This window comes from Sphingobacterium bovisgrunnientis, from assembly GCF_009829085.1.
GTDB lineage: Bacteria > Bacteroidota > Bacteroidia > Sphingobacteriales > Sphingobacteriaceae > Sphingobacterium > Sphingobacterium bovisgrunnientis.
Map to the genome: position 1 here is coordinate 1 of NZ_WUQY01000031.1, position 47866 is coordinate 47866.

General features: G+C 36.0%; 48 protein-coding genes and 1 riboswitch. Of the genes, 33 read left to right on the forward strand and 15 right to left on the reverse strand.

Features of this window, described 5'->3' with window-relative positions; translation table 11 throughout:
* The first annotated feature begins 402 nt into the window (after window positions 1–402).
* From GOQ16_RS13600 to GOQ16_RS13640, 9 genes are all read left to right on the forward strand, one after another.
* On the forward strand, window positions 403–1425 hold the full coding sequence (locus GOQ16_RS13600; RefSeq protein WP_160069782.1) for a FecR family protein: 1023 nt from the start codon (window positions 403–405) through the stop codon (window positions 1423–1425).
* Window positions 1426–1638: 213 nt separating this feature from the next.
* On the forward strand, window positions 1639–4803 hold the full coding sequence (locus GOQ16_RS13605) for a SusC/RagA family TonB-linked outer membrane protein (protein WP_240141048.1): 3165 nt from the start codon (window positions 1639–1641) through the stop codon (window positions 4801–4803).
* A 10-nt stretch (window positions 4804–4813) separates the two neighbouring features.
* Window positions 4814–6415 carry a RagB/SusD family nutrient uptake outer membrane protein gene (locus GOQ16_RS13610; RefSeq protein ID WP_160069784.1) on the forward strand — a complete coding sequence of 534 codons (1602 nt, stop codon included), beginning with the start codon at window positions 4814–4816 and terminating at the stop codon, window positions 6413–6415.
* A gap of 4 nt (window positions 6416–6419) precedes the next feature.
* Window positions 6420–7274: an endonuclease/exonuclease/phosphatase family protein gene (locus tag GOQ16_RS13615; protein WP_160069785.1), complete on the forward strand. Its 855-nt coding sequence runs from the start codon at window positions 6420–6422 to the stop codon at window positions 7272–7274.
* 9 nt (window positions 7275–7283) lie between these two features.
* On the forward strand, window positions 7284–8084 hold the full coding sequence (locus tag GOQ16_RS13620; protein ID WP_160069786.1) for an endonuclease/exonuclease/phosphatase family protein: 801 nt from the start codon (window positions 7284–7286) through the stop codon (window positions 8082–8084).
* A 172-nt stretch (window positions 8085–8256) separates the two neighbouring features.
* Window positions 8257–8817 (forward strand): RNA polymerase sigma factor, encoded by a 561-nt coding sequence (locus GOQ16_RS13625; RefSeq protein WP_160069787.1) that lies wholly within the window; start codon window positions 8257–8259, stop codon window positions 8815–8817.
* 157 nt (window positions 8818–8974) lie between these two features.
* A complete protein-coding gene (locus GOQ16_RS13630) occupies window positions 8975–9271 on the forward strand; it encodes a hypothetical protein (protein ID WP_160069788.1) in 297 nt (98 codons plus the stop codon).
* Window positions 9271–9648: a hypothetical protein gene (locus tag GOQ16_RS13635; protein ID WP_160069789.1), complete on the forward strand. Its 378-nt coding sequence runs from the start codon at window positions 9271–9273 to the stop codon at window positions 9646–9648. Before GOQ16_RS13630 ends, GOQ16_RS13635 begins: the two co-directional genes overlap by 1 nt.
* Entirely contained in the window at window positions 9648–10790 is a 1143-nt protein-coding gene (locus tag GOQ16_RS13640; protein ID WP_160069790.1) for a glutathionylspermidine synthase family protein, read from the forward strand. Before GOQ16_RS13635 ends, GOQ16_RS13640 begins: the two co-directional genes overlap by 1 nt.
* A gap of 30 nt (window positions 10791–10820) precedes the next feature.
* Here GOQ16_RS13640 and GOQ16_RS13645 read toward each other — a convergent pair whose 3' ends face one another.
* Complete coding sequence (locus GOQ16_RS13645; RefSeq protein WP_160069791.1) at window positions 10821–11717, reverse strand: helix-turn-helix domain-containing protein; 897 nt, start codon at window positions 11715–11717, stop codon at window positions 10821–10823.
* A gap of 116 nt (window positions 11718–11833) precedes the next feature.
* Between GOQ16_RS13645 and GOQ16_RS13650 the strand changes: the two genes are divergently transcribed.
* Window positions 11834–12238 carry a GlcG/HbpS family heme-binding protein gene (locus tag GOQ16_RS13650; protein WP_160069792.1) on the forward strand — a complete coding sequence of 135 codons (405 nt, stop codon included), beginning with the start codon at window positions 11834–11836 and terminating at the stop codon, window positions 12236–12238.
* Between the two features lie 72 nt (window positions 12239–12310).
* On the forward strand, window positions 12311–12490 hold the full coding sequence (locus GOQ16_RS13655; protein ID WP_160069793.1) for a hypothetical protein: 180 nt from the start codon (window positions 12311–12313) through the stop codon (window positions 12488–12490).
* On the opposite strand, the gene GOQ16_RS13660 is transcribed toward GOQ16_RS13655, so the two are convergent.
* A complete protein-coding gene (locus GOQ16_RS13660) occupies window positions 12473–12670 on the reverse strand; it encodes a hypothetical protein (RefSeq protein WP_160069794.1) in 198 nt (65 codons plus the stop codon). The genes GOQ16_RS13655 and GOQ16_RS13660 overlap by 18 nt on opposite strands.
* 5 nt (window positions 12671–12675) lie before the next feature.
* Entirely contained in the window at window positions 12676–13848 is a 1173-nt protein-coding gene (locus GOQ16_RS13665; protein ID WP_160069795.1) for a BaiN/RdsA family NAD(P)/FAD-dependent oxidoreductase, read from the reverse strand.
* 109 nt (window positions 13849–13957) lie between these two features.
* Between GOQ16_RS13665 and GOQ16_RS13670 the strand changes: the two genes are divergently transcribed.
* Window positions 13958–15865, forward strand: a complete 1908-nt coding sequence (locus tag GOQ16_RS13670) for an AAA domain-containing protein (protein ID WP_160069796.1) — start codon at window positions 13958–13960, stop codon at window positions 15863–15865.
* A gap of 30 nt (window positions 15866–15895) precedes the next feature.
* On the opposite strand, the gene GOQ16_RS13675 is transcribed toward GOQ16_RS13670, so the two are convergent.
* From GOQ16_RS13675 to GOQ16_RS13685, 3 genes are all read right to left on the reverse strand, one after another.
* A complete protein-coding gene (locus GOQ16_RS13675) occupies window positions 15896–16078 on the reverse strand; it encodes a hypothetical protein (RefSeq protein WP_160069797.1) in 183 nt (60 codons plus the stop codon).
* Between the two features lie 176 nt (window positions 16079–16254).
* On the reverse strand, window positions 16255–16794 hold the full coding sequence (locus GOQ16_RS13680; protein ID WP_160069798.1) for a DUF6252 domain-containing protein: 540 nt from the start codon (window positions 16792–16794) through the stop codon (window positions 16255–16257).
* 180 nt (window positions 16795–16974) lie between these two features.
* Entirely contained in the window at window positions 16975–17262 is a 288-nt protein-coding gene (locus tag GOQ16_RS13685) for a hypothetical protein (RefSeq protein ID WP_160069799.1), read from the reverse strand.
* 197 nt (window positions 17263–17459) lie between these two features.
* On the opposite strand from GOQ16_RS13685, the gene GOQ16_RS13690 reads away from it, so the two are divergent.
* Window positions 17460–18146, forward strand: a complete 687-nt coding sequence (locus GOQ16_RS13690) for a phosphoribosylaminoimidazolesuccinocarboxamide synthase (protein WP_160069800.1) — start codon at window positions 17460–17462, stop codon at window positions 18144–18146.
* A 32-nt stretch (window positions 18147–18178) separates the two neighbouring features.
* Here the strand turns inward: GOQ16_RS13690 and GOQ16_RS13695 are convergent, their stop codons facing one another.
* The 5 genes from GOQ16_RS13695 to purL form a co-directional block, all read right to left on the reverse strand.
* Entirely contained in the window at window positions 18179–18817 is a 639-nt protein-coding gene (locus GOQ16_RS13695; RefSeq protein ID WP_160069801.1) for a 5'-methylthioadenosine/S-adenosylhomocysteine nucleosidase family protein, read from the reverse strand.
* A complete protein-coding gene (locus tag GOQ16_RS13700) occupies window positions 18818–19324 on the reverse strand; it encodes an S-ribosylhomocysteine lyase (protein WP_160069802.1) in 507 nt (168 codons plus the stop codon).
* A 152-nt stretch (window positions 19325–19476) separates the two neighbouring features.
* On the reverse strand, window positions 19477–19776 hold the full coding sequence (locus tag GOQ16_RS13705; protein ID WP_160069803.1) for an antibiotic biosynthesis monooxygenase family protein: 300 nt from the start codon (window positions 19774–19776) through the stop codon (window positions 19477–19479).
* A gap of 87 nt (window positions 19777–19863) precedes the next feature.
* On the reverse strand, window positions 19864–20358 hold the full coding sequence (locus GOQ16_RS13710) for a hypothetical protein (RefSeq protein WP_160069804.1): 495 nt from the start codon (window positions 20356–20358) through the stop codon (window positions 19864–19866).
* Window positions 20359–20433: 75 nt separating this feature from the next.
* Window positions 20434–24126: a phosphoribosylformylglycinamidine synthase gene (purL, locus tag GOQ16_RS13715; RefSeq protein ID WP_160069805.1), complete on the reverse strand. Its 3693-nt coding sequence runs from the start codon at window positions 24124–24126 to the stop codon at window positions 20434–20436.
* Window positions 24127–24433: 307 nt separating this feature from the next.
* On the opposite strand from purL, the gene GOQ16_RS13720 reads away from it, so the two are divergent.
* Window positions 24434–25711: a Gfo/Idh/MocA family protein gene (locus GOQ16_RS13720; RefSeq protein ID WP_160069806.1), complete on the forward strand. Its 1278-nt coding sequence runs from the start codon at window positions 24434–24436 to the stop codon at window positions 25709–25711.
* A gap of 39 nt (window positions 25712–25750) precedes the next feature.
* Here GOQ16_RS13720 and GOQ16_RS13725 read toward each other — a convergent pair whose 3' ends face one another.
* Window positions 25751–26641, reverse strand: a complete 891-nt coding sequence (locus GOQ16_RS13725) for a sugar phosphate isomerase/epimerase family protein (protein WP_160069807.1) — start codon at window positions 26639–26641, stop codon at window positions 25751–25753.
* 84 nt (window positions 26642–26725) lie between these two features.
* A riboswitch (TPP riboswitch) is annotated at window positions 26726–26823 on the forward strand.
* Between the two features lie 61 nt (window positions 26824–26884).
* On the opposite strand from GOQ16_RS13725, the gene thiS reads away from it, so the two are divergent.
* The 14 genes from thiS (at window position 26885) to GOQ16_RS13795 (ending at window position 41144) form a co-directional block, all read left to right on the forward strand.
* Window positions 26885–27091, forward strand: a complete 207-nt coding sequence (thiS, locus tag GOQ16_RS13730) for a sulfur carrier protein ThiS (protein WP_160069808.1) — start codon at window positions 26885–26887, stop codon at window positions 27089–27091.
* Window positions 27092–27117: 26 nt separating this feature from the next.
* Window positions 27118–28932, forward strand: coding sequence for a phosphomethylpyrimidine synthase ThiC (thiC, locus tag GOQ16_RS13735; protein ID WP_192922533.1), 1815 nt, complete (start codon window positions 27118–27120; stop codon window positions 28930–28932).
* Window positions 28929–29501, forward strand: coding sequence for a thiamine phosphate synthase (locus GOQ16_RS13740; RefSeq protein ID WP_160069809.1), 573 nt, complete (start codon window positions 28929–28931; stop codon window positions 29499–29501). The genes thiC and GOQ16_RS13740 overlap by 4 nt, the downstream gene beginning before the upstream one ends.
* Window positions 29489–30226, forward strand: coding sequence for a hydroxymethylpyrimidine/phosphomethylpyrimidine kinase (locus tag GOQ16_RS13745; RefSeq protein WP_160069810.1), 738 nt, complete (start codon window positions 29489–29491; stop codon window positions 30224–30226). Before GOQ16_RS13740 ends, GOQ16_RS13745 begins: the two co-directional genes overlap by 13 nt.
* On the forward strand, window positions 30219–30836 hold the full coding sequence (thiE, locus tag GOQ16_RS13750; protein WP_160069811.1) for a thiamine phosphate synthase: 618 nt from the start codon (window positions 30219–30221) through the stop codon (window positions 30834–30836). The genes GOQ16_RS13745 and thiE overlap by 8 nt, the downstream gene beginning before the upstream one ends.
* Complete coding sequence (locus GOQ16_RS13755) at window positions 30833–31606, forward strand: thiazole synthase (RefSeq protein WP_160069812.1); 774 nt, start codon at window positions 30833–30835, stop codon at window positions 31604–31606. The genes thiE and GOQ16_RS13755 overlap by 4 nt, the downstream gene beginning before the upstream one ends.
* A gap of 6 nt (window positions 31607–31612) precedes the next feature.
* Window positions 31613–32725, forward strand: coding sequence for a 2-iminoacetate synthase ThiH (gene thiH, locus GOQ16_RS13760; RefSeq protein ID WP_204987487.1), 1113 nt, complete (start codon window positions 31613–31615; stop codon window positions 32723–32725).
* Window positions 32722–33435: a HesA/MoeB/ThiF family protein gene (locus tag GOQ16_RS13765; RefSeq protein ID WP_160069813.1), complete on the forward strand. Its 714-nt coding sequence runs from the start codon at window positions 32722–32724 to the stop codon at window positions 33433–33435. The genes thiH and GOQ16_RS13765 overlap by 4 nt, the downstream gene beginning before the upstream one ends.
* Window positions 33436–33515: 80 nt before the next feature.
* On the forward strand, window positions 33516–35015 hold the full coding sequence (locus GOQ16_RS13770; RefSeq protein ID WP_160069814.1) for a sulfatase: 1500 nt from the start codon (window positions 33516–33518) through the stop codon (window positions 35013–35015).
* Window positions 35016–35178: 163 nt separating this feature from the next.
* Complete coding sequence (gene pheT / locus GOQ16_RS13775; RefSeq protein ID WP_160069815.1) at window positions 35179–37569, forward strand: phenylalanine--tRNA ligase subunit beta; 2391 nt, start codon at window positions 35179–35181, stop codon at window positions 37567–37569.
* A 36-nt stretch (window positions 37570–37605) separates the two neighbouring features.
* Complete coding sequence (locus GOQ16_RS13780; RefSeq protein WP_160069816.1) at window positions 37606–37914, forward strand: hypothetical protein; 309 nt, start codon at window positions 37606–37608, stop codon at window positions 37912–37914.
* Between the two features lie 49 nt (window positions 37915–37963).
* Window positions 37964–38254, forward strand: a complete 291-nt coding sequence (locus GOQ16_RS13785; RefSeq protein WP_149912824.1) for a cell division protein ZapA — start codon at window positions 37964–37966, stop codon at window positions 38252–38254.
* Window positions 38255–38507: 253 nt separating this feature from the next.
* Complete coding sequence (rny, locus tag GOQ16_RS13790) at window positions 38508–40067, forward strand: ribonuclease Y (protein ID WP_149912823.1); 1560 nt, start codon at window positions 38508–38510, stop codon at window positions 40065–40067.
* Window positions 40068–40142: 75 nt separating this feature from the next.
* A complete protein-coding gene (locus tag GOQ16_RS13795; protein WP_160069817.1) occupies window positions 40143–41144 on the forward strand; it encodes a helix-turn-helix transcriptional regulator in 1002 nt (333 codons plus the stop codon).
* Here GOQ16_RS13795 and GOQ16_RS13800 read toward each other — a convergent pair.
* A complete protein-coding gene (locus GOQ16_RS13800) occupies window positions 41093–41566 on the reverse strand; it encodes a DinB family protein (protein ID WP_160069818.1) in 474 nt (157 codons plus the stop codon). The two genes, GOQ16_RS13795 and GOQ16_RS13800, sit on opposite strands and share 52 nt — an antisense overlap.
* A gap of 144 nt (window positions 41567–41710) precedes the next feature.
* On the opposite strand from GOQ16_RS13800, the gene GOQ16_RS13805 reads away from it, so the two are divergent.
* From GOQ16_RS13805 to GOQ16_RS13815, 3 genes are all read left to right on the forward strand, one after another.
* Window positions 41711–42790, forward strand: coding sequence for an agmatinase family protein (locus tag GOQ16_RS13805; RefSeq protein ID WP_192922534.1), 1080 nt, complete (start codon window positions 41711–41713; stop codon window positions 42788–42790).
* Window positions 42791–42918: 128 nt separating this feature from the next.
* Window positions 42919–43755 (forward strand): hypothetical protein, encoded by an 837-nt coding sequence (locus GOQ16_RS13810; RefSeq protein WP_160069819.1) that lies wholly within the window; start codon window positions 42919–42921, stop codon window positions 43753–43755.
* Window positions 43756–43938: 183 nt separating this feature from the next.
* On the forward strand, window positions 43939–44178 hold the full coding sequence (locus tag GOQ16_RS13815; protein WP_160069820.1) for a hypothetical protein: 240 nt from the start codon (window positions 43939–43941) through the stop codon (window positions 44176–44178).
* A gap of 125 nt (window positions 44179–44303) precedes the next feature.
* Here the strand turns inward: GOQ16_RS13815 and GOQ16_RS13820 are convergent, their stop codons facing one another.
* Complete coding sequence (locus tag GOQ16_RS13820; protein ID WP_160069821.1) at window positions 44304–44441, reverse strand: hypothetical protein; 138 nt, start codon at window positions 44439–44441, stop codon at window positions 44304–44306.
* A 128-nt stretch (window positions 44442–44569) separates the two neighbouring features.
* Here GOQ16_RS13820 and GOQ16_RS13825 point away from each other — a divergent pair, with 128 nt between their 5' ends.
* Complete coding sequence (locus GOQ16_RS13825; RefSeq protein ID WP_160069822.1) at window positions 44570–46783, forward strand: NADP-dependent isocitrate dehydrogenase; 2214 nt, start codon at window positions 44570–44572, stop codon at window positions 46781–46783.
* Between the two features lie 575 nt (window positions 46784–47358).
* Window positions 47359–47730, forward strand: coding sequence for a reverse transcriptase family protein (locus GOQ16_RS13830; protein WP_192922535.1), 372 nt, complete (start codon window positions 47359–47361; stop codon window positions 47728–47730).
* A 15-nt stretch (window positions 47731–47745) separates the two neighbouring features.
* On the opposite strand, the gene GOQ16_RS13835 is transcribed toward GOQ16_RS13830, so the two are convergent.
* Window positions 47746–47862, reverse strand: a complete 117-nt coding sequence (locus GOQ16_RS13835) for an IS3 family transposase (protein ID WP_438865732.1) — start codon at window positions 47860–47862, stop codon at window positions 47746–47748.
* Window positions 47863–47866 lie beyond the last annotated feature (4 nt).

The following is a 47866-nucleotide window of genomic DNA, read 5'->3' on the forward strand; positions in this document are numbered from 1 at the left end:
AATACATCAACAAAAATATATTCAACAGGAATATCAACAATTTAAAAATTAGCATTATTTAAAATGCACAACGGGTTATTATTAACATAGTTTTAATCTATCATTAATGCATACTTATAATTGTAATGATAATTTTGACATCAGTTGGTAAAATCTATGTATTGGAAGATATATTTCTACTTAAAACGTAATGTAATACATATCTAAAAAGTGAAAATCACTTGTGTGCTAGCTATTTGATAGGTTTTGGTATAAATTAGAGAATAAAAAGACAATCTTTTATATGATTAATAATGTGATTACAACTTATAATTCTAATAGATATTAGTGTTTTTAAATATTTTTAAATAAAACGTCTATGCATTTGAAATTTTAGCTCTTTGTATATAAGTGACCTAAATTATGATAAAACGAAAAAAAAGCTTGAAAGAAGTTTTTGAAATTAATGAAAATCATATATTGACAAATCTTGAGAAAGAGAGTCTTTATAGAAATATTATTAAACATGGAAAACAGACTCAAATTAGAGCTCTTTTTTGGAAAATAAGTGGTATCGCTGCAATATTAGTCATTGGACTTTTATTGTTTACAAAAAATATTAAAGTTGATGGGGCGTTGGATATTAAAGAATATGCAAATTTAAGTCAAAAAATCATTAACAAATCTGATACTGTTAAGATAGTTTCTAACCATTTAAAAGGCGATATACTTTCACAGCTTAAAATAAACGAATCTACTATTCAAGTAGATTCATCTTTCACTACAGGTAAAAATAAATATGTAACCATATATGTACCTTATGGAAAGCGACTTGATTTTAATTTACCTGATGGATCAACTGTTTGGCTTAATTCAGGATCGTATTTAACATTTAATAACGAAATAAATGGTAAGGATAGAGAAGTATACCTAAATGGAGAAGGATTTTTCAATGTCAAACAAACTGGACATAGATTTATTGTGCATACAAAATCTAATGATATCGAAGTTTTAGGTACATCGTTTAATACCACTTCTTATGAGGATGAAAATTTATTTGCAGTTGAATTATTAACTGGTGAAGTGAAGTTGTCTAGTAATGAACATAAGTATAATTCTTTTAAGATGAATCCTGGCGAAAACATCTCAATTAATACATTAACAAATAAACTTTTTAAATCATCTAGAAAAGAAGATATTGAAATCTTGTGGACTAAAAAACAATTATCTCTTAAAAATACAGCTTTAGGAGATATTCTTAAAAAAATGGAACGTATATATAATGTTAATATATATGCTGAAAAGGAAATAATGGCTATGAATATCAACTATTCAGGAAGATTGAATGTTGATGTTGATGTGGTCACATCCTTAAATAGTATTTATGAATTAAACAACTATAATATAAATTTAAAAGAGAAGGAGGTCTATATAACAAAAAAATAAACCAATTATAACCAAAATAAGAAGAGGAGCTGGCACTCCTCTTCAATCATTTAATATTAAATCACTTACATAATTTAAAATTGCATCTAAAATATGAAATTAAGATACATCAGACAAAGTATTTTGTTTGAAGAGCATAAATTGTCTCGAATTAAATATATTATGAAGATATCAACAGTTTTAATAATTGGACTTTTAACGTCAATATCCACAATGGGATACACTCAACGTGTTAGTGTAAGACTCAAAAATGTTCCTTTAAAAACTCTATTGGAAGAATTGCAAAAGCAAACTGATGTTGCTTTATTATTCACAGAAAATCTTATTGCTAATAAGAAGGTCTCACTTGATATAAAAGATATTAAATTGACTGACTTATTAAATAAAGAACTTCCTAAACATTCATTAGACTATAAGACCTTTAATGGACAAATAACAATTATACCATTAAATGATAGAAAAAGTGAGAAAGTGAAAGTAGAGGTTGAGAGCAAGAGTATTCAGGAATCGATTACTGTAAAAGGTAGGGTTTTTAATACTAACGAACCTCCATTAGCTTTAGAAGGCGTAAATATTTCTATAAAAGGTGGGAATACAGTCGGTGTCACTGGTAGCGGTGGCTACTATACTGTTGTAGTTACAAAAGGTTCATATCTATCGTTTACTACAGTCGGTCATCATACAAAAGAAGTACTTGTCACAAAAGATGAAAACAATTTGACTGTTTCATTACAAGATGATGTTGCGGATGTAGAAGAAGTGGTAGTTGTGGGTATGACTGAAATGCAGAAAAAACATATTGCTAGTTCTGTCGCTAGCCTTAATGTCGCATCAAATATTGAAGGAAAGGCTATCACAAATTTATCTCAATCACTTCAAGGAGGTGTGACTGGATTGAATGTTCAACAGGGGTCTGGTCTCCCTGGTGGTGATGCTGCTACCATTAAGATTAGAGGTATTTCAACATTGAATAATGCTGATCCACTAATATTGGTTGACGGTGTTCCTATGGATATGAATCATATTGACCCTGTTACAGTGGAGAGTGTGACGATATTAAAGGATGCTGCTGCAGCTGCTATTTATGGTGCTAGAGCAGCTAATGGAGTAATCTTGGTAACCACAAAAAGAGGAAAGGCTGGACAAATCAATATATTATATGATGGGTATTATGGGCAACAAAATCCAACACAAATTCCTGAGTTTGTAGATGCCCCGACTTATATGCATATGTACAATTATGCAACGGTAGCATCAGGTGGTCAACCATTTTATACTGAAGAAGAAATTCAAAAAACATCTTCTGGTGAAGATCCTATTAACTTTCCAAATACTAATTGGGTAGATGAAATAATTGATAAATATTCTCCATTAACTTCACACTCTTTGTCTATTAGTGGAGGTAATGATGTGGCACGTTTTGCTGTAACAGGTAATTATATGTATCAAAAAGGTATGTTACCATTAAATCAAATGGATAGATTTAATATTCGAGCAAATACAACGGTGTCATTATCTAAAAAGTTCTTAGTAAATCTTGATGTATTAGGTATTAGAAGAAACACAATGTACCCTAACCGCTCTTTGAGTAATGGTGGTATTCGTATGTTGGATGATTTATACAGACTTCCACCGACTATATTACCAAAATATCCTCAAGAAGAAGGTTGGCCAACGATCTATGGACGATATGCCGATATTGTAAATCCAATTGCATATGCTGAAGTTGGAGGAACATTAGGATATCAATATGATCAAGCTACTATTAACTTGCAGCCAAAATGGAGTATTTCTAATAACTTGAATTTGAGAGGACAGTTTAGTTATCGTCTAAATAGTGATGTATATAAACAAAAAAGAGATAATTTCTATTTCTTTGATTATTACACTAAACAGCTAGTTCAAACTTGGGCAGTACAGAGAGATGCATATTCTGAAACTAGAGATACTTATTTGTTTATGAGTACTATGTTAGATTATAATAAATCATTATATAAACATAATATCTATGCAATGGGAGGTTTCTCAATGGAGAAATTTAACAATGGTTATTGGAATATGTCAGCTCTAGCTTCTGCATATGCTAAAGTAAATTATTCATTTGATGATCGATATTTGGCAGAGTTATCATTCCGCGCGGATGGTTCTTCTAAATTTGGTCCTGGTCAAAAATGGGGATATTTTCCTTCAATGGCATTAGGTTGGAACGTTCACAATGAGAATTTTTTTAATGTAGATGCTATTTCGAATTTAAAAGTTAGAGCATCCTATGGTTTATTGGGTAATGAAAATATAGGCTTATATAGATATCAAAACCTTATCAATACTACTAATGGTACTGAAAACGTATGGGGAAATCCAGATATCACCTGGGAAAAAGTTCACATCTTAGATTTAGGTCTTGATCTATCTATTTTGAATAATAAATTAGGATTAACATTTGACTACTACGATAAACGTACTAAAGATGTTATTTTACAACCTACTGTAGCTCCATCTGGTTCATTAGGATCGGCTCCACTTAATTCTGGTGAAGTATATAACAAAGGTTTTGAACTTTCATTAAACTATAATCAAGATATTAGTAAAGACTTTTCATTCTCATTCCGTCCAGGATTTACGTATAACAAAAATGAAATTACTAATCTTTTCGGAGGTCCATATTTAAGTGGTATTGAGATTAATGAAGTTGGTCATAGTATCAAGAGTTACTATGGATACGTATCGAATGGAATATTACAATATTCAGACTTCGAAGAGAATAAAATAAATGCAAAAGTACCAATTGTCGCAGGACAAGGCCCTGGTGATATCAAATATGTTGACTTAAATGACGATGGCATCATTGATGAGAATGATCAACAAGTAATTGGAGACCCAACACCTCGTATTAATTACTTTGCTAATTTTAGTTTCAACTACAAAAGACTTGATTTAGAGTTCTTATTACAAGGTACTGGTAAGCATGATTATTCTGCAAATCTAGGAGGTAAATCAAGTGGATATTTATGGCATCCAATAAATATGAGTGCATCCGGCGGTGTACCAACTACCTATAGAGCGTCAAACTCATGGAGAGACAATAATCAAGATGCAATATATCCTAGAATCTTAGCCAATCCAGCTACAAATGTATTGAGGAGTGATTTTTGGTTATTCAATGCGCAATACATGCGTGTTAAGTTCATACAGCTAGGCTATAGATTAAACAATGACTTCCTAAATAAGTATGGAATAAAAAATTCTAGAATTTATTTAAATGCACAAAACCCATTACTATTTACTGGTATCAAGCAAGCAGATCCAGAGTCTCAGGGTGGTTCTTGGACTTATGGTATTATGAGAACATTTACAATGGGGGTTACAGCTAATTTTTAATGACTAGGTTATGAAAACAAAATATAGATTCAAAAAAACTATACTAGGCGCAATTTTAGCCTTAAGCATAATGCAGGTGTCCTGCGATAATTTTTTAACCATTGATAGTCCTAATGGTGTGTCTGATGAACAATGGTGGAATACTGAAACTGATGCATATAATGCAATAGCTCAAGTCTATGCAGGTATTCCAGGAGGGTCATCTGGTCGTAATATTATGTATTATAGTGGTTTGACAGATGAAGCTGTTCATAGAGGTGATTTCAAAGGAGCTTATGATGATTTCACAAGAGGCTTAGCAACAAGTAGATGGGGGGTCGCTCAATCATTGTGGGCAGATGATTATACCTGTATCAGAAGAGCAAATAGGTTCTTAGAGAATGTGGATAAAGTCTTCATGGATGCATCTCTAAAAGAGAGAATGATTCTAGAAGCTCGTGCTCTACGAGCATATTATCACATGGAATTGATGATGGTTTTTGGGGATATTCCGCTATTGACAAAATCACTTAAAGTAGAAGAAAATAAACAGCCTCGTACATCTATTGATGAAGTTTATTCATTTATTGTAGACGAATTAAAGGTCTGTGCTGAATTATTGCCAAGTACATATACAAATGCTGACAGACATCGTGTTACTAGTGGCACATGTTGGGCTCTACTTGCACGTTTAGGAATGTTTAAAAAGGATTATGAGCTGGCTAAATTAGCTTCTAAAAAAATCATAGATTCTAAAGTCTACAAATTATGGAAAAATAATACAAATAAAGCTAATAGTTTTAGTGAGTTGTTTGGATACACAGGTGAATTAAATGATGAGAGAATCTTTTTTAAAGAAAACGGATGTAGTAATGCATGGACCTCATTTGCTCCATATGGAATCGGTGGTGAGACATACCTATCTCCAACAAATACAGTTGTTGATAATTTTGAAACGAAACAAGGTAAAACAATCTATGAATTAGGTGCTGATTCTGTTGCTATATACAAGAAGAATCCAAATTATCAAAATAATAGGGATCCTAGACTTTCTGCTTCGGTATTCGTGCCAAATGAAAATTTTCAAGGTAAGTATATTCTTGATCCTTTTTATAACCCTGCAGATAAAATTGGTTTAACTAAGTCTACTGCTACTGGATTTTGGATTAAGAAATATATAGACCCTAGAGATCAACAAGGTAAAACAGGTACATTAGATTTTATGATTATTAGATATGCTGAAATGCTTTTAACATATGCAGAAGCTATGATAGAACTTAATCAATGGAATGATGCATCTGTATTGGCAGCTATTAATGATGTGCGAGATAGAGCTGCAATGCCAGTTGTGAATACTGATGTTTATAATTCTCAATCTAAGATGAGAGAATTAATTCGTAGAGAAAGACAAGCCGAATTAGCTTTTGAAGGGGGGAGATATCATGATATACGTAGATGGGGAATCGATGAAGAAGTTATGAATGGACAAGTATATGGAGCGATTAACCCTACTACTGGTGAAATAACTCGTGTACAAACTCGTAAGTATAGCCGCGATAGAGAATATCTATGGCCAATTCCAGAAGTTGAGTTAATTCCAAATGAAAACATGGTTCAAAATCCAAACTATTAATCACATGAAAAAGATAATTATATTATTAGTAGCTTTTGCCATAGGATTTAATCTAAATTCATGTCAAAAATCATATGATCCAGGAGACTGGAGTGAACTTCCAGAGTACCCAACATTAGATGATGAGTATAAAGGGCCTGCAAAAACTTTGAAGGTCATGTCGATAAATATGAATCTAGCGAGTACAGCAGCGAATTTTCCTAAAATGGTTGAAGTTATAAAAGCTTATAATCCTGATTTATTATTTTTAAGACAATGTGATAGCAAAACAACAAGAGCTAATTCAATTGATAGACCCCAAGTAATAGCTGATGAGTTAGATATGAATGTATATATGAAGGGACGTAGTTATCAAAATGGATTATTTGGCAATGCTGTTTTATCAAAGTTTCCTATAAAAGAAACATTTGGATTAGATTTAACTAAGGGAACAGGAGGTGAACAGCGTATGTTAGCCATGATAAAAATCGAAATTGAAGAAGGAGTAGAGATTTATTTTGCGGGTACAGAACTAGAAACTATTGCAGATGATCGTAGACCTCAAATTATAGATATCTTACGAGAAATTCAAGAAATAACCGACCCATTAATACTTGTGGGTAATTTCAATGAACAGCAAGTATCTCCAGGTGATGCTTTGAATTATCTAGCTGGTGATTTCTTGTTTGCTTGTCCTACTACAGGATGTGCTTTCAACTCACCTAAAGCTACTTTGACTCAAACCACAGATTACATCACATTCAAAGATCCTGCAGGAAAAATTATTATCTCGAAAAATCAAGAACCATTTAAAGTTCCCGAATCACCAAATAATTTTTTCCCTTCAGTAGCTGAACTTAAAATTAAATTACCTCAATAATAAATTCTAATGATAAAAAGTATTATAACAAATTTAAGTGCTATTACTTTACTTCTGATTACTTGTTGTAGTAGTTCAAGTGATAGTCCAGCTCCAGTTAAAAGTAATAAGTTGACGTTATTGACATATAATATACATCATGGAGCTCCTTCTAATCCTGATGTTATTAATTTATCAAATATTGCAGCAGTGATTAAAAAGAGCGGTGCTGAAATTATTGCACTTCAAGAGGTTGATGTCAATACTGAGAGATCCAATAATATTGACCAAGTTAAGGCATTGGCAGAATTACTTGGTATGGAATATTATTTTTCGAAGTCAATAGATTATAGAAATGGGGAGTATGGTAATGCTATTCTAAGTAAATATCCAATGAGTAATAAACGTAGGTTCGATCTACCTATGCCAGTTGCTGGTGAGAAAAGAAGCGTTGCTTTTGCTACTATTGAACTTCCAGATGGAAAAACTATTGAATTTGGATCTACACATTTTGATTTGGCTGCAAGTAGAGTAGAGCAAGCTAAATTTTTAAATGAATACAGTAAACAATTAAACAAACCATTATTTATTGGTGGTGATTATAACGCAACACCTGAATCACCAGAAATGATCGAATTAAAGAAAGAATTTAATTTTTCTTGCAAAGGACCATGTCCATTTACAATTCCTGTAAACAGTCCTAATAAGGCAATTGACTTTGTTGTTTATAATAAAGCTGCTCAAAAAGATTTTACACTTTTATCAGGAGTTGCTATGAATGGACAATATGCATCAGATCATTTACCTGTTATAGCAGTATTTCAATACTAAATTTGTTGATACAATTTTTAAAAAGGAGCAGAATTGCTCCTTTTTTTGTGAAAATCAATCAATAAAATATATTATATTTGAAGTGAAGTGCCTATAAAAGACATTAATTGATAACCAGTTTGTATATATAATAACCTACTAAGTCTTTTAAGTTTTTTTAAATTACTAAGAAATGACCTGGACAGAATTTTTACAAGGAGATGCAAAGGCTTTTGAAATCGTATACAATGAGTATATTGATGACCTTTACACTTTTGGTGTTAAATTTCATTCAGACAAAGAGGTCGTTTTAGATTGTATTCATGATTTATTTGTTAGTTTATACAACAATCCAAGGATAGCTCAACAAGTTGAAGTGAGGTTTTATTTGTTTTCTTCACTTCGAAGACGATTATTAAAAATTAAAAAGGAATTTTCAAAGTTTTCTGATGAAGATATTCAAGATAATTTAGTTCAGATTGCAAGCCCTGAATTCGAGTGGATAGAGCAGGAGTCTCAAGAAATAAATACTCAAAGACTAAAAAAATACTTAGAAAAACTTCCTAAGAGGCAATGTGAAGTCTTGTTTCTAAAATATTATATGGATTTTAGTTATGAAGAAATTTCATCAATGATGAATGTTAGTGTCGAATCATGCCGTACTTTATCTTATCGCGCAATTAGACAGTTGAAAGTAAATTTTTCTTCATTAGAAGTATCAACTCTATTATTAATCTGTATTAGAGAGTTTTAAGAAGGAGTTTTATTAATCCTCGAAACTCTACTCTTTTTTTATTATTGCTAACTTATACATTTCTACATAATCACATTGTCTTAATTACTTTAATAATACAAGATTGGCTATAGTAATACAGCTTAAGATGTTATATTTGTGATAGACTATACATTTTATGAAATATTTATTTTTACTAATCACGCTAGTTGGTTTTGCTTCATGTGCTAATTCATCCTCTGAAGAAAAACCATTAGAACAATTGGACAAGAAATCAGCTAGAGAGGTAACTTTAAAAACTGTAACACAAGGTAATACTGTGCTGCATATCACGACACAACACATTTGGTATAACGGGGAGCAAGTGGCTTCCAAATCGGATACGATCAAAACCGAAGTTGCACCAAAAACATGGGGTGCCGTGGATTCAGCAAGCACGTTGAGTAAAGTTCCAATTTTTGTAACAGTACAATAATGAGAAAAAATACAACTAGAAATATTCAATTGGTATTAATAACGTCGGTATTGGCTTCGTGTGCACAACCAAACGCAAATCAAGCGAATTCGGATAAGCAACGTGTTTTTATGCGTGCGGATTCTACGGCGCAATATACGGAGGTCACTAACAACTATAATCAAGGCAATGGTGGTGGTATGGGAATGGGCTCATCGTTGCTGTGGTTTATGGCGTTCCGTCACATGGGCGGTATGTTGGGCTACGCGAATAATAGCCTACATCCGCAATCTGTGGCAGGAACAAATGCGGCAAAAGCTGCTGCTGTGAATGCGCAACGTGGTGGCTTTGGTAAAAGTGCCGTTTCATCTACACCTAGATCTTCTGCTGGTTCATAATGCAAATTAAGAAATTACGTATTGATCCAAATTGGGAATCACGATTGGAATCAATAGGCTATGGTTACCACACTTTAGGTGGCGTGCCCTATTGGGTAGATGATTATTACTACGAGATTCGTGCGAAGGATGCTGACCTTATTTACAAGGCAACTACTGAGTTGTGGGATATGTGTTTGCAAGCTGTGGAATATATTATTCATAATAAGTTGTACAGCAAATTTCATATTCCTGCATACATGATTCATCATGTTGAGCGCAGTTGGGAGAATGATGAACCGTCGATTTATGGGCGATTTGACTTTGCATTTGATACCGCGCATAATGAGATCAAAATGTTAGAATTCAATGCGGATACGCCAACATCTTTATTCGAAACAGGTATTGTGCAATGGTATTGGAAGAATCATTATTTCCCTGAATTGACCGATCAGTTTAACAGTATTCACGAGCAACTTATTGCGAGTTGGAAAGATCTTCAACCACATCTTAAGGGGGAAATATTGCTTTTTTCTTGTGCAAAGGAAACATTAGAAGATTTGACGAATGTCGAATATCTGCGTGATACAGCCATTCAAGCAGGTATTCAGACCAAACTTATATACATCGATGATATAGGTTGGGATGGACGTGCATTTGTAGATTTAGAAGGCGATGAGATAACATCTATATTCAAATTATATCCTTGGGAATGGATGGTGCGCGAGGATTTTGGGTATAACATCGCCAATGATATTAATGAAGCGCAATGGATCGAGCCTTCGTGGAAGATGTTGCTGTCTAATAAGGCTATACTTCCGGTATTGTGGGAATTGTTTCCTAATCATCCGTATTTGTTGGCTTCATATTTTGAAAAACCTTCGTATCTGAAACATTATGTGCGCAAACCTATTCTTTCACGTGAAGGGGCAAATGTAGAGATGTTCTACGATAATCAAATGATATATGATACAGAAGGCGAGTATGGGGAAGAGGGATTCATTTATCAAGAGCTAGCAACCTTGCACCGTGAAGAAACGGGCTTTTCTATTATAGGAAGTTGGGTTATCGGTCAAGAATCTTGCGGTATCTCATTCCGCGAATCGGATATGCCTATTACTACAGACAAAAGCCGATTTATTCCGCATATTATCAAGCATTAACTGCTGTCAAAAGAAATTCAGAGCCCGAACTTATGCTCTGAATTTCTTTATAAATTCTCTCGGCGTGCAGTTATTATGTATTCTAAACTGTTTCGTAAAATAACTGAGTGAGGTAAATCCTGATGCAAATGCTACAGATGAAATATTATAATCTGGATGCAACAAAAGATTGCGGGCTAAAGCCATTCGTTCGTGTAAAATAAACTCCCCAGGTGTACGTCTACAATAGGTCTCGAAAAACCGAAATAATGTGCGCTTACTACAATTTCCTATTTCTGTCAATGCATCTATAGCAATAGGCTCCGAAAGATTTTCCTTAATGTATTGCTTGACTTTATAGAGTTGGTCATTGACTTGCAGAAAATTCATTTCGTCAATATATTCGTACTGCGCATTGATGATGCGTACCAAAAAGGATTTTAACAGCAAATCATTCAATGTATGATTTTGTTTGGGTACTTTGGTAAGTTGTAACAATTCATTGAAGGCTCTCGCCAAATCTGAGTTGTTATTAAAATGAAAATGTGTGTAGTTCAAATTCCATTCCTTGTCAGGGTATAATAGCTTGAGTGACTCGAGTTGCTGGTTTAGTTTGTCGCTTGGAATTAATATCGTAGCACATTGGACAGGATTGTGCATGTCTGCTTCAGGAAAGTCAGCAAATATGGTCTGTCCTTCTGGCAAAATTAAGGTTGTTCCTGCTTCAAAAGTGAAGTCTTCCAGCTGCGCTGAATTGACAATCTTTTGTCCACGTATCATAGATGAAATGGAAAGCCCATCGTATTGTATTTGCACCTTTGTTGAAGACTGAAATGTCTCAAAAATATTGATTTCAAAATCACCACACTGAAATTGCATTCGGTTTTCAAAACCCTGCCTTAAATGTTTTGGGGTGAGTATGGATAATAAATCAATATAATGTTTCATTTCAATAGGTTAGTGTGTCACGATTGTTATAGAAATTGACGCTGTAGTTATATTATGAAGAGTCCTAATTTCTGAACTTTAATGTACAATATAATCAAATATAAACAAATCATATTATGAGTAATATAACACTAGCACAAGCGCGTCAAATCATTGATGCCGCTATCAAAAAATCAGAATATTTGGGTGTAAAAATGAATATTGCTATCGTAGATAGCGGAACGAATTTAGTGGCTTTTAACAAAATGGATGATGCTTGGTTAGGTTCAATAGATATTTCGCAAAAAAAGGCAAGAACAGCACGTTATTTCAATATGGATACGGGCGTGATTGGTTCCTTATCACAACCAGGTGGCTCTCTTTATAATATTGAGCATTCCAACGGCGGATTGATTACGTTTCCAGGAGGGGTATTAATCAAAAATGCTGCTGGGGAAATAATCGGTGCTATCGGTGTGAGTGGAAGCACAGTAGAAGATGATCATGCTGTAGCTGCTGCCGGTGCTGAAGCAATTTTATAATTAAAATATTTTTTCACACGACTATGCAACCTTATGTGTGCTGATTACGTCTTATAAACAAACAGCACACATATGAAATTGCTCAGATTATATTTTTTAGGTTTTTTACTTTCAATAGAAGGTATATCTTGCATAACTCAATTAACGGAAGAAGATATTGCTATATTTTTTACGGATAATTTCGTAGCTATATGTGCGGATTTGATGACCAATGAATTGGTGCAGCAAAGTATCTTAATCCTTCAAGCCTAACTCAGCAAATAACTTTTCGTACTCATCAAACCTATGCTCACGTATCGGACGTATATAGGGTTCAGTTCTAAAATAGAGAAGCAATGCCGGTTGAATTTGTTTGTACTTGTCTACATATTCATATTTCACCAACTCACCATTCTGAATACGCTGTTTTATTTTGTTGTGATACGGATACATGATTTTTATGTTTTTAATTTAAGAATTTGTTCTGCACAATAATTCCCCATGCTAAAGCAAGCTTGCAACAGGTAGCCCCCTGTAGGCGCTTCCCAATCCAACATCTCACCAATACAGTATACATTCGGGTATTTCGCAAGGGCTAATTCTTGATTTAATTCATCAAAGTGCACACCTCCTGCAGTAGAGATCACTTCGTCTATCGGTCTATAACTTTCTACTTGAATGGGATATGCTTTGATTGCATTCGCCAAAAGATTTGGATTGGTATAGGTTTCTTTATTTAACCTCTTGAGTAAAGTTAGGATTGCCTTATTAAATTTGAGTTTGTTCTTCAAAACTTCACTCGTCTTAGGTGAAGTTTTGAAGAATTGTGTAATTGATTCTTCTGAATAATTCGGTTTTAAATCAATATGTATGGTCAGTGGAAAGGAGTGAGGGCGTGTAAATCTATTCATGTAATAAATAGGACTTCCTTCTATTCCGTAATTTGTAAATACGATTTCTCCTTTTTTGCGTATATCTCCAAATCGAACTTCTATATTTTTAAGGACTTGTCCTTCAAGTTCTGCATAGTCTGCTGAGGTATTATATCCCGAGTTTGCTGCAGCTAATGGATTTATTACTATTCCTTTTTTGGCTAAGACGGGAATCCATTTGGCATCAGAGCCTGTTTTCGACCATGAGCCACCACCCAGTGCAAGAATTAGTCTTGAAAACGCCTTCTCCACGTGAGTTCCATTATTGTCCAAAATAACTTTGCTATCTACAAAATCCAAAAACTTATGCGCGTAATGAATTTGCACGCCTAACTGTTGCAATCTGTCCAACCAAGCTTGCAGCACTTGAATTGGTTTTATTGACTTTATTGGAAATATTTTGCCCGAACTACCGACATAGGTTTCAATACCTAATTCTCTCAACCATACTACTGTTTGTTCATTATCGAAGGATGTAATGATAGGTCGCAATTCTTGCTTATCATACTTGCATACAAATTCGGCTATTGGTTCGCTGTGAGTTAAGTTAAATCCCCCATGCCCTGCAACTAGGAATTTACGTGCGGCAGCTTTATTTTGCTCATAAATATGCACTTCTTTTCCTGCTTCAGCAAGTCGCTGAGCAGCCATTAATCCCGCAGGACCTGCGCCAATAATTATAATAAGAGCTTTTTGCATTGCAGACAAAAATACAATTTTAGAATTGTGATAAAATGAAATAATGAATATTCTTATGCTTGATAAACGTTATCTCGTTTATTCCACTAAAACTCCGTTTCTTTGCATCATGAACTATTTTGATGAGCAGATTGCTCTTTTGGAAACAGAAAAACAGGTTGATTTTACATTACATGAAAATTTGTTGTTGCGCAGTTGTTTGCAAGAACGCAGAGTACAAGGTGTAAGTTGGTTTCCAATTGTTTTATCAGGTAGTGAAATAGGTAGAGGTGACTACCTTACGATTACCATCCAAAGAACTAATTTTTTAGAAGAAGGACATAAATTCCGTTTTGGGATGCCCGTAGCTTTATTCTCCAATCATGATCCTTCGGAAGATCGTCTCGAGGGCATTATCAATTATGTGAGTAGAGATACGATGCGCATATCTGTTCGGGTGGATGAATTACCCGATTGGACGCGTCGTGGTAAATTGGGTGTGGATCTATTGTTTGATGAGCATTCGTACCGCGAGATGTTTGATGCCCTCAAGGAGGCAAAGCAGCAATTGATGGATGTTAAATATTCCAATCTCGTACAGCTATTGGTGCAGGGAAAAGATGGTTTTGATGTTACCATTGCGGATCACTTTTATAGTAACCAAGATTTGAATGAAAGTCAAAATGCGGCAATCAATCAGATGTTGAGTCAGAAGCCTTTGGTACTCCTTCATGGCCCTCCGGGGACAGGAAAGACCACGACGTTGATTGCGGGCATTCATGCTTTATTGAAAGCTGAAAAAAAGCAAATTTTGGTTGTAGCTCCTAGTAATACGGCAGTTGATTTGTTGAGTGAGAGATTAGTTGAAAAAGGAATAAATGTGCTGCGTATGGGTAATCCAGTTCGTGTTTCCGAACATTTGCAAAAGCTGACACTTGACGCTAAAATGGATAGCCATGCTGCGAATAAAGAACGCAAAAATCTAGAGAAGCAAGCACGTGCTTATACCGATATGGCGCATAAGTACAAACGTAGTTTTGGTAAATCAGAGCGCGAACAACGGAAAGCTCTTTTTGATGAGGCGCGTAAAATTCGTAGAGAAATTGATAAAATACAAGATTACATAATCGATGATGTATTGGATAATGTCGAAGTCATAACAGCTACATTGGTAGGTTCAAATCATCCAAATATCCGAGCTAGACAATACGAAACTGTAATAATCGATGAGGCTGCTCAATCTCTTGAAGCTGCATGTTGGATTCCGATTTTGAAAGCCAATAGACTTATCATGGCGGGTGACCATTGTCAACTTCCTCCAACTGTAAAGTCTTCCACAAAGTCGCACGAGGGGTTGTATAATACCTTATTCGAAAAACTTGTGACACGTTTTCCTTCTGCTGTTTCATTATTGGATGTACAGTACAGGATGAATGCTCAAATCATGCATTATACTTCGCAGGTGTTGTACGAAGGAAAATTGAGGGCTGCTCCGACAGTGGAAAATTGGAGTTTGCATAATGATTCTAAGCCATTTGTATTTATTGATACGGCTGGTGCAGGGTATGAGGAGTTAATAGAAGAAAATGCGATTTCAAATAAAGATGAAGCATTATTTCTTTTACGGCATTTGAAGGAATACATTGCTACACTTTCTAAAGAATACAGTACAGAAGACTTTCCTAAAATTGGCATTATCGCACCGTATCGACAACAGTCACATATTTTGAAGGAGCTAATCTATGCCGATGACTATCTTCAATCTTTTCATTCTTTTTTACAAATCCATACGATTGATAGTTTTCAAGGGCAAGAGAAGGATATTATTTACATCAGTTTAACAAGAAGCAATTCGAACCAACAAATCGGTTTCTTGTCGGATATTCGACGAATGAATGTTGCAATGACGCGAGCAAAAAAGAAACTGATTCTCATAGGTGATAGTGGTACTGTGGGGCAACATGATTTCTACAAGGGCATGCTGGATTATGTGACGTCATTGGATCAGTACCACAGCGTGTGGGAGTGGGCTGAATAACATTACGCGACAATCTTAAGAATTCACTTGTTAGTCTTCATGATTATCAACTTTGTTTGGATTGGGGGGAAGAGGGCTTTTGTCGTTTTCAGGACGTTTGCTTGTATCGCTTTCTACCTTGGTGTTTTCTTCTTTATTCTTAGCAAAGTTTTCGTTCTTATACGGATCTTTTTCTGACGAATTTTTGCTGTGCTCTGTATTATTCTTTTTCATAGTCTAATGTAATGGAATATGAAAAGAACATTTGTTTCCGAAAATAGTTTATTTCGGAATATGATTCGTGGATATTAATTACTATAAATGACTCTATTTCACTATTTGCGCCAAAATACAAATGTCTAATCCTATAGTGATTAGACATTTGTGGGAAACTTTTCAATAAATTTAGACTAAGATTTTTTCAATTTTAAATTGAATGATCCCTCAGAAATTTGTTTTATAGTATTGTCTGAATTATTTTTTGCTTTGAACTCGAATGTACCTGTTACGTGTGTATCTGTCACCTCAGCTACAGTAACTTTGCCCACTTCGTTACCTCCTGTATAGGGTGCTTGCCAAATTTTTACTTGCGACTTCATCGGGTTGCTTAGGTTTACAGTCGTTTCCGTATAGCTCCCAGAAACTGCAATATTGTTTGAGCCGCCAATAGAATAAACCCCTTTGCCTTCAAAACCATTAATCACAAAGACAAAAGCTTTGCTGTTTGTTCCTGCGGAATTCCCTTGAAGTGTTAATGTTCCTACGCGTGTTACCAAGTTAGCTGCGCCAGTTATTGATTTCGTTGTAACCCAATTGCCATCTACTTTGGCTTTGACAACGCCTTCACCTGCACTTGAATTTCCGCCTTCTGCATCATCTTTTTTACAAGCTGTAAAAGCGAAAAAAGTAGCTACTAAAGCATAGGTCATAAATTGTAATGTTGTTCTCATATTTGTTAGTTTTTGATTTTTTATAAATACCTTTGGTTTATATCAATTAATAATTGCTATACAAATTTGAGATAAGTTTCTTTATGGTTAAATACGCAGTTTGTCGTATTTTTACTAAAAAACAAAAAATCCTCCCATACATTTAAGATAGAAGGATTAAGTTTTAGTGAATTTAAAAATCTAACTACCAGCTATTGGAGAGCCAAATATTCCTACAGCCATCTCAGCCCATATAAGAAAACCAAGAATTAGTACAACTGCCAAAAATACTAATCTTTGATTCTTTGTTGAAGCTAATTTAAATACCAATTCTATACTTAAGCCAACTATTGCAAGGAGTATACCCGCAATTATAAAATCAGACCCTGTCCAGTTTACCTCGCTCGAAAACTGCATGCCAATTAATGGCAATAATAATATAAATCCGATCACCGAAAGGATTATTGTTCTTCTTTTGTTCAAGATCATATGTATAATGTTTTGTGTTTATTTTTAAATGAAAGTACTTTGATATACAAAGTAAGTAATAAATTATTAATTTCAAAAACTTTAGAAAATATTTAACATTTAGCGGCTTAGGGCATAGAATATATAATAGAGTAATTTATATTTGTAGTTTAGTTTTTAAAAATAAAGCGTTCAATCGCTAACAAAACATTTAGATAATGCAATTAGTCTACAAAGGAAAAACAAAAGATGTGTATAGCTTGTATAATGACCAAGTGTTGTTAAAATTCAAAGATGATGTAACAGGTGAGAATGGTGTATTTGATCCAGGTGCTAACACAGTTGGATTAACCATCGAAGGTGCAGGTAAGTCTGGCTTGAAAATGACAAAATACTTCTATGAGAAACTAAATTCATTAGGAATTCCTACACATTTTATATCTGCTGATATCGACGCCGTTGAGATGGTAGTTAAGCGTGCAAATGTATTTGGCAAGGGCTTGGAAGTTATTTGTCGCTACAGGGCTGTAGGTAGTTTCTTGAGAAGATATGGGGCTTATTGCGAATCGGGTCAACCTCTTGATCGTTTTGTAGAGGTGACAATCAAAGATGACGAAAGAGGAGACCCTACTATTTCAGCAGATGCCTTGGAAATGTTGGGTATTTTAACACAAGAGGAATATCAAACTTTAAAAGGTTTGACACAACAAATTTGTGATATTATCAAATCTGAATTAGCTGCTAAAGAATTAGAATTATACGATATCAAATTAGAATTTGGTCGTGATGCTGTAACAAATGAAATTATCTTAATTGATGAAATCTCTGGCGGAAATATGCGTGTTTACAAAAATGGTACTTACATCGAACCATTAGCTTTAGAAAAAGACTTTTTGGGAGTTTAGAAAGTTAAAATCACTATATACAACAATAGCTTCTAAATTTTAGAAGCTATTGTTGTATATAAGTTTATGTTTTCTAAATAATCTGAAACGATTTGTCCCAATTTCCCAGAAATCTTACTTAGAATATTTTCCCAATCTTTGACTGTGCCATCACAATTGTCCGATACAATCTTTATCATGTATAGAGGCAACTGATGTTGGTAACAAAAGTCTGCTAAAGCATAGGCTTCCATATCGAAAGCTTCTGCGTTTAAATCTTTTATATCTTGGTAAAACGCTGTAGTCGTATTAATAAATCGATCGGAAGTGAGTAAGGCTTTGCTATAATCAAAATCCTCTAAACCTACCGATTCAATTTTTCCATTACCAATTAAGAATTTAGTGTTTTCTAAAAAGAAACCTTCCGTATAGGCATCGCCTTGCGCAAAATAGGTTGGATATATTACGTGCTCAATTGGATACTTGACCGAACCCACCGTACCTACATTTATTAAAATTGGCTTAATCTCCAATTCTTTCATTCTTAGATACAATTTGGACAAAGAAATTACTGCATTAACTTTTCCAACACCAATTTCATAAATAGCAATCGAATCATCTATTATATCGAAATCCAGTTCGTTTTTATTAGCTACTAAAATGACAGTTTTAATATTCTTATTAAGTGTCATTTATGCCTCTTTGATATAGGGGTATTCGAATTCTAACTCTCCAGAGTTAATCAAGTTTAAATAGTTTTGACAAGCTTTTAACGTATTTTCGAAGTCCATAAAAGTGTAATTTCCACAGCTAATTGGATTTTGGAAAGGAACTTCGTATCCTTCCTCCAAAATAATTTCCAAAACTTCTTTCATCAACGTTTGAATGTCTTGAGGAGTTCTGCTTGTTCCTGCTAATACTACATAAAAGCCTGTGCAACATCCCATAGGACCTACATAGATAACTTCGTCACCTAAAATTGTACGAATTTCTGTTGCAAAACAATGCTCCAATGTATGCATTACTTCTGGAGAAAGCATTCTTTCAGGAGAATTCGGACGAATCATACGAATGTCGTATGTTGTATAAGCGTTTACATTCGATTCATTTGTTTTTGAAGCTTTGGCATATATACCTTGTTTTAGTATAGTGTGATCTACAATAAAACTATTTACTACAGCTTTTTCTTTTGTATACATCTTCTTTTGGATAATGTTATAATCAATTATTAGGTTGATTGATAACGTATTTTACATTAAAATTTACATTGTCTTACCTTATAGGAAGACCTTTACAAAGATAACAAATTAATTTTTTACAGAATAACGGTGATTTATCAGCAGTCTTGTTTCTATCCAAGAATATTAGATGTATCATAATGTTCTACAGTAGGCATTGGGTCGTAGTAATCATGCAACAGTTTTGCCCACTCTTGGAACAATTCTGATTGGAAAAATGTTACAGTATGATCTTCTAAATTTTCCCATTCCACGAATTGAATGTATTCATTACTTACTTCTAGACTTTTGTGTAAGGAATGTTTGATATAGCCTTTACTCGCAGAAATATATTGTGCAGCAATTTTATAATCACGTTCAAAGTTTTCTTGTTGTCCTTCTTTAACTGTTAGTTTTACTACTTCTAATACCATAATTTTTATTGATTTATATGTTGAATTTTAAAGATAGTTTAAAACCAAATATAAAAAAACATAAACATAATAAGTTATAAAATTGATTTATTCGGTAATAAATGCATAGGAAGAAATAAGCAATTCTTGACCACCTATGTTTTTTATATAGACCCTTTTGGCCAATTTGTGCCAAAGCCATTTTTTACCATATTCATTATCAAATATTGGATTAGATAATTCATATTCTTTAAATTCATCAAAGGATAAAGCATTAATAGGTTCAAAAAAGCTGACAGCATAAAAATATCGCCAAAAATCAATCATAAGACTTGCAGCGTTAATATCTACTTCTAATTTAAAGAGGCTTACAAATACATCTTCCCTTATATCATGGATTTTTCTGTAGTTTTTGGCATTAAAGATTTTACTTAGTCTTTTTTCAATACCAGATAAAATCTTGTCTTCAGTTAAATTTTCTTTTCTATAAAAATTAAAATAGAGTATAGTTCCAATTGGAAACGTCTTAGTAGACCATTCTTTAAAATGAACGATTCCTTCAGGTGTATTAGAATCGACGTTTATAATTTTTAATGGTGGCATGAATCAAATATATCAAAAAAAATCCTCCTACACTTCTTAGCGCAGGAGGATTCCAAATATTACGATTTGTCCAACTTATTTTTTATTACTCACACACCACTCTTTAGCGTTGATAAATGCTTCTAACCAAGGTGTTACTTCGTCTTGACGACCAGCAGGGTAGTTCGCCCAGTTCCATTGGAAGATAGAACGTTCAATATGCGGCATTGTTACCAAGTGACGACCAGTAGTATCACATAGCATCGCTGTATTGAAGTCCGAACCGTTTGGATTGTGTGGATATTGTTCGTAAGCATATTTCGCTACGATATTGTATTTTTCTTCAGCGTATGGCAACTTGAATTTACCTTCACCGTGTGAAATCCAAACACCTAAAGTCGAACCAGCTAATGTTTTTAACATGATCGAGTTGTTGTCTTGAACTTTCACCGATACGAAGTTAGATTCGTGTTTACCCGAAGTATTGTGTGTCATTTTTCCGTGAACTTCATGATCAGGATTGATTAAATCCAATTCCATCCACAATTGACAACCGTTACAAATACCTACAGACATCGTATCTGGACGAGCGAAGAAGTTTTCTAATGCTGTACGCGCTTTCTCGTTGTATTTGAATGCACCTGCCCAACCTTTAGCCGAACCTAATACATCTGAGTTAGAGAAACCACCCACTGCACCTACGAATTGAATATCTTCCAATGTCTCACGACCCGAAATTAAATCTGTCATGTGTACATCTTTCACATCAAATCCAGCTAAATACATCGCATTTGCCATCTCACGCTCTGAATTCGAACCTTTCTCACGTATGATAGCCGCTTTAGGCTTTTCGACAGGGCTCAAAGTGACATTGTCAGACTGAGCTTGTCGAAGTTTACCGTCAAATTGAGCAGGGAGTGTAAACGCTAACGGCTGATTTTTATAGTTGTTGTAACGCTCTTGTGCCATACCATTCTTAGATTGTTTTTGATCCAATAAGAATGATGTTTTGTACCAAGTGTCACGCGTTTCAGTTACGTTGAATGTGAACGTATCTGCGTTATTTTTAATAGAAACTTCTGTTCCTTCAATCGCTTGACCGATTTTCACTGCTTCGATACCCGCTTTTGTTAATGCTGCTTCGAAAGTTGCATCATCTTTTGCTTGTAATACAACCGCAATGTTCTCATTGAATAATGCTTTCACGGTATCTGCTTCTCCTAAACCAGATAAATTATAGTTAGCGGCTAAGTTGACATCTGCAAAAGTCATTTCTAATAAAGTCGTCACTAAACCACCAGAACCAACGTCATGACCTGCTTCAATTTGACCTGCTTGGATTAAATCTTGGATCGTGTTAAACGCTGTTTTGAAGTAAGCAGCATCTTGGATAGTTGGTACTTCTTTACCAATCTTATTCAAGATTTGAGCAAATGAAGAACCTCCTAATTTGAAACTATCTTTCGATAAATTGATATAATAGATAGAACCTGCATTTTTAGATAAAACTGGCTCTACTACTTTAGTAATATCTGTACAGTTACCCGCAGCAGAGATGATCAAAGTACCTGGAGCGATTACATTTTCGCCATTCGGATACTTTTGTTTCATTGATAAAGAATCTTTACCCGTTGGGATATTGATACCTAATTCAATCGCGAAATCCGAACAAGCTTTTACTGCTTTGTACAAACGAGCATCTTCACCTTCGTTGTTACAAGCCCACATCCAGTTTGCCGATAAAGAAACACCAGCTAAACCATTTTTGATAGGTGCGAATACCAAGTTAGATAAAGACTCTGCAATCGCTGTACGGCTACCCGCAGCAGGATCTACGATAGCAGCTACTGGAGAATGACCTACAGTTGTCGCGATACCTTCTTTACCTTTAAAGTCTAATGCCATCACACCCACATTGTTCAATGGTAATTGTAATGGACCAGCACATTGTTGTTTCGCTACACGACCACCTACACAACGGTCAACTTTATTCGTCAACCAATCTTTAGCTGCAACAGCTTCTAATTGTAATACATTGTTTAAGTAAGTAGGAACGTCAGCAACATTATATTCCACATCTGCGTAATTTCTCACGACAGTGTTGTCTTTCATATACGTTTTTGGAGATGAACCGAAGAAATCTTCTAAGGCATAATCCATTGGTTTTGCACCAGTTGTTTTCGATTGGAACGTAAAACGGTGATCGCCTGTTACGTCACCCACAGTATACATCGGTGCACGCTCACGATCCGCAACACGTTTCAACGTTTCGATATCTTTTTCCGCAATCACTAAGCCCATACGCTCTTGTGACTCGTTACCGATGATTTCTTTAGCAGAAAGGGTTGGATCACCTACAGGTAATGCATCTAAATCGATCAAACCACCTGTATCTTCTACTAATTCTGATAAACAGTTTAAGTGACCACCAGCACCATGATCATGGATAGAAACGATAGGATTGTTGTCTGATTCTACCATACCACGAACCGCATTAGCAGCACGTTTTTGCATTTCTGGGTTAGAACGTTGGATCGCGTTTAACTCGATACCCGAACCGAAAGCACCTGTATCAGCCGATGAAACTGCAGCTCCACCCATACCAATTCGGTAGTTTTCACCACCTAATATCACGATTTTATCACCAGTTTGAGGTGTATGTTTCTTAGCTTGATCTAATTTACCATAACCCACACCACCAGCTTGCATGATTACTTTATCGTAACCTAATTTGCGACCTTCTTCTTCGTGTTCAAAAGTTAAAACAGAACCTGTGATTAATGGTTGACCGAATTTATTACCGAAATCAGAAGCACCATTAGACGCTTTGATTAAGATATCCATTGGTGTTTGGTATAACCATTCACGTTCTTGTACCGCTTTTTCCCAAGGTTTGTCTTGCAACAAACGTGAGTAAGCTGTCATATAAATCGCTGTACCAGCCAAAGGCAATGCACCTTGACCACCAGCTAGGCGGTCACGAATCTCACCACCCGAACCAGTAGCAGCACCAGAGAATGGCTCTACCGTAGTAGGGAAGTTGTGGGTTTCTGCTTTTACAGAAAGAACCGAGTCAAATTCTTTTTCTTCGTAGAAATCCGGTTTGTCTGCAGATTTAGGTGCAAATTGCGTTACGCGCGGACCTTTTACGAAAGCTACGTTGTCTTTATATGCCGAAACAATATCGTTAGGATTTGTTTCAGATGTTTTCTTAATTAATTTGAATAAAGAAGTAGGTTGTTCTTCGCCATCAATGATAAAAGTACCGTTAAAGATTTTGTGACGACAGTGCTCAGAGTTTGCTTGAGAGAAAGCGAATACTTCAGAATCCGTTAATTTACGACCTAATTTAGTCGCTAAATTATTTAAGTATTCTACTTCTTCAGGGTTTAAAGCTAACCCTTCTGCTTTATTATAGGCGTCAATATCGTCGATTTCCAAAATAGGTTCTGGTTCGATATTGATGGTATACATTTCTTGTGTCAGGGCAGCATATTTTTGCGAGATCATTGGATCGAAATCAGAAAAATCTGCTGCTACAGGCTGAAACTCCTCAATGCGAATCAAACCTTGAATACCCATGTTTTGCGTGATTTCTACCGCATTGGTACTCCAAGGCGTAATCATCGCTGCTCTAGGGCCTACATAGAAATTGTTAAGGGTTTGTTCGTCAAGTTTTTTGGCGTTGCCGAATAGCCAGTTTAGTTTTGTAATGTCTTCTTGTGATAAAGAGTTAACACTTTGAACAGCATAAACGATGTTCGATGGGTTCTCAAAGAAATGGATCATTATTGTATGTTAGTTTTGAACGTTCTTCAAATTAAAACACAAAAATACGCATAATTTTACAATGATTTGCATGAAAGTAGATTTGTTGGTAAATAGGTGTTTTTAAACATTTCCACTATAAAGACATCTTTTTAAATATCTACTTATTGTTGTTGTATTGCTCCGCTAAAACATTTAAATTTGATAGAACGACATCTATCATTTGGGATTTAACCGATTATTCAGCAATTAGATACACTATATTATGCTACTATCTGATTTACTTCCTACGTGAATTCATTTAAATAAATCTAACCCAATTTAAAACATGAACAGAAAAGATTTTATTAAAAATACTGCGCTTGCATTTGCTGGAATTTCTATTGTTCCACGACATGTGTTAGGCGGCTCAAATTTTTTAGCACCTAGTGATCGCATAAACTTAGGCTATATAGGTGTAGGAAAACAGGTTGGCACTCTTCTAAATGGATTGGGACAATTACCTGAAACAATGGTATTGGCTGCTGCAGATGTAGATAGTCAGAAGTTAGCTCATTTTATTGGACAAGCGAATCGAGTAAACGCTAAAAAAAGCAATAAAGAAGTTGCTGGATATAGGGATTATAGAGAGTTGTTAGAACGTAAAGACATTGATGCTGTGGTAGTGGCTTCGCCGGATCACTGGCATGCGTTGCATGTCATCGATGCAGCCAAGCAAGGCAAAGATGTTTATTGCGAAAAGCCGTTGGCGTTGACCATTGATGAGGGGCGCGCAATGTGCAATGCTGTAAATAAATACAAACGCGTACTACAAACAGGAAGTATGCAGCGTTCGCAATACAATTTTAGACAAGCAGTAGAACTAATTCGAAATGGTTATATTGGCGACATAAATACAATTAATGTTCATGTGGGAGAAGCTGTCAAACAATGCGATTTGCCAACGCTTCCAGTGCCTGAATATTTAGATTGGGATATGTGGGTAGGGCCATCGCTGTTCAGAGGGTATCACCCAGATTTAGCACCACCATTGGGATCACCTCAATGGGCTGGCTGGCGCTGGTATAGGGATTTTGGTGGAGGTTACATTTCTGATTGGGGTGCGCATATGTTCGATATTATTCAATGGGCTTTGGATATGGACGATTCAGGACCAATTGAGTTTGTGCCACCAACTTTGCCTAGTGCTTCGTCGGGCTTATATTACAAATATGCAAATGGTCCAACGGTTTATCACAAGAATTGGGGAGAAACAAATGCCATACAATTTATAGGAACAGAAGGTAAGGTGGAAGTTTCAAGATCATTTTTACGTTTCGACAATCCGAAATTAAAAGATTTGAAGTTTAAGTCAAGTGATAAGCGTGTACACTTCTCGGATGATCACTATGCGGATTGGGTGAAGTCGATTAAAAATCGTTCTTTGCCCGTGGCATCTGTGGAAGTGGGACACCGAACAGCTTCTATTTGTAATGCAGCAAATATAGCTTATGAATTACAAAAGCCTCTTAAATGGGATCCTAAACAGGAAATATTTGATAATTCCTTTGCTAATAATATGCGTATGCGTCCATATCGAGGCAATTGGGATTATACCAATTTTTAATAAACGAAGAAGTCAGTTGCTAGCAACTGACTTCTTCGTTTATTGTAATATATGTTTTGCAAATTCCATACAGACTTTGACTTCTTGCACAGCATCAGAGCCCGCTGGGATTTTGTATTCCAATTCTATCGTCACAGGGATGCTGTATTTTTTATTTTTCAACAATAACAATATCTCCTTTATTGGTGTGTCACCTTCGCCCCATTTCAAATTCGCTGCCCCGTTTTCTTTGTTTTTGCGATCTTTAAGGTGTAGACTTGAAATTCGTTTGTGTTTTTTTTCAATAAAGGCTAATAAAGATTCCGTAGTATTATTTCCACCAGCAGCAATATAATGGCCACAATCTAAATTCAACGAATTGAATTTATTCTGCTTGAGAGCTGTATCCCACGTTTGATCATTTCCTTGCAAATGGTTATGGTAGCCTACATACATTTTGTACTTCGCAGCAATACGTCCCAATCGTTCAGCGTGTTCTGCATCACCTACGCGGAGTTCGGTTGTTACAGATTTCGCACCTAAAGCTTTTGCCGATCGCATTGCGAAATCTACTTCTTCATCCGTGCTATTTTTATTGAGCAGATTGGGTTTGTAAGCGTATATTTTTATGCCTTCTGAATTCAATTTCTTTTTTACTTTCTTGAATTCATTCATCGAGATACTCGATCGCCATTTTTTGATACTCTCAGGATCGCTTGGTCGTCCTAAATAAATTTCTACAGGATCGCCCATTAATTCAACCGCACTAATTCCGCTATTTTTTATTTGTTGGATCAAACTCTCCAAATCTTGTGGCATAGATCGGTATGAATAAGTAATCACGCCGATTTGTACACCACCGAATTTTGAATTTAACTTTTCAGTAGACTGTCCAAAGCTATTGGTATTAAGAATTAATACTAAAATGCTAACAATAAAAGTTTTTAACATGATGTTTTTTTATAGGTTTATGAAGATTTTAAAAACTAAAATTAAAAATATTATTGGAAAGTAACACTTTAATACTTAAGTTCGTATCAACTTTAGGGGTGTCTACAATTTTGTAGGCTGAGATTTTACCCTCATAACCTGATCTAGATCATACTAGCGTAGGGAAAAGTGAGATGTCTTCGTGTATTTGCAATCGCAATGTCGTAGCCATTCCTAAAGTTTTATTTTAAAACAAAAACAGGAATGGAACTTACAATCAATCATCAAATTTATTTTTTCGACCAAGAACTTAGTTCTTTAGAAGAATTGGTTTTGTTCAAAACAAAAGGACAAATCAAAGGCGTCGCTGTGGCTTTAAATCAGCGTGTGATTCCCAAATCCCAATGGTCAGAAACCAAAATTCAAAACCACGACAACATTCTTCTTTTGACAGCAACGCAAGGTGGTTAATTCATTCATATCAAATACACAAAATTATGAGACAAGATCAAATTACAAAGACTCCTTTTCCGAATTCCCGAAAGGTATTTATTTCGGGCAATATCCATCCTATAAAAGTCGCTATGCGCGAAATTCAATTGAGTCCTACAAAATTAAGAAATGGCGTGATGGAGATGAATCCTCCTATAACCATATACGATACGTCGGGGCCATATACGGATATCAATGCAGAAATTGATGTGCGCAAGGGACTTCCACGCATTCGCGAACAATGGATTTTGGATAGAGGTGATGTTGAAATATTGCCAGACTTTAGTTCTGAATACGGAAAGGAACGGTTGGCAGACAAGAAACTTGATGAGTTGCGTTTTCAGCATTTGGCAAAGCCTAAAAAAAGCAAAGATGGTCAAAATGTAACCCAATTGTATTACGCAAAACAGGGAATCATAACTCCTGAAATGGAATATATCGCTATTCGTGAAAATCAACGCCTAGGTCAACTGGAAAGCGCTACTAAAGGAATGGCACATCAACACGCTGGAGAAAGTTTTGGTGCTAATACACCTAAAGGTAAAATTACGCCTGAATTTGTGCGTGCTGAAATAGCTGCTGGACGAGCAATTATACCCAATAATATTAATCACCCAGAGAGCGAACCGATGATAATTGGGCGTAATTTCTTGGTGAAAATCAATGCCAATATTGGAAATAGCGCGGTCACTTCAAGTATTGAAGAAGAAGTGGAAAAAGCGGTTTGGGCTTGCCGTTGGGGGGCGGATACCATAATGGATTTGTCTACTGGAAAAAATATCCACGAAACCCGTGAATGGATTATTCGTAATTCTCCTGTTCCGATTGGTACAGTGCCTATTTATCAAGCTTTAGAAAAAGTCAATGGTGTTGCCGAAGATTTGACATGGGAAATTTTTCGTGACACCTTGATCGAACAAGCGGAGCAAGGTGTTTCCTATTTTACCATACATGCGGGTGTTTTGTTGCGCTATATCCATTTGACAGCAAATCGTGTAACGGGAATTGTATCACGTGGTGGTTCAATTATGGCAAAATGGTGTTTGTTTCATCATAAAGAGAATTTCCTTTACACACACTTTGAAGATATCTGCGAAATTATGAAGCAATACGATGTTGCTTTTTCATTGGGAGATGGGTTGCGTCCAGGGGCGATTGCGGATGCAAATGATGCAGCTCAGTTTGCAGAATTGGAAACGTTGGGTGAGTTGACAAAAATCGCGTGGAAGCACGATGTGCAAGTAATGATCGAAGGTCCTGGGCATGTTCCAATGCATTTGATCAAAGAGAATATGGAAAAGCAATTGCAAGAATGCGAAGAAGCTCCATTCTATACTCTAGGGCCATTGACCACGGATATTGCACCGGGTTATGATCATATCACTTCAGCAATTGGTGCGGCAATGATTGGTTGGTACGGTTGTGCGATGTTGTGTTATGTGACGCCAAAAGAGCATTTGGGCTTACCAAACAAAAAAGATGTCAAGGATGGCGTAATTACATACAAGTTAGCGGCGCATGCTGCGGATTTGGCCAAAGGCCATCCTGGAGCACAGTATAGAGACAATGCATTGAGCAAAGCGCGTTTTGAATTTCGTTGGGAAGATCAATTTAATTTGTCATTAGATCCAGATACAGCACGCGAATTCCACGATGAAACTTTGCCTGCTGATGCTGCTAAAGTCGCACACTTCTGTTCGATGTGTGGTCCGAAATTCTGTTCGATGAAAATCACGCAAGAGATTCGTGATTCTGTGGAAGATGGAATGTTGGAAAAGTCAGAAGAGTTTATAGCAAACGGCAAGGAAATTTATTTATGATAGTTGTTATTAGTCCAGAGCAGAATTTGCCAAATGAGACTCTTTGGGTGAATAGACTATTTGAGGAGGGGTTAGAGCGTTTTCATGTTCGTAAATCTTCTATAGATGATAGTTCGGTGATTGACTATTTGAAACAAATTGATAGCGCATATTATTCTAAACTTGTTTTGCACGACAGACCTCATGTAGCTGCTGACTTTGGCTTGACTCATTTCCATTACAGTGAAAAAGAAAGAAATGGGATCTTGTCAAAACCTAAGCATAACTCATTCTTTTCTACTTCGGTTCATGGTATAGACGAATTTAATACTTTAGGTTTTTTTTGGGATTCCGCTTTTTTAAGTCCTATTTTTCCAAGTGTTTCAAAAATTGGTTATGGGGTGGATAGTTCTGTTTCAAAACAATTAAAATTTAGGACAAACTATAGCACCAAACTCATTGGACTAGGGGGAATAACTCCTCAAAATATGCACGAAGTATTAGCGAAAGGTGCTGATGGAGTAGCATTATTGGGTGCGATTTGGCAATCCCAAAATCCTTTAGAAACATTTAAGTCATGCAAGAAGTAAGACCGTATGTGCTGTGTATAGGCGGTTTTGATCCTTCGGCAGGTGCAGGCGTATTAGCCGATATCAAGACCTTGGAACAATTAAAAGTTTTTGGTTTGGCTGTTTTGACGTGCAATACAATACAGACCGAAAATGAATTTATTGCCTTGAATTGGTTTGAAACGGAAATTATACTTGAAGCTATTCAGAGGCTCATGCAAGTTTACCCTATCGAGTATGTGAAAATTGGTGTGGTGAAAAACTCAGATATGCTTTGTCAAATAGTTGATGAATTGCTATCTATTAATCCGCAATGTAAGATTATTTGGGATACAGTTTTAGGAAGTACTACAGGTTATAATTTGTTTGAAATGGACAATTTGGTGAAATTGAAAATTGTATTACCTAAAGTGTGTCTTGTAACTCCAAATATATTGGAATATAACATTTTAATCTCTTTTGGTTTAATTGATTCTGTAGGTGGATTGGCAGTACTTCAAAAGGCTGGACACAGCAAAGAAAGGCTAGGTGTAGATATTTTATTTTATAAAAATCAAATCATTGAAATACAGCAAGGTCAAGAAAAATTGCCACAAAAGCATGGTTCAGGATGTGTGTTAGCTAGCGCGATAACAGGCTATTTGTCTTTAGGAAATGACTTAGAATCAGCGTGCAAATTGGCGAAGAGTTATATAAATAGGTTTTTAAATTCTAATCAAACATTATTAGGATACCATTATGAATAAGATAAGCAAACTACAATACATCTCTCAGGGAAACACTTGGGATGAGCAAGCGAACAACATCATCACGGCATTGAATAATGGCGTGAAATGGGTTCAGCTACGCTGGAAAAATGCATCTAAAGAAGAAATTTTTGATCTAGCGCGTCTGGTAAAGGTTTGGTGCATGTCACATAAAGCTAAACTCATAATCAATGACCACGTGGATATTGCGAAATCTGTCAATGCAGATGGTGTACATCTGGGACTAGCAGATATGAAAGTAGTAGAGGCAAAGCAAATATTAGGTGAAGGAAAAATTTATGGAAGAACTGCTAACACGCTAGATGATATTTATTTGAGAATGGAAGAAGGTTGTGATTATATCGGATTAGGGCCATTTAGATTTACATCAACCAAAGAAAAATTAAGTCCGATTTTAGGTTTAGCGGGCTATCAACAAATTTTTGATCATCTACATAAATTGAAATCTTTTCCACCCATCATCGCTATTGGCGGTATCTCCTTAGAAGATATTGCAGCATTACAACATGTTGGCGTCTATGGTGTAGCGTTGTCGAAGTATATTACAGAAAATCCACTAGAGGTGTCTAAAATTGAAGCTTTATTATGAAAAACGAACTCAAAATAGCAGATAAAATATTTGATTCCAGGTTATTTCTCGGAACTGGAAAGTTTGGAAATTTAACAGAAATGCAGCAAGCTATCGAGATTTCAGGATCTAATTTGGTTACTGTCGCATTACGAAGGGTTGATTTAAAGCAGAATAATCAAGAAAATATTATTCATTATCTCCAACAGACAAAAGTAGATTTGTTACCCAATACTTCGGGAGCAAGGACTGCTGAAGAAGCAATAGTGTTGGCTGAGATGGGACGCGATGCGATGGAAACTAATTGGGTGAAACTCGAAATCCATCCTGATCCGCGTTATCTGATGCCTGACCCGATTGAAACATTGCTAGCAGCAGAAAAACTAATTAAAAGTGGATTTGTGGTGTTGCCTTACATTCATGCGGACCCTGTTCTCTGCAAACGATTAGAAGAAGTAGGTACTGCCGCAGTGATGCCGTTAGCAGCGCCTATTGGAAGTAATAAAGGATTGCGAACAATAGATTTTTTAGAAATTATCATTGAGCAAAGTCAAGTTCCTGTTGTTGTAGATGCGGGGTTGGGTGCGCCTTCAGACGCAGCTAAGGCGATGGAATTAGGGGCAGATGCGGTTTTGGTGAATACGGCAATTGCGGTAGCAAGTAATCCTGTCGAAATGGCTTTAGCATTTAAAGAAGCAACAATTGCGGGTAGAAGAGCTTTTGAGTGCGGTGTGCCTCAAGTGCATCAGTATGCAGAAGCTTCAAGCCCGTTGGATACTTTTTTATTTTAAAAAATTATGCTGGAAACATTTTTAGCTCATTTTGCCAAGTATGATTGGGATGTTGTGAAGTCCCAGATCAATAAGGTTTCTGCACAGGATGTCCAAACTGTATTGGCTAAAAGGAAGAAGACCTTACAGGATTTTATGATCTTGTTATCGCCTGTAGCAGCTGACTTTTTAACTCAAATGGCTACGCAATCTCAATTATTGACCCGACAGCGTTTTGGAAAGACTATTCAATTGTTTGCGCCATTGTACTTGAGTAATGAGTGTCAAAACATTTGTACGTATTGTGGTTTTAGTTTGGATAATAAGATCAAGCGCAAAACTTTAACCAATATGGAATTGCTTTTGGAAGCTGCAGAACTTAAAACACGCGGGATCGATCATGTGTTGTTGGTAAGTGGGGAAGCAAACCATACTGTCGGGATCGAATTTTTTTTGAATGCGGTAAAATTACTTAAACCATTATTTTCTAATATTTCAATGGAAGTACAGCCTTTGGAAGAAGATGAATATCGGCTATTGACGGACGCAGGCGTTCATTCGATATTGGTTTACCAAGAGACCTATCACAAAGAAGTGTACAAACAGTACCATCCAAAAGGAAAGAAATCCAACTTTGATTACCGAGCAGAGACGCCTGATCGGTTAGGTCGAAGTGAAATGCATAAAATGGGTTTGGGTGTCTTGCTTGGCTTAGAAGATTGGCGAGTAGATAGCTTTTTCAATGCTTTGCATCTGGATTATTTGCAAAAGAAATATTGGAAAACTAAATATGCTGTTTCATTTCCACGATTAAGACCTGCGGAAGGGGTGATTCATCCGAATTATGAAATTTCGGATCGAGAGCTTTTCCAACTCATTTGTGCTTATAGAATTTGGAATCCTGATTTGGAATTGTCTATTTCTACGCGCGAAAGCGAAGTTTTTCGCAACAATATTATTCGATATGGCGTGACAAGCATGAGCGCAGCTTCCAAAACTAATCCTGGTGGTTATGTTGTAGATCCACAATCTTTAGAACAATTTGAAATTTCGGATGAGCGATCTGTAGCTGATGTCAAGTCAGTTATCTTAGATGCTGGGTATGAACCTTTGTTCAAAGATTGGGAAAGTGTGTTATGATAAAGTCTGATGATAAATTTAATCGTTATAGCCGACAGATTTTTATAGAAGAAGTTGGTGTCGGAGGGCAACGCGCCCTATTAACTGCTAAAGTTTTGGTCATAGGTGCGGGAGGCTTGGGTAGTGTTGTGCTTCCATATTTAGCGGCTGCTGGAGTTGGAAAATTAGGAATTGTTGATTTTGATTTGGTCGAATGGCATAACTTAAACCGTCAAATTATCCATAAAGAATCTAGTATTGGAAAATATAAAGTCGATAGTTCTTTTGAATTCATAAAGAATTTAAATTCTACTATTGAAGTGGAATGCTTTAATATAAAATTGACAGCGGATAACATTGAGGATATTTTGGAAGATTATGATATAGTACTTGATTGTTCGGATAATTTTGATACAAGATACTTAATTAATGACACTTGTGTTGTTTTAGATAAAGTACTTGTTTATGGAAGTATCTTTGCTTTTGAAGGGCAGGTTGCTGTATTTAATTTTAGAGGGAGCAAACATCTGAGAGATGTTTTTCCTGAGCCGCCCGATCCTGAGATGGTTCCAAATTGTGATGTAAACGGAGTTTTAGGTCCTTTACCAGGTGTAATAGGAAGTATGATGGCTATGCTTTGTATAGAAATTATTGTGGGTATAGAGGTGGCAACGAATTCCTTGCTTCTATTTGATTTAAGAAAGTGGCATTTTACACAGATAGAATTCTAATGAAGATAAAGCTTTGGCAGGATACAGCAGGATAATTAAATATAGAAAAGGCTGTAGATTTCGTGATTAAATGATTAACCATGAAATCTACAGCCTTACTTAGCATCTTACTAATTTCGATTTTTCAATTCTCAAATGCTTTTGCGCAAAAGAAAAAATCAGCTAATGCTACTAAGAAGCCTATGAACGTGCTTTTTATAGCTACAGATGATATGCGTGCCGACTTGCAAGTGTTAGGTCACAAATTAGCAAAGACTCCAAATTTAGATAAGTTGGCAAAAGATGGGGTGCTGTTTGAAAGGGCGTATTGCCAATATCCTCTTTGTGGACCTTCTAGGGCTTCATTACTTACTGGTCGGAAACCAACTATCTCAGGATTATACGGCAACAGAGAGTGGTATGGGGCTTCATTTCCCGATTGGAAAAGTATACCGATGTATTTCAAAGAACAAGGGTACGTCACCTGGCGTACGGGGAAAATATTTCACGGCGGAATTGACGATACAGATGCATGGGTAGAAGGAGGTGAAGTTAGGGATCATAATGCACCAATTAATACAGACCCGCCTTCAGCTGTGTCATCAACGCAGTATTATGCAAATATTTGGAGGTCAGCACCAAAATTAACAGAGGGGGCTGACTCGTCTGTAAGATCAGATCGTTGGGGAGCTTTACATGGCAAGGAAGCACAAAATTTGGGTGATACCAAAGTTGGAGATCGCGCTTTAGACTTTATTAGACGTAGTAAAAACCAGAAGGAACCTTTTTTCCTAGCTGTTGGATTCTCTAAACCACATACGCCTTTTATAGCACCTAAGGAGTTTTTTGATTTGTATGTCAAGGAAGAGATTCAACTTCCTGTCAATTTCTCTTCTCTTCCTGTTGTTCCAATTGGTTTTCCTCAAGGCGCCACACGTCTTAGAAATACAGATTTGTTTATTAATCGCACGGCCTCTGTAGATGAATCAAAAGATTTTATCAAAGCCTATTTAGCATGTATTAGTTATGTGGATTGGAATGTTGGTCGTTTATTAGATGAGTTGGAAAAGCAAGGATTAAGAGAAAATACCCTAATAGTTTTTTGGAGTGATCATGGTTATCAATTGGGTGAAAGAGGTAAATGGTCTAAAGCAGGATCGCTGTGGGAGCAAGGCACGCGCGTTCCTTTTATAATTTATGATCCAAGAGCAAAAGGAAACGGCACGTCATCTTCTCGTACTGTCGAGCTAATTGATATTTACCCTACGCTGGTCGAAGCCTGTGGTCTTCCGATGCCATCTGGATTAGACGGTGTAAGTTTAAATCCATTATTGCAAAATCCAAATGCACCGTGGGAAAGACCAGCCTATACAGTTTGGAACGAGCATAGCAAAGGAATTACAGGAGTAGTTGTACGAACAGAACGTTGGCGATATGCCGAATTTTATGGTAATGGTGCGGGAGCATTTCTTACAGATGCTGTACATGATCCGCATGAACTGATTAATTTGGTTGAAAATCCGCAATATAAAGATGTGGTAGCTGAACTTTCTCATTTAGCTCGTGAGTATGTAAAAGGAAAAACCGAACCCACAAAATAATATATTGTATAAATGTAGATAAAGACAGATTCGCCCGGATTTGTCTTTTCTTATTTTATCTGATTTTGATCTAGTTTTTTCATTTTAATAAGGCGTGCATAAACATATTTTGTTGTATTCTGCTATGCAAAAACCTATCTTTGTAACTCAAAAAAATTAAAAGATGAATATTTCTTACAATTGGCTTAAGAATTACTTAAATATAGATAAAACACCTGATGAGCTTTCATTGATATTGACCGATATTGGTTTAGAAGTGGAAGCAGTGGAGAAAGTAGAATCTATACCAGGCGGTCTTGAAGGTTTGGTAGTAGGGGAAGTGTTGAGCGCTGAGCAACATCCAAATGCAGATAAATTACGTATTACCAAGGTTGACGTAGGTACTGGTACACCATTGGATATTGTGTGTGGTGCGCCAAATTGCCGAGCGGGTTTGAAAGTAATTGTTGCAACTGTAGGATCTGTTTGTCATCCAACATCAGGTGAGCCATTCAAAATCACGAAGTCAAAAATCCGTGGTGAAGTTTCTGAAGGCATGCTTTGCGGCGAAGATGAAATTGGCTTAGGTACATCTCATGCTGGTATTGTCGAGTTGCCTGCTGATGCGCAAGTAGGAACATTAGTAAAGGATTTTTACGAAATAAAAGACGATTACCGCTTTGAAATTGGCTTGACACCAAACCGCGCAGACGCGGCTTCGCACTTAGGTGTAGCGCGTGATTTGGCTGCGTATTTCCGTACGAATTATACGCTACCAAATGTTGAAGCTTTCACTGAGCAATCTGCTCAAGGTACAGTTGTATCAGTAGAAAGTGAAGATGCTCCAAGATATTCTGGAGTGAATATTTCTGGAGTTAAAGTCGCGGAATCACCAGATTGGTTAAAAGAGAAGTTAAGTGCTATTGGTATTCGTTCGATCAATAATATCGTTGATATCACGAATTATATTTTACATGATTTAGGTCAACCTTTGCATGCATTTGATGCGGCTAAGATTGCTGGTAACAAAGTCGTTGTGCGTAAAGCATCTGAGGGTGAAGCATTCAAGACTTTGGATGGTAGTGATCGTACATTGTCTGCTGATGATTTAGTTATTGCTGATGCGGAGAAACCAATGTGTATCGCAGGAGTTTTCGGTGGCGAATATTCAGGCGTTACCGAATCAACTACAGATATCTTTTTAGAGTCAGCATATTTCAATCCTGTATCTGTACGTAAAACTTCAAAACGACATAATTTAAAAACGGATTCTTCATTCCGCTTCGAAAGAGGTACGGATCCAAATATTACAGTGTTTGCGCTTAAGCGTGCTGCATTATTGATTCAAGATATTGCTGGAGGTGTAATATCATCTTCTGTTACTGATATTTATCCAAACCCAGTTGAACCTTTCAGATTTGAGGTTAGCTACCGCAATGTCCAGCGATTGATTGGTAAAGATATTCCTGCAGAGCAGATTAAAGAAATTATCTTGGCTTTAGGAATTGTTGTGACTGCGGAAAATGATGGTGTGCTTTCTGTTGAAGTGCCTGCATACAAGGTAGATGTAACACGTGAAGTGGATGTGATTGAAGAAGTGTTGCGTATTTATGGTTACAATAATATTGAATTGAAATCTCAGATTTTAGCTTCGCTGAATACGCAGGAGAAACCGGATAAAGAGACAGTATTAAATCAAGTAGCAGACTTATTGATAGCTAATGGTTTTAGAGAGATTTTGTCTAATTCTTTGACAAAATCGGCTTACGCTGATGATGAGGCTACAGCTGTTAAATTATTCAATCCATTGAGTTCAGATTTGGACACGATGCGTCAGAACATGATTTATTCAGCCTTGACAGCAATTGAATACAACCAAAAACGAAGATTATCGGACTTGAAAATTTTCGAATACGGAAAAACATACCACTTGAAGGAAGATGGCTATGAAGAAAAACAACGTTTTGCATTAGCATTAGCAGGTAAAAAAGAAGCCGAACAATGGAATACGGTTTCTAAAAACGTGAATTTCTATAATTTGAAATCGGCTGTTGATACCATTTTAAAACGTCTTAAAGTAGAAGGTTTACAAATCGTAGAAACGACAAATGCGAATCTTGCTTACGGTTTGGATTATATGAAAGGCCAAAAAGTATTAGTTTCACTAGGTGCAGTTCATGCTGATGCACTGAAAAAAGCGGATGTAGACGGACAAGTTTATTTTGCTGATTTTGATTGGGATTTGTTGCTGAAGGCTATTCGTAAAAATTCAATCAAATTCAAAGAAGTCTCAAAATTCCCTGCTGTACGAAGAGATTTAGCCTTGTTAGTTGATGAAGCAATTACTTTTGATAAATTGAGAGCTGTCGCTTTAAAAACTGATAAAAAGCTATTAAAGGAAGTGAATATATTTGATGTTTATAAAGGCGATAAATTGCCAGAAGGCAAAAAGTCTTATGCTCTGAGTTTTACGATTCAGGACGAAGAAAAAACGCTAAATGATAAACAAATTGATAGCATTATTCAAAAATTAATTATTAACTTTGAGAAAGAGACTAAAGCTGTAGTGCGATAGAACTCCAATCAAATAATTTTAATTGCGAAATAAAATATGGCAGTATTATCTTCACAAATGAATATTATCGTTGAGAAAACGAAAAATTTAATTCAGTTGTGTGAAGCTTTGCAAGAGGAAAATGATTTGTTAAAGTTAGAATTACAATCAGTGCAAGTCGCATTCGAGACAAGTACTGAAAAGATAAAGCAACTTGAAGAGCAAACAAAAGCTATGGCAGTAGCTCGATCTCTAGACGAAGCGAATATAGATAAGGAAGCTATAAATGAAAAAATACTTGACACAAAGCAAAAAATTAACGATTTTGTGCGAGAAATAGACAGATGTATAAACTTATTGAAGTAGATAAGTAGAGTTAGGAAATAAGTTTATTACGTTATTAAGCTCGATAATCATGGGAGAAATTTCCATAAAAATAAATATCGCAGATCGTGTGTACCCATTACGTGTTACCACGGAGGAGGAGGAAGTAATTCGTCACGCTGCGAAATTGATAAATGAAAAAATTAAGGAATTGCAAGAAAATTATGCAGTTCGTGATAAACAAGATTTATTGTCTATGTGTGTACTGCAGTATGCTACAGGGATGATAAAAGCGGAGAAGCAAGCACAGCACCAAGATGTTGGCCTGGAGCAGTCCATTCACGAATTGGATAATTTACTAACTGATTTCTTTAATAAATAATATCGTTCTTATAAGAGCTATATAACTAAGAATTTGCCGCAATTAAATTCGGGTTGTCACTATTTTAAACTTAACGCTTCAATATCACGAGCAATATCAAGATATAGGCCATTTTGCTTTACGCCATCTAGGTCATAATCATACGCTCAAATCATGTGTAATCGAAGTTTAATAATACTTGGGACCTGTTAATTTAATTGCGGTTTTTTTTTGCTAGAAAAACATTAAAAACTAATATATATAAATTAATAATATGGAGTTAATAACCACAATTTCAATTATCATATCGCTTGTAATTGGTATTGTTATTGGACGATATTTACTACAAATGTTGTTCAAAAAGCAAGAGCAGGAGGCCAAAGAAAAAGCGGAGAATATCATAAAAGAAGCCGAAAAACAAGCGGAGCACACTAAAAAACAGCGTCAATTAGAGGCGAAAGAAAAATTTCTTCAATTAAAGTCTGAGCACGAAAAGGAAGTAAATCAACGTAATAACACGATTAGCCAAAAAGAAAATACGATTAAACAAAAAGAGCAATCTATTAATCAAAAACTTGAAAACCTTAATCGCGAAAAACAAGAGTTAGATAAAAAGAATCTGAAACTTGATCAATTGATTGAGTTAAATGAGAAAAAAAGCGAAGAAGTTGAGCAATTAAAGAATCAACACATTAGCCAGTTAGAAACTATTGCCGGATTAACTGCTGAGGAAGCAAAAGAGCAATTAGTAACATCATTACGTGAAGAAGCACGCTCACAAGCGATGATTCAAATCAAAGATATTGTTGATGAAGCGAAATTAACAGCATCCAAAGAAGCGAAAAAGGTTGTTATCCAAACTATTCAACGTACTGCTACTGAATCCGCTATCGAGAATACAGTTTCTATTTTCAATATTGAGAATGATGAAATCAAAGGTCGTATTATTGGTCGAGAGGGACGTAATATTCGTGCTTTGGAAGCTGCAACAGGAATTGAGATTATCGTAGACGATACACCAGAAGCAATTATTTTATCAGGATTCGATCCTGTACGTCGCGAGATTGCACGTTTGTCTTTACATAGATTAGTTACGGATGGTCGTATTCACCCAGCGCGTATCGAGGAGGTCGTTGCGAAAACACGTACACAAATCGAAGACGAGATTGTAGAAATTGGTGAGCGTACGGCTATTGATTTAGGTATTCACGGTCTACACCCTGAATTGATACGTATGGTGGGACGTATGCGTTACCGTTCTTCTTATGGTCAAAACTTGTTACAACACTCTCGTGAGGTAGCTAATTTTGCAGCTACCATGGCAGCAGAACTAGGTCTTAACGTAAAACATGCTAAGCGCGCAGGTCTATTACACGATATTGGTAAAGTTCCTGATGACAACCCAGAATTGCCACACGCTATCTTGGGTATGCAATTAGCGGAGAAATACAAAGAGCATCCTGACGTATGTAATGCTATCGGTGCGCACCACGATGAAATCGAGATGACATCAATGATTTCACCAGTAGTACAAGCGTGTGATGCTATCTCAGGAGCACGCCCGGGAGCACGTCGCGAAGTGGTAGAAAGTTACATAAAACGTTTGAAAGAATTAGAAGAATTAGCCCTTTCTTACCCTGGTGTAGATAAAACGTTTGCTATTCAAGCAGGACGTGAGTTACGTGTAGTCGTAGAAAGTGAAAAAGTAACGGATGCTCAGGCTGAGATTTTGGCAGCTGATATTTCTAACCGTATACAGACGGAAATGACGTATCCAGGTCAAATCAAAGTTACTGTGATTCGCGAGACACGTTCGGTGTCTTATGCAAAATAGACTTTTATTAAGATAAATAATAGCAAAGCCCTAACTTTATATAGTTGGGGTTTTTGCTTTTTAGAATTTTACCACATGGACATTACCAAAAGATTTGATCGACTTCTTAGTATTTACTTTTATCTGCAATCTAAACCCTTGGTGAAAGCTCAAGAATTAGCAGATAAATATGAGGTGAGTTTGCGCACGATTTATCGCGATATCAAATCTTTAGAGCAAGCTGGTGTCCCCATTATGGGAGAGGCTGGCTATGGTTATTCGCTCATGCATACCTATAAAATTCAACCGGTCAATTTCACTGAACAAGAAGCACTGAGTTTTGGGGTAGCCGAGAAATTAATGCAACATTATTTGGACAAGGAAATGGGGGAGCATTTTACCAATGCACTGCTAAAAATGAAAGGTGTTTTACGTTTTGCTGATAAGGAAAATGTAGCTGATTTGGATTCAAAAGTTCTGATCAATAAGCAAAAACATTTTCTGAATGAAAACGTGCCTACAGCATTAGCTACGCTTTTTGAAAGTATGGTCAAAAAAAAGCAAATTCATCTCCACTATAAATCCGTCGAAAGTAATAGCCAAGAACGTAATATTGAAGTTATTGGTGTATTTCAGGAAGGACAGTTTTGGTATTTCATGGCGTATTGTCATTTACGTGAGGAAGTCCGTCAATTTAGATTGGATAGGATTGAGCGTATACGCTTAACTGATGAACGTTACACACAACAATTTATGCCATTAAACGTATATTTAGAAGCGAATAAGAAAGAAGAAGTCTTGCACTCTATACGCATATGGGTACGTAAGGAGATGTCCCGATATCTTCATTGGGAGCGGCAGTATTATGGATTTATTCAAGAGGAAGAAAAAAATAATGGTGTAGAAATGCTATTCCACACCAGTCATATCGAACATTTTGCAAGATGGTTTATGATGTTTGCTGACGAAGCTGTAATTTATGAACCTGAAATTTTAAAAGATCAGGTTAAAACTATTTTGCAAAATGCTATAAATTCTCTTGATGATTATTCTCTTTCCCAAAAGAATGGAGGTTCGATACCTAAGGCTCTCAAGTAAACAAATCCTTGTGCGCGATGATGAACTTCATTGTCTATGAAATAAATAATATTGTGTACAATTGGAAAATTGTATTCGCCGAATAAATTAAAATCATCATTGAATCTTTCTTCGGGAATTTGGTTGTATAAATCAATCAGCACATGGGTGTCCTTATCCCATTGTGCTAACAAATCGGCTTTTGTATGTAATGGTAAATCATGATTATAGCTCTCTATTTTATCATATACAATACCAGATAAACCTGGTACTGCTAAGGATAGCATTTCTTTTGCCAAATCCGCAAACGTACGCATTCCACCTATTGAGAAATTAAATAATTCGTCTTCGGGGAATTTCTCAATTGTTTTTCGTGTTAAATTACGGTGACCTAACCAGTGTTTTAATAAGTCTGCTTTCGAAATAATTGCTGTCTTTTCCATTTTTATTTGTGGTTTTATTGTTTCTTCAAAGGTAGGAGTGGCTTGTGACAACAGTTTGTCAGTAGGCTTTTGGTGTTTTGAATTATTTTATTCACGGCGTTTTCTTTGCAATAATCTTATCTTTGTACCGGAAATATGAACAACATGATTAGTAAAGAAGATAAAATAAAAAACTTTGATCCTTCACAACCTGGACTGGCAGATGCAAGTATTTATGGTTTGCCATTTACGGCAGAAGAATCTGAAATTATAGTGATTCCAGTGCCTTGGGAAGTGACTGTTAGTTATGGTGCAGGTGCGTCAGAAGGGCCAGATGCTATTCTAGATGCGTCATTCCAAGTTGATTTGTTGCATCAAGATTTTCCTGAATTGTGGAAATTGGGAATTTATATGGACGAAGCTCCAGCGCAGTGGGCAGAGAACTCGGTAAAATATAAAGCATTAGCGCAACCAATTATTGAAGCATTAGAAAATGGAGAAAACATTAATGAAAATCCTACTCTAAAGGCTGATTTGGATTTGATTAATTCAGCATCAAAACAACTTAATGCTGAATTAAAAGAGCGTGTATTGGATTGGACGGCTAAAGGAAAAAAAGTAATTTTACTAGGTGGTGATCACTCAACTCCGCTAGGTTATTACCAAGCATTAGCAACTTCATACGATAATTTTGGAATATTTCATTTTGATGCACACATGGATCTACGTATTGCTTACGAAGGTTTTACGTATTCGCATGCATCTATTATGTACAATGCGATTCAGTTGCCACAAATAAGCAAATTGGTACAAGTAGGTATTCGTGATTTCTGTGAGCAAGAAGTTGAAGTTGTACAATCTTCGGATAAAGTGAAAGTGTATACAGATGCCGATCTTAAAAAAGCACAGTTTGAAGGTAAAACTTGGCAACAACAAGTGGATGAAATTATTGCGCATTTGCCTGATAATGTAGCAGTAAGTTTTGACATCGATGCGCTTTATCAATGGTACTGTCCAAACACAGGTACACCAGTTCCGGGAGGGCTTTCCTACGAACAAGCTGTTTATGCTTTATCTCGTTTAGCGGAATCCGGCAAAAAAATAATCGGAATGGATTTAGTCGAAGTTGCCCCTGGTGAATCAGACGAATGGGATGGAAATGTAGGAGCACGCTTATTATTCCATATGTGTGGTGTTTTTGCCAAAAATAATGGTTTGAATGTTGGTCATAAGATTCAGTTCTAACAATATATAAGATATTTATGCAAAGCAGGTTTTAAACTATAAAACCTGCTTATATTTTTTTATTGTAGCACAATATGTTTTAATTTCGTTCTATAGACACACTATCCTAATAATACATTCTATAATTGATGAAAAATACAACTTTCAAAATCTTGGCTACAGTTTTATTAAGCAGTAGTTTTTACTATTCCGAAGCACAAACTTTACGTGGTATTGGTAAACGATTAGGACAAAAAGCAGAACAATTTATCGATAAAAAAGTAGATGATATAAGCAATGCTACAGCATCGCAGAGTCAACCAACTGTTACCAACAGTGCCTCTCAAAATGGTCCTTTCAAACACTTACAAGGGTTAAAATACGATTATGTACGCGGAACAGAAGTCGTTTTTGAAGATAACTTTAGTGCAGATGAGTTAGGTGCTATGGCGCAACGTTGGACAAGTAATGGGAGAGGCGCTGTGAGTCAAGTGAGTATAGCAGAGGGTAAATGGTTGGAATTATTTGATGGTAATACGTATAAGATTAAGGATTTAGTTCGTATTCCAGAGAATTTTACGATTGAGTTTGATGTGTTGGCATTATCGGATGATAAACATCAATTTCGCTTAGATTTTGGTTTTGATTATCAAAAAGGTGTGGGTAATCATTACTATCTAGCAAAACATAATCCATTGAATATAAATGCATCCTATTGGTTCAATCGTTTTGAATTCCATAGCAAAGAAATGACACCAAACAAGAATAGTGAGGTAAAAGCTAATATGTCCTACTTTGTTAATGATGTGATGAAAGTAAAAATGCGTGTAGAAGGTAATCGTATGCATACATATATCAACGAATACAAAATTTTAGATACCGAAATGGTTGATCCAATAACTAAAAAATATTTTTATCTAGCTTTTAACAATGATGATAAAACTGGGAAAATTTATATTTCTAACTTCAGAATTGATAAGATTTAGTGATACTATATATCCTAAAAACCCTCATAATCTTCTGTAAATTATGAGGGTTTTATTTTGTTGGTATATTAATTTTTATTGTAGCAAAATAAACTTTAATTTTGTTTTACTTAAAAAATTAACCTAGTATAACATGAAATTAAATCTGCTTACTCTGGCTATCTGCAATCATTTCTTAATATAATGTGTTGTGGGAGTGGTAATCAATCCTATAATTATAAATATACTCCAGTTGGAAAAGTCTTGATTTTAAATACAGATTCTCGCTATGAAAATATAATGGATACTATAAAAGGGTCTTTTAGGGTAAGAATAGAATTTGAAATGGAACAGGTTTTTACGAATAATTTTTCTATTGTACCAACAGCAATGGCCTGTGATATCAATGAGCCATATCCATTAAATTACTCTAATATCGAATAACTCTCTCTATCTATAAATAAAGCTTTTGTATATAAAAACAATAACATAGAAGAGGAGGTGAATATTTTTTTATGTGGAATATCGTTACAATCCAAACTATGTTGTGTTTGATGAAAAATTCTTTACTACGCAAAATTCCAAAAAGGCTCAACCTTATTTACTATATCCGGTGAGTTAGAAGATGGAAAGAAATTTAAGTTTGAAAAAGAAGTATATTTAGACATATAATCCAACCTTGCCAACCATTTTCTCAATTCCGTCATAATTAACCCTTTTATGAAGATTTAAAATTGATTTTGTTATCTTTAGGCGAATTTTGATAGGGGGAGAATCTCATTATTAAAATTCTATTTTTAAAGTAGAAACATTATTATATTTTCAATAGAAAACTATGTCATCTAAAATCATTTACACTAAAACAGATGAAGCGCCATTATTGGCTACTTACTCTTTTTTACCTATTGTACAAGCGTTCGCAAAGACAGCGGATATCGATGTAGAATTAAGAGACATTTCATTAGCAGGACGTATTCTAGCTAATTTCAACGAATATTTATCTCCAGAGCAACAAACTGCTGATGCATTAGCAGAGTTAGGTCAATTGGCTACGACTCCAGATGCAAACATCATCAAGTTGCCAAATATTTCAGCTTCTATTCCTCAATTAAAAGGTGCTATAGCTGAATTGCAAAAAGCTGGTTACGCAGTCCCTAATTACCCAGATGCTGCTACTACGCCAGAAGAAGAAAAAATCAAAGCTACATACGCTAAAGTCTTAGGTTCGGCAGTAAATCCAGTATTGCGTGAAGGTAACTCTGATCGTCGTGCGCCTAAAGCGGTTAAAAATTATGCTAAAGCAAATCCGCACCGTATGGGTGCTTGGGCAGCAGATAGCAAAACTAAAGTAGCGTCAATGACTGATGGTGACTTCTATGCAACAGAGCAATCTGTAACAGTAGAAGAAACAGGTCAATTCAAAATTGAATTTGTAGCTGCTGATGGTTCTGTAGAAGAATTGAAAGGCTTAGCTCCATTAAAAGCTGGTGAAGTAATTGATTCGTCCGTATTGAATGTAGCTAAATTAAAAGATTTTGTAGCTGCTACTATCGCTGAGGCTAAATCTGAAGGTGTATTGTTGTCAGCACACTTGAAAGCGACAATGATGAAGGTTTCTGACCCTATTATTTTTGGAGCGATCGTTGAAGTTTACTTCAAAGATGTATTTGCACAGTACGGTGAGTTATTCGCTTCTTTAGGCATCAACAAAAACAATGGTTTAGGTGAAGTATTTGCTAAAATTGCTGGTAACGATAAAGAAGCTGAAGTAAAAGCTGCTATCGAAGCTGCTATTGCAAATGGTCCTGATTTAGCAATGGTTAACTCAGATAAGGGTATTACAAACTTACACGTTCCTTCGGACGTAATCGTAGATGCTTCTATGCCTGCAATGATTCGTATTGGTGGTAAAATGTGGGACAAAGCAGGAGCAGAGCGTGATACTATCGCTATCATCCCTGATCGTTCTTATGCTGGTGTTTATGAAGCTGTAATAGAGGATTGTAAAGAAAATGGCGCTTTAGATCCACAAACAATGGGTTCAGTACCTAACGTAGGTTTGATGGCTCAAAAAGCTGAAGAATACGGTTCTCACGACAAAACTTTCCAAGCTGCTGCAAACGGTACTATCCGTGTCGTAGATGCGAATGGTAATGTATTGATGGCACAAGCTGTTGAAGCTGGTGATATCTTCCGTATGTGTCAAACGAAAGATGCTCCTATCCAAGACTGGGTTAAATTAGCTGTAAACCGTGCTCGTTTGTCTGCTACACCTGCTGTATTCTGGTTGGATGAAGCGCGTGCGCACGATAGAGAAATCATCAAAAAAGTAGAAAAATACTTGGGAGATTACGATACTAATGGATTAGATATTTTCGTAATGTCTCCAATCGAAGCGACTAAATTCTCTTTAGATCGTATCCGTGAAGGTTTAGATACAATTTCGGTAACGGGCAACGTATTACGTGACTATTTAACTGACTTATTCCCAATCTTAGAGGTTGGTACTTCAGCGAAAATGTTATCTATCGTTCCATTGATGAATGGTGGTGGTCTTTTCGAAACAGGAGCTGGTGGTTCTGCGCCTAAACACGTAGAGCAGTTCTTAGAAGAAGGTTATTTACGTTGGGATTCATTAGGTGAGTTCTTAGCTCTACAAGCTTCTTTTGAGCACTTAGCACAAACTCAAAACAATGCTAAAGCACAAGTTTTGGCAGATGCATTAGACGAAGCAAATGCGTTATTCTTAGCTAATGACAAATCTCCAGCACGTAAAGTAGGTCAAATTGACAACCGTGGTTCTCACTTCTACTTAACTTTATACTGGGCTCAAGAATTAGCTAAACAAACTAAAGATGCTGAATTAGCAGCTCAATTTGCGACTTTGGCTGAAAAACTATCAGCTAACGAATCTCAAATAAACGAAGAGTTAATTGCTGCTCAAGGTACAGCTCAAAATATCGGTGGTTACTACTTCCCGAATGATGAGTTAGCTACTCAAGCTTTACGTCCTTCAGCAACATTGAATAATGCAATTGCTGCGTTATAAGCAATTCATTTTTAGGAATATTCAAAAGCCTTCTTCGATTTCGAAGAAGGCTTTTTTGTGGTGCGCCCGGCATGGGCGATAACTCTAGGGTGCAAGTCCCGAACACGCCATTACAGTTGGAAGTGTTAGCCGAAGGCAAGGGTGTCCACCGTGAGGTGGAATCTGAAGGAAGCATTAGGCAAATTCTCGGTCTGACGGACAGAAACTACATATAAGGCCTAAGCTGCTGGATGAGGTTGCAACACAAACTAAAGTCCTATACTGTACAGAAGCATCAAGGTAAATGTAGCAGACACATGAGATGAAAGTTATCGTTCTTACCCGGGGAGATCTCACAGACTTGTGGAAGTTTTTTTTTCAGAAGCAAGGAGTAAAGCTAGCTGTGAGAAGTCAGCCGATTTCGTAGTACTTGCTTACGGCAAAGCAAGGAAGGAATGAACCTAAAGTTAGTGATCAATACATGAGAATTACCTAATGAATGATAGAATGCAGAAAATTGATAACGTTTATCAACCTGATCACAAAAGAATAGGGCGGAACCCGAATGCTATGTGGGAGGGCAGACTTTTATTAGGATGATTGAAAAGAACCTCACAGACACAAACACACGAGTAGATGAACTGTTAGAACAACTTCTTGACCGTCAGAACCTAAATGCTGCCTATGTACAAGTGGTCGGTAATGGTGGTGCTGGAGGTATCGATAAGATGGGCGTCGAATCCCTTGTGGATTATCTTAGAGAGCATACAGAGAAACTTTTAACATCCATCAAGCAAGGGAGTTACTATCCTTCTGCAGTAAGACGTGTTGAAATTCCTAAAGACAATGGGTCAAAGCGAATGCTGGGCATCCCAACAGTAGTTGATCGGCTCATCCAGCAGGGCATTAATCAAATCCTGACACCAATCTACGAACCTGAATTCAGTGACCACTGGAATTGCAACTAAAAAGTGGAAACAATTTTAAGCTACCATTCTTCGATTTTGATTTAAGTATTTTTCCATTTGATTAGGGGTTAAATCACCTATAGCGGAATGTATTCTTTTATCATTATAAAAGCCCTCTATGTACTCAAATATTTTC

Excerpts from the sequence above, each read along its gene's own strand:
- GOQ16_RS13815 (WP_160069820.1), top strand. The coding sequence starts at position 43,939 with ATGTGTTGTGGGAGTGGTAATCAATCCTATAATTATAAATATACTCCA.
- GOQ16_RS13700 (WP_160069802.1), bottom strand. The coding sequence starts at position 19,324 with ATGTATACAAAAGAAAAAGCTGTAGTAAATAGTTTTATTGTAGATCAC.
- GOQ16_RS13650 (WP_160069792.1), top strand. The coding sequence starts at position 11,834 with ATGAGTAATATAACACTAGCACAAGCGCGTCAAATCATTGATGCCGCT.
- GOQ16_RS13630 (WP_160069788.1), top strand. The coding sequence starts at position 8,975 with ATGAAATATTTATTTTTACTAATCACGCTAGTTGGTTTTGCTTCATGT.
- GOQ16_RS13710 (WP_160069804.1), bottom strand. The coding sequence starts at position 20,358 with ATGCCACCATTAAAAATTATAAACGTCGATTCTAATACACCTGAAGGA.
- GOQ16_RS13620 (WP_160069786.1), top strand. The coding sequence starts at position 7,284 with ATGATAAAAAGTATTATAACAAATTTAAGTGCTATTACTTTACTTCTG.
- thiS (WP_160069808.1), top strand. The coding sequence starts at position 26,885 with ATGGAACTTACAATCAATCATCAAATTTATTTTTTCGACCAAGAACTT.
- GOQ16_RS13665 (WP_160069795.1), bottom strand. The coding sequence starts at position 13,848 with ATGCAAAAAGCTCTTATTATAATTATTGGCGCAGGTCCTGCGGGATTA.
- GOQ16_RS13635 (WP_160069789.1), top strand. The coding sequence starts at position 9,271 with ATGAGAAAAAATACAACTAGAAATATTCAATTGGTATTAATAACGTCG.
- thiC (WP_192922533.1), top strand. The coding sequence starts at position 27,118 with ATGAGACAAGATCAAATTACAAAGACTCCTTTTCCGAATTCCCGAAAG.
- GOQ16_RS13810 (WP_160069819.1), top strand. The coding sequence starts at position 42,919 with ATGAAAAATACAACTTTCAAAATCTTGGCTACAGTTTTATTAAGCAGT.
- GOQ16_RS13610 (WP_160069784.1), top strand. The coding sequence starts at position 4,814 with ATGAAAACAAAATATAGATTCAAAAAAACTATACTAGGCGCAATTTTA.
- GOQ16_RS13780 (WP_160069816.1), top strand. The coding sequence starts at position 37,606 with ATGGCAGTATTATCTTCACAAATGAATATTATCGTTGAGAAAACGAAA.
- GOQ16_RS13740 (WP_160069809.1), top strand. The coding sequence starts at position 28,929 with ATGATAGTTGTTATTAGTCCAGAGCAGAATTTGCCAAATGAGACTCTT.
- rny (WP_149912823.1), top strand. The coding sequence starts at position 38,508 with ATGGAGTTAATAACCACAATTTCAATTATCATATCGCTTGTAATTGGT.
- GOQ16_RS13795 (WP_160069817.1), top strand. The coding sequence starts at position 40,143 with ATGGACATTACCAAAAGATTTGATCGACTTCTTAGTATTTACTTTTAT.
- GOQ16_RS13805 (WP_192922534.1), top strand. The coding sequence starts at position 41,711 with ATGATTAGTAAAGAAGATAAAATAAAAAACTTTGATCCTTCACAACCT.
- GOQ16_RS13765 (WP_160069813.1), top strand. The coding sequence starts at position 32,722 with ATGATAAAGTCTGATGATAAATTTAATCGTTATAGCCGACAGATTTTT.
- purL (WP_160069805.1), bottom strand. The coding sequence starts at position 24,126 with ATGATCCATTTCTTTGAGAACCCATCGAACATCGTTTATGCTGTTCAA.
- GOQ16_RS13670 (WP_160069796.1), top strand. The coding sequence starts at position 13,958 with ATGAACTATTTTGATGAGCAGATTGCTCTTTTGGAAACAGAAAAACAG.
- GOQ16_RS13830 (WP_192922535.1), top strand. The coding sequence starts at position 47,359 with ATGATTGAAAAGAACCTCACAGACACAAACACACGAGTAGATGAACTG.
- GOQ16_RS13605 (WP_240141048.1), top strand. The coding sequence starts at position 1,639 with ATGGGATACACTCAACGTGTTAGTGTAAGACTCAAAAATGTTCCTTTA.
- GOQ16_RS13825 (WP_160069822.1), top strand. The coding sequence starts at position 44,570 with ATGTCATCTAAAATCATTTACACTAAAACAGATGAAGCGCCATTATTG.
- GOQ16_RS13800 (WP_160069818.1), bottom strand. The coding sequence starts at position 41,566 with ATGGAAAAGACAGCAATTATTTCGAAAGCAGACTTATTAAAACACTGG.
- GOQ16_RS13745 (WP_160069810.1), top strand. The coding sequence starts at position 29,489 with ATGCAAGAAGTAAGACCGTATGTGCTGTGTATAGGCGGTTTTGATCCT.
- GOQ16_RS13685 (WP_160069799.1), bottom strand. The coding sequence starts at position 17,262 with ATGATCTTGAACAAAAGAAGAACAATAATCCTTTCGGTGATCGGATTT.
- GOQ16_RS13655 (WP_160069793.1), top strand. The coding sequence starts at position 12,311 with ATGAAATTGCTCAGATTATATTTTTTAGGTTTTTTACTTTCAATAGAA.
- GOQ16_RS13820 (WP_160069821.1), bottom strand. The coding sequence starts at position 44,441 with ATGACGGAATTGAGAAAATGGTTGGCAAGGTTGGATTATATGTCTAAA.
- GOQ16_RS13625 (WP_160069787.1), top strand. The coding sequence starts at position 8,257 with ATGACCTGGACAGAATTTTTACAAGGAGATGCAAAGGCTTTTGAAATC.
- GOQ16_RS13770 (WP_160069814.1), top strand. The coding sequence starts at position 33,516 with ATGAAATCTACAGCCTTACTTAGCATCTTACTAATTTCGATTTTTCAA.
- GOQ16_RS13705 (WP_160069803.1), bottom strand. The coding sequence starts at position 19,776 with ATGGTATTAGAAGTAGTAAAACTAACAGTTAAAGAAGGACAACAAGAA.
- thiE (WP_160069811.1), top strand. The coding sequence starts at position 30,219 with ATGAATAAGATAAGCAAACTACAATACATCTCTCAGGGAAACACTTGG.
- thiH (WP_204987487.1), top strand. The coding sequence starts at position 31,613 with ATGCTGGAAACATTTTTAGCTCATTTTGCCAAGTATGATTGGGATGTT.
- GOQ16_RS13690 (WP_160069800.1), top strand. The coding sequence starts at position 17,460 with ATGCAATTAGTCTACAAAGGAAAAACAAAAGATGTGTATAGCTTGTAT.
- GOQ16_RS13645 (WP_160069791.1), bottom strand. The coding sequence starts at position 11,717 with ATGAAACATTATATTGATTTATTATCCATACTCACCCCAAAACATTTA.
- GOQ16_RS13785 (WP_149912824.1), top strand. The coding sequence starts at position 37,964 with ATGGGAGAAATTTCCATAAAAATAAATATCGCAGATCGTGTGTACCCA.
- GOQ16_RS13675 (WP_160069797.1), bottom strand. The coding sequence starts at position 16,078 with ATGAAAAAGAATAATACAGAGCACAGCAAAAATTCGTCAGAAAAAGAT.
- GOQ16_RS13600 (WP_160069782.1), top strand. The coding sequence starts at position 403 with ATGATAAAACGAAAAAAAAGCTTGAAAGAAGTTTTTGAAATTAATGAA.
- GOQ16_RS13725 (WP_160069807.1), bottom strand. The coding sequence starts at position 26,641 with ATGTTAAAAACTTTTATTGTTAGCATTTTAGTATTAATTCTTAATACC.
- GOQ16_RS13680 (WP_160069798.1), bottom strand. The coding sequence starts at position 16,794 with ATGAGAACAACATTACAATTTATGACCTATGCTTTAGTAGCTACTTTT.
- GOQ16_RS13755 (WP_160069812.1), top strand. The coding sequence starts at position 30,833 with ATGAAAAACGAACTCAAAATAGCAGATAAAATATTTGATTCCAGGTTA.
- pheT (WP_160069815.1), top strand. The coding sequence starts at position 35,179 with ATGAATATTTCTTACAATTGGCTTAAGAATTACTTAAATATAGATAAA.
- GOQ16_RS13640 (WP_160069790.1), top strand. The coding sequence starts at position 9,648 with ATGCAAATTAAGAAATTACGTATTGATCCAAATTGGGAATCACGATTG.
- GOQ16_RS13720 (WP_160069806.1), top strand. The coding sequence starts at position 24,434 with ATGAACAGAAAAGATTTTATTAAAAATACTGCGCTTGCATTTGCTGGA.
- GOQ16_RS13660 (WP_160069794.1), bottom strand. The coding sequence starts at position 12,670 with ATGTATCCGTATCACAACAAAATAAAACAGCGTATTCAGAATGGTGAG.
- GOQ16_RS13695 (WP_160069801.1), bottom strand. The coding sequence starts at position 18,817 with ATGACACTTAATAAGAATATTAAAACTGTCATTTTAGTAGCTAATAAA.
- GOQ16_RS13615 (WP_160069785.1), top strand. The coding sequence starts at position 6,420 with ATGAAAAAGATAATTATATTATTAGTAGCTTTTGCCATAGGATTTAAT.